The sequence below is a fragment of the Acinetobacter sp. TY1 genome, assembly GCF_048551395.1.
Taxonomy (GTDB): domain Bacteria; phylum Pseudomonadota; class Gammaproteobacteria; order Pseudomonadales; family Moraxellaceae; genus Acinetobacter.
Window position 1 is genome coordinate 57672 of record NZ_JBLYZK010000005.1, and the last position, 57671, is coordinate 115342.

The window sequence follows — 57671 nt, forward strand, 5'->3', positions numbered from 1 at the left end:
CGGAGAGTGATATTGAGCGAACAGAATATGGTAAACCGTTTCTGAGTAAACAATCTCATTTATTTTTTAATCACTCGCATAGCCAAAAACATTATGTCTTAGCGACAACTTGCAGCGCCCGTGATATTGGTGTGGATATTGAAGATCTAGACCGTAAAGTCCGCTTTGAGGCTTTGGCTAAACATGCTTTTCATCTTGAAGAATATCGAACATGGGAAATGACCGGTTTTGATCCATTGTATTGGTTTAAAGTTTGGACAAGCAAAGAGGCGGTCTTGAAGGCATCAGGGCTGGGGATTCGCCTAAGTTTGAATGAGTTGAATACGCATGCTCATCCCGTGAATGATGGTGGGCGTTGTGAACATCCTTTAATTGGTGTCTTTGCTTATCAAAATTTTAATCTTGGACAGGCAATACTCACTGTTGCTTGGCGCTCGGAAGATTCTTGTAAGGGGTTTGCATTCCCGATTATTCAGATCAATCGGTTGGACTAGTCAGAATTATTGAACGTAATAAAAAACCATCCGAAGATGGTTTTTTATTTAAATTCTATTTGAATGTTTTAGTGTGGAATATGCTCTTCTTCTTCAAATTCAGGTTTAACCTGAACAATGAAATCATTACGATTCAGACCACGCCATAAAGAGAAGGCTGTACCAATATAGATTGAAGAATATGTACCGACAAATACACCGACAAACATCGCAACAGAGAACCATTTTAGGCCATCACCACCCAAAATCATCATAGAAAGAACTACGAGTAATAGGGTCATAGAGGTGTGAATAGTACGTTTTAATGTTTCGGTTAAAGCAATATTGACGATCTCAAGTGGTTCTGCCCCACGAATTTTACGGAAGTTTTCACGGATACGATCTGATACAACAATGTTATCGTTGAGTGAGAAACCGATCAGTGCAAGTACTGCCGCAAGTACCGTTAAGTCAAATGGCCATTGCATTAAAGCGAAAATACCCAATGTTACGATAACATCATGGAGTAATGACAAAACTGCACCAACAGCGAGCTTAAACTCGAAGCGGATAGTCACATAAACAAGCATAAGTAACATTGCAAGGGCAACAGCACCTGCTGAGCGCAAATACAGCTCGTTACCGACCTGACCACCGACAACATCGACTTTATTTACTTCAACCGTATTTCCAGGTAACTGTACAGCTTTAGCAATGGTGTTACTTAAGTCATCTACTTTGACATCATCTTGTGCTGGCATACGCACAATGAGATCACGGTTTGTACCCAAAGTTTGAACCACAGGATCTTTAAAACCTGCGCTAGAAAGTGCTTTACTGACGCTTTCAGGTTTTACAGGCTCACTATAATTCAATTCGGCAGATACACCACCAGTAAAGTCTAAACCTAAATTGAGACCTTTAGTTACAATAAAGAAAATACTCGCGATGGTGAGGATGATCGAGAAAATTGCAGCAGGCTTTGCAATTTTCATGAAATTAATTACATGTTCATCATCTGGACGGCTGTATTGTTTTTGATTTTGTTGAGTCACTTCAGTCATGATTGATCTCCTTAAATGCTCAACTTTTTCAAGTCACGTTTTTTGCCGTAGATCAATTGGACGATTGCACGAGTTACAGTAATAGCTGTAAACATTGAGCAAACGATACCAATCATGAGTGTTACAGCAAAGCCTTTGATCGGGCCTGTACCAATTGCAAACAGAATAAACGCAACCAAGAATGTGGTTAAGTTTGAGTCGAAAATGGTGTTATATGCACGATCATAACCCGCAATAATGGCTTGTTTGGGCGATGCACCCCAACGCATTTCTTCTCGTATTCGCTCACAGATTAGTACGTTGGCATCGACTGCCATACCAATTGTAATGACGATCCCTGCAATCCCTGGTAGGGTGAGTGATGCACCAAGCCAAGACATAACAGTAAGCAGCATCGCAAGGTTAATGACCAATGCAATATCGGCAATAAGACCAAATAAACGGAAGAAAACAATCATCCAAATTGCAACAAGGATGAAACCTACTTGAGTTGAAAGTACACCTTTGTCGATGTTTTCTTGACCAAGACTAGGACCAACCACACGTTCTTCAACGAAGTACATTGGTGCAGCGAGAGCACCAGCACGAAGCATAAGTGCAAGTTCAGCTGCTTCTTGTGGAGAATCTAGACCTGTGATACGGAATTGGGCACCGAGAACGGCTTGAATCGTTGCGGCATTGATGACAACAGACTCTGAGTAGGGTGTACGCACTTGGGTTTGTACGCCAGTCACAGGGTCGGTTACGGTAGTAATTTTCTGTTTATTTTCAATAAACAGTACCGCCATACGTTTGCCCACAGCATTGCGTGTCGCATCTGCCATGAGTTTACCACCAGCATTGTCTAGCGTAATGTTAACTTCTGCACCGCCAGAATCTTGGCTAAAACCACTTGATGCATTTTGAACGCGTTCACCCGTCAAAATACGGTTACGGTTCAAGAGCAACTCACGACCACTATCCAAAGACTCATAAGCAAAAAGCTCAGTCCCAGGAGGCAAAGGCTGACCATTAGATTTACCTGTAGATCGGTCGATATATTGATCATTAAGATCAGAAACAAGACGGAACTCTAGATTCGCTGTACGACCCAAGACACGTTTTGCTTCCGCAGTATCTTGTACACCTGGTAATTCAACTACAATACGGTTGCTACCTTGGCTTTGAACCAATGCTTCAGCTACACCTAACTCATTAATACGGTTACGTAAAGTAGTTAAGTTTTGATCGAGCGCATAGGTTTGAATTTCTTGTTTTGCAGCAGCATTATACGTCAGTTTAAGTGTTGCACCTGATTCAGTTGCAAGTGCTTGCTGATCGTATTTATTTCCATTACGACGTAAGAAATCCATTGCAGCAGAACGATCATCGTTGTTTGCAAACTGGAGGGTAATAACATTATTGTTCAGTGACAGACTATTTAATTTAATTTTATTGTCACGGAAGTCACGACGTAAATCTGTTGCAGAAGTTTCCATGCGCTGTGAAATAGCTTTGTCCATATCTACTTCAAGTAGGAAGTGAACACCACCACGTAAGTCCAAACCAAGCTTCATTGGCTTAGCACCAATTTTTTGTAGCCATTCTGGAGTGGTTGGCGCAAGGTTTAATGCAACAGTATATTCATCGCCTAAACCTGTTGCCAATACAGACTTCGCTTTCAACTGAGCTTCAGATGAATCTAGACGCAATAGGGCAGCATTATTGGAAAAGGTATTGTCATGACTATTGATGCTTTCGCTTTTTAGTATTTGCTCTGCTTTTTGTATAATGGACTGATCAATGACGGTACCTGCCTTGGCACCAGAAATTTGAACAGCAGGTTCATCAGGATACAAACTTGGCAGTGCGTATAATGTACTGACCACTAAAACAATCAGGATCAGTATATATTTCCATGCAGGGTAACGCATTTGCTTTCTTCTTAAAATGAAAAAGTCGTGCTAGGGCACGACTGTTTTATGATTAAAGGTTATTTAAGGTGCCTTCAGGTAAAACTGAAATAACACTTGCACGTTGAATTTTTACTTCGTTGCCACGGTTTAGTTCAACCACTGCAAAATCACCTTCGATTTTAAGGACTTTACCCATTAAACCACCAGCGAAAACAACTTCACTACCTACACCTAAACTTTCAATTAGGGTGCGGTGTTCTTTCGCACGTTTAGCTTGTGGACGCCAAATAAGGAAATAGAAGATTGCAACGAAAACAGCAATCATCAATAAGTTAGCTGTTAAGCCAGGGCCTTGAGCCGCTTCAGCAGCGTGAGCAGTGGAAATAAATAAACTCATTTCAGTTTCCTAAAAGTAAAAAAATCTGTGTCATACAAGGGGATTTTTTCATATTTGATTTAAAAATATGCATTTTCCCCTTAATGATATAAATTGACTTGTTCTGCAATTTACCTTGTCTTTGGATTCAGCGCAAATATTGATAAACGAATATTTACGTTGAATTTATATTGGGGTATTAATCTTCAGGACAAGGGGGAACATCGAGTCCACGACGTTGATAGAAATCTTTGACGTACTCATCAAAAGTTTCATTGTCGAGTGCATCGCGAATGTCTTGGGTAAAACGTTGGTAATAACGTAAGTTGTGAATCGTACCGAGCATTGAAGCAAGCATTTCGCCACATTTTTCAAGATGGAATAAATATGCGCGCGTAAAGTTCGTACAGGTATAACAATCACAGTGTGGATCAAGCGGACGTTGATCATGACGATATTGACTGTTACGAATACGTACCAAACCATCGGTGACAAAATAGTGACCATTACGTGCATTACGTGTTGGCATGACGCAGTCAAACATATCAACGCCACGACGAATCGCTTCAACGATGTCTTCAGGTTTACCCACGCCCATTAAGTAACGTGGCTTATCAGCAGGCATTTTAACCGGTAGATAATCTAAAACCTTGATCATTTCTTCTTTCGGCTCACCGACAGAAAGACCACCAATCGCAAAACCATCAAAATCAATTTCTTTTAAGCCTGCAAGTGATTCTTCACGGAGGTCTTCATACATACCGCCTTGAATAATACCAAATAGGGCATTTCTATTTTTTAAGACATCATGGTGCTGTGTTTTACAGCGCTTTGCCCAACGCAGTGACAGTTGTAAAGATTTTTGAGCTTCTTCATGTGTCGCAGGATAGGGTGTACATTCATCAAAAATCATGACGATGTCAGAATTCAATGTATGTTGAATATCCATTGAAATTTCAGGTGATAAGAAAACTTTAGAACCATCAATAGGCGAGCGGAATGTGACACCTTCTTCTTTGATTTTACGCATTGCACCAAGACTAAAGACTTGGAAGCCGCCTGAATCGGTCAAAATTGGTTTATTCCATTTCATGAAACCATGTAAACCGCCGTGTTCACGGATCACATCTAAACCGGGACGTAGGTAAAGGTGAAATGTATTGCCCAAAATAATTTGTGCTTTGATCTCTTCAAGATCACGAGGTAGCATGCCTTTAACCGTGCCATATGTACCCACAGGCATAAATACAGGGGTTTCAATCACACCATGTTCAAGCGTGAGGCGACCACGACGGGCGCGCCCCGACTGACCTAATTTTTCAAACTTCATAAATAATCCGGATCTAGCGAAAAAACAGTTCGCTGATTAAGCATTGCAAAAAGGGGGCTATTTTCTCTGATTCTAGCGTGAAAAGCCACTATTGCATGTATTTTCATCATAAATGAATTATATGAATCTGACATGAAGGTTGCGTATAAACGCTGTAAAATATGCTTAAATGATGATCTGTATGTTTAAAGTCATTTTATAAAAAAGACAATGGATTGTTTAGTTGACTAAGTAGGTCATCTATAAAGCATATTTTGTTGCAAGTTGAGTTTTTCAATGGGGTGAAAAACTTAACTTGGGAATGCTTTTAGCTGGTGTGCTTTTTAAATATTATAGAACTGTTGGATACGCGCTTGAATATCCCATTTTTGTAGAACCAAATCTCCGCTATCCATAGCAGCAATATCATTGATTAAATGTTGAATATAGGGACTAATTTCAAGGAAATAAGGTTCAAGAGATAGCATATAGGCATGTTGCGCAATTTCCATATCATCATAAGGTTCAATTTCAAGGGCTTGTGCAAGATCAATGAGTAAGTCTTTTTCAATGGTTGTTAGCTTAAGTTTGGTTTTTGGTTTGACAATTTGCTGAGATTTGAGACTTGCAATGGCTTCGTATAATAGCGATGACGATGTATTTAATGCCTCAAGTGATTTAACTGAAAATTCTGGGCTCGTAGGTTTCCAAATAAAAAACAGTACTTGAGCAGATTGTTTTGGCGTGAGTTGAAATATTTCAGATCGTGCAGCACGCATCGCTTCCAAATAAAAAATCAACATATTTTCCTGATCACGCTCAACAGATGTTGTTTGGGTTAGACTTAAACGTGATTGTTGGAAAAAAGTCGCCATTTTATGGCTTAGATAATTGATTCCACCATCAATTTGATGACGATATTGCCATTTTTCTACTAACCATTTATCCCGCTCAGGTAAATATTGAAATTTATTTTCCTGTTCAGTTAGTAAACTTTTTTCAGTCGATACAGTTGTATATTGGGGGCTTAAAAACTCATCTAATACGAGGCTGAAAGCGTAGATATGATGTTCCCGATATTTTTTGTAAAAAGCATCATATTCAGCAATGAGTGCGGTTTTTAATTCGGATATATATTCAGTTTTGTTACTTTGTAAATCGAACATTTCAAATTTCTCAGCCTTATTTTTGTAATATTTAATTTTCGTTATGTATTTTGTGTTATTTGGCTGAGAATGTAAATTGATATACAAAAAATAGCTTAAAAGTTTGGGCGATAATCAAAGTTTTGCATAGCGACAGCATCTGAAAATGGACGGATTGGTTTTTTCGACAGCGTCAATGTATTCACCATATTATTTGGGAAAATTTCAATGGTGTTGTTAAATTCTTCTACATTGCGGTTAAAAATGGTAATTGCAGCACCAACATTTTCATTTTGTTCTTGAATGTCATCCATCATTTTTGCATACAGTGTGTCGGCTTTGAGTTCTGGATAGTTTTCAACGACAACATTTAAGCCTTTCATCATTTCTTGGCTAAGTTTTTCAATATGTTGCAATTGAGAAACATCAGTGTTGTTGATATTTAAATTCATGATCTGTCGACGTAATTCAGTTACTTTTTCTAAAGTCGATTTTTCAAATTGGGTATATTGCGATAAGGTTTGTTCGAGTGTTTCAAGCGTTTTTATTTTTTGGCGTTCAAAATTGGCAACCTCTGCCCAAGCACGTTTGGTTGCATTGAAATAACGTACAATATTATTGCGAATGGAAATGCCCCAAATCGCGAGAAGGACAAAAATACCAATAAAAACCAATAATCCCATTTTGTTATTCCTATAATGTTGTGGTAAATGTTGTTAGCTTTAGTGGAATAAAGCATTTATGAGATAAATTTTAGCATGCTCTGTTTAAATTTTTCATATTCAGGCATGGTTAAGGTGCGTAGATGCCCACGTAAAGTCGAAATATCACGAATTTCACGTTTTCGGTGTGAAACTCGAAGCAGATTTTGATCACCACAATAACAGAAAATATTTTCTTGAAAATGATAAATCAGATCACCGTTATAATCTTCAAAAAAATCACTCAGTTTTAAGGTCTGACTCGGGCTAATAGTTCGAGCGAGTTGATGCTGTTCATAACCGAAAATATTGATTTTTTGATTGACCAAAATATCGCTACTTTGCCATTTTTGATGGTATGGATAGACAAATTGATCGTGTTTATTACTTGCGGCAAAACCAAGTGGTGGCATTTGAAAAATAAACACGCCCCATTGATCCGTATGAATATCTTTGATTTTTTGTTTTTTTAAATCGACACCGTGAATGGAAAGTTCATCGACATAGTGATAGTGAAAGATTAAAACCTGATGTTCAGTACCATCATCATGCCAAGTCGTTGCTGCAAATTGTACTATTTCATTACTCGCATTGCCTTGCGAAAATAGTGGGAATGCTTGACGTAATTTACTCATCACCAAAATAGAATTGGATGTTGTCGTAATATGTCCTGGCATTTTGTTAAAATGTAAATCATAGCGTAACAACATGATGCGCTCTTCAAGAAAAGCAATCACTTCATTAATCGGTTCATCACTTTCATAAATAAGATAAGCCAAAAAACAACACAGTGCGCCTGTACTAAAACTTAAAATAAATGGAATATAGTGATGAATAACCCACCCGAATAAACAGGTCAAAACACCTGAAATAAACAGTAAGCGAGGTAGGTTATTATAAAAATACAGTTCTTTATTATCATTCCAAGGGTGTAAGGCATCTAAAATATCTTGATCTGATTTTGCTTGTTGCCCAATTGTCCAAAGTCGAGCGACATTGTGCATGACCTGTTTGTTTTTATGGGTGGTGACATGCATAAAATGTTGAACAGTATCGATGGGCATAAATTAAAATCGGCTAGAAAAGATCTGAAGTAAAATTGATTATGCGATAAAGCCGAAGAATAAAAAAGCGATTTTGATAGGGTGAGAATATAGGATCATTTTAACGGTAGAGTTGAAAATATAAATTTTTATGCCTCTTACTTAATTGTTCGATTGGTTGGTTTCAATGATAGGGAGTACTATATTTTAACTACGAGCTCAGCTCAGGAATCAACATCTGCATAATGTGTGTCATTTTTTCAAATTCAGTCATCTTTAACTGTAAAAGGCTTTCCGCAAGTTCATGTACGTTACGAATACTTAAATCTTCGGATGAATGTTGTAGAATATTTTTTTTAAATAGCCAACACAGCATGCTTGTTTGAGGATGAACATAAAAATCGCCATGAAAGGATTGCATTGCAGTTTCAAGCGATAAAATATTTTGTGGTGAAAAGAATTTCGCTAAATGCATCTCATCAATACCACTGAGTTGATAGGCTTGGTCAAACTTGATATCCCCCGAAGTCCATTTGACACCTAAACGAGATTGACGTTTTTGCTGACTCGAAATACTCGTACCACGCCCTGGGAATCCCTCAACCATTACACCGTATAAGTCATGATGATCATATGAAATGGTTTCTTTACCATCCTCGTCTTTGTCGACATTTTTATCGACATAATGATAGTTGAATAATATGAATGGATAATCTTTTCCTTGAATGTGCCACTCTCCGTAAATACAGTGTTGAATGTCGTTGGCATGATTACCTAATTGGAAATAGGGGAAACTAAATGGATGGTCAAATTGAGCCCATTTTTGCTGTCTATTTTCATGAGCATTATTTGAGTGATTATCACTAAAGTCATCTATTTCACTATATCTACTTTGCCTAAAATAGATCTGATACTTTCGCTCAAGCCAATAATTTTGCATATGCTTAATTAAATCATCGCGCGCAGAAGTTGAGGTTCGTTTAACAAAAGCATAAATGACCAATCCTATGGAGAGTAGGAGAAATCCATAATGCAAAATAAAAGTGAGAATCAGACAAACCACAGCCAAAGTGATCCATAACATAAAACTGTAATTATGGATTTCAAGATTATTATCACTTTCCCATTCATTAAGTAGGGTATATAAATGCTCAGATGGAGGGGGATTACGCATAATATCTTGCAAGCGTTGAATATTATGCAAGGCAATTTGGTTATTCTGATTTTGTCCTGAAAAGGCATTTTTAAATTGTGTGAAAAATGATGTCATTATTTTTTACTGTGTATTTATACGGAAAATTTGAGATTAAATTATCATGACAGAATAAATTTTACAGGCAAATATTTGTTGGCTTTTATATATTTTTTTAGATGTAAGTTAATAAGCGGATCGTGTGGAGATATTTAAGAATATAGAGTGAATTCTGAAAAGACCAAGCATTGTATTTTTAATGCGTGGCCTTTTTTAAATACAAATATTACGCTTAATTTGCCTGATCAATCAGCATTGCATCGCCATAACTAAAGAAACGATATTGACTGTCTACAGCATGTTTGTAGGCATTTAAAATATTGTCACGGTTAGATAGTGCAGAAACGAGCATGAGTAAAGTTGATTCAGGCAAATGGAAATTGGTAATTAAACGATCTACCACACAGAACTTATAACCTGGATAGATAAAGATTTGTGTATCACCTGTCCATGCGCCAATTTGACCGCCGCATGCCTGTGCGGCACTTTCTGTTGCACGAGTCGCAGTTGTTCCTACAGCAATGACTTTATTGCCACGTGCTTTAGTTTCTTGAATCATTTTTGCAGCATCTTCTGAAACTTCACACCATTCACTGTGCATGATGTGATTTTCAATATCGAGCGTACGTACAGGTAAGAATGTACCTGCACCAACATGTAAAGTGACAAATGTTTTTTGTATGCCCTTATCAGCAAGTTTTTGCAGTAGCTTATCATCAAAATGTAGGCTTGCTGTAGGTGCTGCGACACTTGCTAGTTTGGTCGGATCATTGAAAACGGTTTGATAGCGTTCAGTATCAATTGCTTCCGCATCACGGTTGAAATAGGGTGGAATGGGTAAAGCACCGTATAGATCTAAAACTTTTAAAATAGGCTGTGAAAATTCAACAATAAATAAATTTTCATGACGACCTGTCACCGTGGCTTTAACCGAATCAGGACCAATAAATAGCTCCACACCTGCTTTAGGTGCATTACTTGCTTTAATGTGGCAATGTGCAGTGGTCTGATCAAAAATACGTTCAACCAAAACTTCAACAGCACCGCCAGAAGCACGTTTACCTTTTAAGCGAGCTTTCATGACTTTGGTGTCATTGAGTACCAATAAATCACCTTCTTCAAATAAGTCTAAAATATCGGTGAAGTGGTGATCTTGATAACGACCATCTGCACTTAAGTGCAGAAGTCGAGAAGCACTACGTGTTTCAAGTGGGTAACGGGCAATCAATTCATCGGGAAGGTCAAAATTAAAATCGGACAGTTGCATAGGAGTGGCAGCAAAAACAATAAGAAATACTGCTTTTAGTATAGCGCTTTTTGAAATAAAACGCTGAATTTGGTGGTTTATAATTCAATCTAAAGTATTTTGCTTTAAAAATAAACAAACGTAATTTTAATACGTTGACATGCTTGAGAAAACCGCTATTATACCTCTCATCCCGAGGTGGTGAAATTGGTAGACGCGGTGGATTCAAAATCCACTATCAGAGATGATGTGTCGGTTCGAGTCCGACCCTCGGGACCAATTATTTAAAAAAGCCCTTAAGCATTATAAGACTTAAGGGCTTTTTTATTGCCTAAAAATAAAGATCAATTGATAATAGATAAAACACTTAAGACAATTAGAAATACACAATTTGCTAAACGAATGAATACTGAAGCCAGACTTTACATTCATTGGGGATTAAAATGAATAAGAAAATTATGGGTGTAATCATTGCACTTGTTGTTGTGATCGGTGGTTATTTCTATGCATCACCTTATCTTGTGTTGAATAATATCAAAAGTGCGGTCGAGGTCGGTGATAGCGAGAAGCTTTCGGCATATATTGACTATCCAAGCGTGCGTCAAGGTTTGAAAGATCAATTTAAAGCTAAAATACTGAATGATGTTGCAACAGATAAAACCAATGAATGGCAAGCGTTGGGCGCAAAGTTCGCAAGCACAATGATCGATAAAGTTGTAGATACCATGGTGACACCTAAAGGTGTGACACTACTGTTACAGGGGAAAATTTTTAAAGATGGCTTGATGAGTCCAATGAGTGGAGACAGTCAGTCAAGCGAAAGATTAGGCAAGTCAGACAAGATGGAAACAAGCTCTCGCTATCTTTCAATGAATGTTTTTGAAATATCTGTGAAGAAGCCTAATCAAGAGAAAATGCTTAAGGTGATCATGCATCGTGATGGTTTAAGTTGGAAAGTGAATAAATTGATTTTAGATTTACCTACAGAAAATTTAACACAAAAACAAAATTTTGCTGAGGCACAAAAGTCTGAATTATTACCAATCACTCAGACTTCTGTTGTTGGACAACAGCCTGCACCATCCCTACAAGTAGCATCAGTGTTCAATTTCTCAAAAGTACAACGAGAAAAAAATCATAGAATTTTGTTATGAAAATCCATGTTCAATTGCAAAAATTACGGAGTTTCAGGCACTCAATACAGTGGAAAATGATGTTGAAGTTGAATTATCATTCATCGGAGGTACTAAAGATCGAAATAGTTCGCAGATTAATTGGTCGACAAAATCTGGTAAATTTCAAGTGAGGTGTTCAATTCAACAGCCAGCAGTGCGGTATAGAGATCAGGTTACAATTCTTCCAATCAATAGTAATATCAATGTTATACCTATGAGTATTATGGCGGTTGCTGATCTTTATATGAAAACATGCCATGGCGACTTCAATGGAACTTTGAGAGAGGCTTCTAAGAAGTACGGCTATAATGTACCTGATGATGTTTATGGTCGTTCAGTGATCACAGTAGAAGTCATTGATGTAAAAATTAAAACGAGAAAAATAAGTAAAATAAATATATTTGAGTTTAAAAATAAGTCGTAAATCTCTATGGAACTTCATTTAATATGCTAATTTATAAGAAAATATAAGGAAAAATTATGCAAGTATTAGAAGAGATTTTTAAAAGTAAAAAGCCTGATCATACAGATCAATTTAATTTACGTATTCATCGCGGATTGAGTTGGTTAAAAAAAGCCACAGATCTTGATGATGATCTTGATTTGAAATTTATGAGTTTGTGGGTTGCATTTAATGCCATCTATGCACAAGATTCAGGCTTTATTCAAGATAAGCAAACCTTTCGAGATTTTATGCATAAAGTTTGTCAGGCAGATTTTGAGCATAAAATTTACAATATTCTTTGGGATAAATTTAGTCAATCTATTCGTTTGTTTCTTGAAAATCCTTATGTGTTTCAGCCATTTTGGGATTATCAGAACCAAAAAATTACGCAAACTGCTTGGAAAAAAGACTTTGAAATTGAGCGGGAAAGAGTAAATTTTGCATTACAAGAATACGATACGATTCAAATTTTAATCATTTTGTTTAATCGTCTTTATACATTACGTAACCAAATCATGAATGGCGGTGCAACCTATAACAGCTCGGTAAATCGTAAACAGTTGAAAGATGCGTGTATTATTCTAATTGCACTGATTCCTGCCTTTATTCATATTTTACTCGAAAATTCACAACGTCTAGATTTAGGGCAACCTTTTTATCCTGTTGTTCAGGTGAGTTAATTTTACTGATTTTATAATTTGAATAAAAAAAGCCCAAGAGGGGTGTCTAGGGCTTTTTTTATTGAGCTAAAATGGTCTATTTAGCTATTTTTATGCGTTTTAAATGCAAGGTATCTAATAGTGAGAAAAATGCAGCGGCAAAAACCAATCCGATGCCAGCAATACACGTCATCATCCATCCACCATGTTGCCATGCGTAAACGCCCACTGCGGAACCACATGCACCACCAATAAAATAAGTTGTCATATAAATTGAGTTAATACGTGATTTGGCATCGGGACGTAAACGGAAAATAATATTTTGATTGCTACTGTGAACGGTTGCTAAGCCAAAATTGATAATGCCATAACCTAAGATGTAGCTTATTAATGACTGTCCACCATAGTATAAAAAGACCCAGCTTATTGCGAGAACGGCAATGCCAATCCATGTCAGTGGTAAGGTATAGCCACGGTCTGCAATTCGCCCAATTTTAGTGGTCGATAGTGCACCGAAAACACCAATCAACGTTGCAACACCGACCATAACGTCAGGCAGTTTAAATGGCTCCGATGTGAGTAGTACTGCAATGGTTGAAAATAAAATACTCATCGCAGCAAAAGCACAACCGCCAATAAGCGCACGATACATTAATCTTGGTTCTGCTTTGATGAGTGAACCCATTGATTTAAAAATAGCAAAGTAGCTCATTTTCATCAGTGGAACTTGAGGGAGTCGTGACTTCAACATAAATGCCAAAATAAGCATCATCACGGCGCTGACTAAATAAATGACATTCCATTGGAATAAGTCAGACAATAACCCTGCAAGACTTGTGGAAAGAAGTAACCCAACCAATAAGCCGCTCATCAGGAAACCAACAATTTCACCTGTTTTTTCAGGCTTAACAGCCATTGTGGCGAGTGGGATTAGAACTTGTGCTGCAACTGAGAATAATCCTGTAATGATGGTACCAATCCAAAGCATGGGTAAGTTGACTGCAAATGCGCATAGTAATAATCCGCCCGCAGCACCGAGCATAAGTAAGGGGATAAAACGGGTTTTATTGACAATATCGCCGACAGGGACAATAAATAATAAACCGAGTGCATAGGATACTTGTGCAAATGTGACTGTGAGTGCAACTTGAGATTCGGGAACTTGGTAATACTGTTGAATCGAGTGAATGAGCGGCTGACAATAATAATTCGCTCCAGCACATAAACCACAGGCGATGGCCATGAGCCACAATAAAGACCGATCTTTACTGATATCGATAGAAGATTGCATAAAATTCCTTGCGCAATACGTTATATAGAATAAGCGGTAGCCTCAATTTCAATGAGCATACCTGGTATGGCAAGACACGGAACAGGAATGAGCGTGCAAGCAGGAAAGTCTAATTCTCCCCAATGCTTTTGCATTTCCTGTATTAAAAACTGATGTTTTTCTGGGGTGTGATTCACAACCAAAATTTTTAAAACGGCAATATCAGAAAACTGAGCCTGAACCTGCATAAGTGCGATTTTAATATTGCAAAATGCCTGTTGAGTCTGAGTGGTAAAATTTTCTGATAAAAGTCCTTGTTGGTTTTCACCACCTTGTCCTGAAATGTGAAGTATGCGTGAAAAATTACGTACTTCAGCAATATGACTATACGCAAAAGGTTTCGGATTATAAAGTTTATTTGGGTTAATAAAATTGAGAGCGGTATTATTTTCAGGTGTTGACCTTAAAGTATTCTTCATAACAATTTTTCATGTGGATAGCGTATTTCTGTTATTTTCAAAGCTCAAGTTAACTTGAGGTCAAGAGTTTTATGAGTCAAATAAGTCAGCATTGGATTGGTATTGGTGAATTGGCAGAACGTAGCGGGGTCACTGTGGCTACGTTACGTTTTTATGAAGAAAAAAAATTGATTTGGAGTGTGCGAACTCAAGGAAATCAGCGGCGCTATCAGAGAGCAATGTTAAGACGAGTAGCAATTATTAAAATTGCACAGCAAGTGGGTATTAGTCTGCAACAGGTCAAAGAAGCCTTTGTAGTCTTGCCGCGAAATAAAGCGGCCACTAAGGCAGACTGGCAAAACATGTCACAAAAGTGGCAAGCGCAATTAGATCAACACATTATGCAACTGTTGCAGTTACGGCAACAGTTGGATCAATGCATTGGTTGTGGCTGTTTGTCATTAACACAATGTCCATTGCGTAATCCAGATGATCAGTTTGCTCAAAAATCTTCAGGCGCACATTTTCAAAAGATGCTTTTACAACTTGATCGGATTATTTCAGATCAAGCTGTTGGTGAGTAGGTGAATCTGTGGGTGGTCAGCCTGCCAATTTATTTTTCGACAGTGTAATCATCATCACACCAATAATATTGAGTAGGCAACCAAACCATTGAATTATATTCATGTGTTCACCCAGTAAAGAAACCGCCAATATAATGGTGAGAATTGGTCCGATTGAACCAATCATCGCAGATTGTGCGGCGCCTAAACGAGATATGCTTTGTGCAATTAAAATGGTTGGTAATACTGTGACGAGTAAGCCAAGTGCAATGCCATACCAAATGACCGTTGTTGGAAGTTGAGATAACAGCCCTATGGGATTGGGTGTTGCAATTATAAAGTGTGTTAATGTCCCAATACAGGCAATGCTTAGTGCAAGACCAGTATAATTCCATGAACCAAATTTTTGAATGAGGCGTGGAGTTAACAGGAGGTAAGATGCAAAACACACTGCACTGGCAAAAACCAAACTGACACCGATCCAAAAATTACCTTCATGTGCCACAGTACTTTGCTCTTGTAGCATCACAATAACTGTACCGCCATAACTGAGCGCAATGGCAAAGATACTTTTGAGACGTAATTTTTGTTTATAAATAAAACTTGAGGCAATAACCGTTAATGTTGGATAAAGGAATAAAATAATCCGTTCTAAAGATGCGCTGATATACATCAGTCCTGCAAAATCGAGCCAACTTGAAAAGTAATAACCAATCAGTCCTGCAACCATCAAGAGAAACCAGTCTTTTGCTTTGATATCTTGATTGTGATGTCTATTGAGCCAACAAATGAGTAGGAAAAATGGCAAAGCACTTGCCATACGCAGTGCCATAAGCACTGTTCCATCGACTAAGGGTGACAGTGCGTACGCTTGCTTAATAAAGATCGCTTTGGTGCTAAACAAAAAGGCTGCGCCTAAAGCGAAGATAGAGCCGAGTTGTATACTCGAAAAAGGATGTTTCATAAGACTCACGATGCAAATGGCAATGGTCTAGATTTGAAGCTAAGTATAAAGGTTCGAATGATTGAGGGAAAATGCAAAAAAAGAATCAGTTTAATCAAAATATGGAATATAAAATTAAACTTAAGGTGGTTTTAATGCGCAATGGATGTAAAAAAGAACTTGCTGTAGAGATTTTTTTCTGCGGAGTGATTCAAAAATGATACTTTATTTGTGCAAAAGATTAAAATTTTCATGTTTAAACCTTATTTTTACCCAATAAACGTTACAAAATGATGCGATTCTTCTTGTGTTATAAATTGTGCAAAATATTGTATTGAAATTTTGCGCCATGTTGGTGCGTATATACACATTTGACGTCATTATTCAATTAACATCATCAATTGTCAAAATGGTCATTCAAAAAAATACAAAAATATTTTTTATTATTATTTCTTTGAATATGAGGAAAAACTATCTTGTGATATAAGTACTTTTTTTTATTAATGAAAATATTAAATGGAATAATATAGAGCCATCAATTTGTCTAAAGATACAACAATAAATTTAGTTTTTATGAGCCATTTTATTGATCTTCAAATGTCATTAATGCAAATAAAAGCTTTAGATTTACGATAAATTGACTGTTTTAATAGTAAATTTACTGATTATTTTTTGTCTTTAAAATGGTGTTTTTTTGGCATAAAAGTCAAAACTAATCATCCGATGGTGTCTTATTTTTATGCTATAGGTAGGTTTGAATGTGGGATATCACGGTAAATTTCCTGTAAAAAACATTCGAAATGAAGAGCTCGCTATTTTTCATCATTGCTAAAATGAATACTAGGTATGTCGTAAAATTATATTTGTGAATCATGAGTTCAAAACATAGGTATTTATAAAATAAATATTGGGTGGTAATTTAAAAAAGTTCAATTAGAATCCAAAAATTGAACAAAAAACATATCCTGAGGAAAGCATCGTTTATCGATGTTGACTTGAAGAAAAATTAGCTTGAGGAATGCTCATGCAGATCGGAATCCCAACGGAAACTGTTGTCGGTGAAAGTCGTGTCGCTGCTACACCTGAAACAGTAAAGAAGTTGATTGGCGCTGGCCATACTGTAGTCATTGAACGTGGAGCGGGTAAAAGAGCCGCTTACATTGACAGTGCTTATGAACAGGTCGGAGCAAAAATCACGGAAGATGCCTATACAGGCAGTCAAATTATTTTGAAAGTTCGTTCTCCTCAGGGTGAAGAAATTCAAAAACTTACGCCGAATACAACAGTTGTGGCGATGTTTGACCCGTACCGTAATACTGAACTTGATCAGTTTGCGGCACAACAAGTCAATGCATTTGCGCTTGAGTTGTTACCTCGTACTTTATCTCGTGCGCAGAATATGGACGTGTTGTCTTCTCAGGCAAACTTGTCAGGTTACAAATCAGTTCTTTTAGCTGCAGCAGAATATCAACGTATGTTTCCAATGCTTATGACTGCAGCAGGTACTGTAAAACCTGCTCGTGTGGTGATCATGGGTGTGGGTGTTGCGGGCTTACAGGCAATTGCAACGGCAAAACGTCTAGGCGCTGTTGTTGAAGCAACAGATTTACGTCCAACAGCACGTGATCAGGTGGAATCACTTGGTGGTAAGTGGTTAGACGTTCCAATGTCGGATGAAGAAAAGCAAAAAGCTGCCGATGCTGCGAAGAATGGTTATGGTTGGATGCCAGGTGAAGAATATATCCGTGATCAAGCGATCATTGTCGATAAAGCTGTATCAAATGCTGACATCGTGATTACAACAGCTTTATTGCCGGGTCGTGATGCACCGCGTTTAATTAAAGCTGAAACCGTTGCCAAAATGAAACCGGGTTCTGTCATTTTAGATATGGCTGTAGAAACGGGTGGCAACGTAGAAGGTTCTAAGAACGGTGAAAATGTTGTCACTGACAACGGTGTCACGATTCTTGGTATTCCAAATATCCCTGCGACAGTGTCGACTGAAGCATCTGCATTGTATGCACGTAACGTGTTTAATTTCGTTGAAACTTTGTTTGATGCAGAGAAAAACTTTGTGTTGAATCAAGAAGACGAAATTCAAAAAGCACTTCTAGTAACTCATGGCGGTCAAGTACTGCTAAAGCGTGGTTAAGGAGAGTCATCATGGTTGAAACTATTACTATTTTCGTCTTAGCCATCTTTGTTGGTTACTACGTGGTTTGGGGTGTAACACCTGCATTGCATACGCCATTAATGGCAGTGACCAATGCATTGTCATCGATTATTGTTGTTGGTGCGATGATTCAAACGGTTGGTATTCCGGGTATTGTTGATGCAAGTGTGCAATTTCAATCAATCAATGTTGTTAGTGTGCTTGGCGCAATTGCAGTGTTCTTGGCAAGTATTAATATTTTTGGTGGTTTCGCAGTGACTGCGCGCATGCTTGAAATGTTTAAGCCAAAACAAAAAAAGAAAGAGGGCTAATCCATGGAATTCATTAAAGAATATGCAGATTGGTTCTACCTTGTTGGTGCTGTACTTTTTATTTTAACCTTACGTGGTTTGTCGGGTCCTAAAACAGCAATTCAAGGTAACCGTTACGGTATGATCGCAATGGCGATCGCTGTAATCACCACTTTCTTTGTCGCTGACCATCCTGTTGTGTGGATGATTGGTGGTGCAATGGTACTTGGTGCAGTTGTAGGTATTGCTCGTGCACGTACAGTTCCAATGACACAAATGCCTGAAACTGTTGCTTTGATGCACTCTTTAGTTGGTTTGGCTGCGGTATTGATTGCGATTGCTGCAATTTTGCATAACAACCAATTAACAGCTTTATTTGCTCAAAATGAATCAGTATTGACAGCTGCGGGCGTGCAACATGCACATATGAGCAGTGTTCATTTATTTGAACTGTTCGTCGGTTGTTTCGTTGGTGCAATTACATTTACAGCATCTGTTTTTGCTTACGGTAAATTGGCTGCGAAAAAATGGGCAAAAACCATTTCAGGTGCATGGGTTAAACCTGTACAAGCAATCATTTTCCTTGCAATGTTGGCATGCGGTATCTTGTTCTTTACCACAGGTAATATGCAAGCATTCTGGGCAATGACAGCACTTGCACTTGTCTTTGGTTGGGTGTGGATTGCACCAGTCGGTGGTGGTGATATGCCAGTAGTTGTATCGCTTCTAAACTCATTCTCGGGTTGGGCTGCGGCAGGTATTGGTTTTACACTTGAAAACAACATGTTGATCGTTGCTGGTTCGCTTGTTGGTTCATCGGGTGCAATTCTGTCTTACATCATGTGTAAAGCAATGAACCGTTCAATCATCAACGTATTGTTTGGTGGAACGATGGGTGCAGCAGCACCAGTTGCGGAAGCAGGCGATAAAGTACAGCGTAATCATCGTTCAGGCTCTTCTGATGATGCAGGCTTCTTGATGTCAAATGCAGACAGTGTTGTGATTGTACCAGGTTATGGTATGGCGCAAGGTCGTGCACAAAATGCAGTAAAAGAACTTGCCAACACTTTAAAAGAACAAGGTGTAACGGTTCGCTTTGCGATTCACCCTGTAGCAGGTCGTATGCCAGGTCACATGAACGTACTTTTAGCTGAAGCTGATGTGCCTTATGAAGATATTTTGGAAATGGATGAAATCAACTCTGATTTCCCTGCAACCGATGTTGTACTTGTAATTGGTGCAAACGATGTTGTAAACCCAGCGGCGAAAGATGATCCAACATCTCCAATCTACGGCATGCCAATTCTTGAAGCGCATAAAGCACGTACAATCATGGTGATTAAGCGTTCTATGGCAACAGGTTATGCGGGGCTAGACAATGACTTGTTCTATAACGACAAGACAATGATGGTCTTTGGTGATGCGAAGAAAGTTGTTGAAGATATGACAAAAGCTATCAATGGTACGGGTCACTAATTCATTTAGGATTAAATCTACCTAAAACCTCCTTTAAAAAAAGGAAATTAATGAACCACCTTCGGGTGGTTTTTTGTGTTCTAATTTTGCAGAAGTCTGTTATAAAATATTGAATCGACTGAATCTAAACCATGACTTAATCAGCATAAAAAAAGCGACCGAATGTGGTCGCTTTTGTTTGGATACTCAGCCGTGGTTTAGATCACGTACTAATTATGCCATAGGCTTATGCAACAGATTCTGGAGTTGCGCGCCAAAGGCTTTCCAAGTCATAGAATCTACGTGCTGTTGGCAACATAACATGCACAACAATTAAACCTAAGTCCACGAGGATCCATTCAGCATCACGTTCACCTTCAACACCAATCGGGCGGAAGCCAGCTTTACGAGCTTCTTCAGCGACATTGTCTGCAAGGGCTTTAATGTGACGAGTTGATGTACCACTTGCAATTACGATTGCATCAGATACATTGCTGACTGAACTCACATCCATAGCAAGGATATCTTTGGCTTTTACATCCAGCAGCGCTTCACGTACGACATTAAGACATGTCAATACATCTGGATTTTGAAAATTCATAGGGAGCTCTTTAGAATTAGAAGCGCTGGGCGATGGTTCAGAATTCATGTTAAGTCTATTTTCCTGACAATTACTCACTGTCTAATATACCCACTTTAATGAAAAATTTCAAATCAAGTATGTGAGTAAAAATTACTCTTAGGTAGATTGATGATTCGGGAAATATTTTTCTTTCCAAGCAAAGGACTGATTTGAATGTGATTGTGGCTTATATTCTGCTGCAATATAACCGCTATAGTGACTTTGACTGAGCCATTTAAAAATATTAGGAAAATCAATTTGTGCGGTGTCAGGCTCATGTCGTCCTGGACAGTCAGCAAATTGAATATGTCCAATCACATCAATATTTTCTTGTAGTGCTGTTAGGACATCTTCACCCATCATTGCCATGTGGTAACAGTCATATTGCATTTTAAGCATAGGGTGTTGTACGACTTCAAGTATTTCTTGTGCTTGGGCAATATTTTGAATGAGGAAGCGAGGCATATCTGTGCCATTAATCATTTCAAAAACAGGCTGAATCAACTGCTCTGTCAGCATACGACATGCCATTTTTAGATTGATTGCTAGGGTGTTTAAGCAAGGTAATAAGTCGGCATCATGCGGTTGTTTTCCTGCCAAAATATTGACGCGTGGAATATTTAGTGCAGATGCATATTCTATGGCTTTTTCAACAGCTTGATGAAACTCAATTTCACGTCCAGGGATACCTGCTAAGCCATCACCACCTTGCATTAGATCGCCTGCAGGAACATTGATCAGGCAAATGTGAAGATCGTATATTTCCATCTGCATGCGAATTTCATCAATCGAAAGTTCATAAGGAAACTGAATTTCAATCGTGTGAAATCCATGTGCATGAGCCAATGCAAAGCGTTCAATCAATGGGACTTCGGTGAAAATCATCGATAAATTTACAGCCAATTGCGTTGTCATACGTGTGCTCCATGCAGATGAAAATAAATTTAACGTTTAGACTCAACCTGATAAATCACCGTTGCAAGATCAGCTTCAGCATAACCTTGTTGCTGATGACTTTTTAATTGTGATAATGCTTGTCGTGCAACAGGAATATCTAAATTAAATTTTTCAGCAAGTGTTAAAGCATTGTTGAGATCTTTGGAAAGCGTTTGAACTTTCCATTGTATAGGTTCAAAAGTATGCGTTGCCATGCGCGGTGTCAAGATCTGAAAAGGCTTAGAGTCTGCAAAACCACCTGCAAGTGCAGGGGCGAGAAGAGTAGTGTCTACGCCTGCTTGTGCTGCCAGCGCAACAGCCTCTGCAATGAGTGTACTATTTGCAGCGACAATCAGTTGATTGCAGATTTTAGTGGCTTGTCCTGTACCTGTTCCACCCATACGTGTCACACGCTGCGAAAGTACATTATAAATTAGGCTTAAATCTTGGATGATATTCTCTTGTCCACCTGCAAAAATTACCAATGTGCCATTTTCAGCGCCTGCCGTTCCACCTGAAACAGGGGAGTCAATCCAATGACAGCGTTTGCTCTGTGCTTGATCTGCAAGTTGTGTAGTTTGATCAACAGATAGGCTTGAGAAGTCAACAATTACTTGATCGGTTTTTAAAAAAGGCTCGATTTGTGCATAAACAAATTTTACTGCTGAATCATCGGCTAAACAGGTCAAAATCACAGGATAGTCGGCAATATCGCTGAGTTCTAAAGGATATCCACCAATGTCAATAATCTGCTCACAAGCAGAAGGCGTACGGTTCCAGACTGCAACATGAAAACCCGCTTGAATTAGACGGGTTGCCATGCGACTCCCCATTAAACCCATGCCTAGAAATGCAATTTTTGTTTGAATATCAAAGTGCATAACTTTTCCTAAATATTAAATTATGATTCCAATTTAAATTAGCTAAATTAAAGTTTACTTATATTGACGTGGTAAAAACTGAACTTCGGGATTCTTATCTTTTTTACGTGCAATTTGGCTATTTTTGCCAAGTAGTAATTTTAATTGCCAAATTTTTTCTAAACGTAAAGATTTGGTTGGTGCATGTTCCATGGCATCTAAAACACGTTTTGCTGCGGTTAAGGCATCAGGTGAGCGTTGTAACATTTCAGCCGCAATTTTTTGTGCTTGTTCGAGAGGCGATCTACTGAGATGTGTCACCAAGCCAATGTCTTTGGCATATTGACCATCAAAAATACGGGCAGTCAGTGTAAGTTCTTTCGCTAGATCTAAACCAATCACGCCTTTGAGTGAGCGTGTTAGACCCATGTCGGGAACTAAACCCCAGCGGCTTTCCATAATCGACATTTGTGTTTCAGGATGTGCAATACGAATGTCCGCAGCTAAAGCGAGTTGCATACCTGCACCAAAACAAAAACCTTCAAGTGCTGCAATTACAGGTACAGGGAGTTCTTGCCAAATTAAAAATGCTTTTTGGAACAGACTTTGACCTGGTTTAATCAATTCCCAAGCGGCAAATGCAGTATTTTTAGGGCTATTTAAATCTGCAAGGTCAATGCCTGCGCTAAATACATTGGCTTCACCAGTTAAAATGACGCAGCGAATAGAGCGATCTTTTTTAATTTTTTGTGCCGTAGAAACAAGTTCTTTGAGCAGTGCAAAGCTCATAGCATTGCGTTTTTCAGGACGGTTTAAATAGACAGTTGCAATACCATCTTTTTTTTCAATACGTAATAAAGCCATGCATTTTCACTCTTGTTTGTTTTTGCTGAATCAGAATTTTATGACTTGAGCATAGCATGCTGTTTCTGATGTTACATGACAGTACAGTCACGGAAATATGTAAGCAACACGATTCTTATTGAGCACTCAACTTTAAGCAGGCTATTTGAGTACAATGCCATATTTCCTTGCATTAAATTGCATGAAAGGAGTCGTGAGCGAGAATGCTTCTTTTTATACAAGATGTTAAAAATTCAAAACTTGTTTTGCTGCACTTTCAACTTCATGAATGACAAGTTGTAGTTCATCGAAGCATTGTTGGGTGTGATGAATGAATGCATCATCGGCTTTTTTACGTTCTTTACGTAAGGTCGACACAAACTGTTCAAATTCACCTGTGGTTTTTTGCAGTTTTGGTACCCCGACATAGCGTGTTGCTCCATAAAGGCGATGTAGCACATGCTCAAGTTGAGGGAAATCTTCAAGTTCAATGAGTTGTTCAATTTCAGTGAGTTCAGTTGGGAAGCTATCTACTAACATTTTGAGTAAATCTTGTGCTAAATCTTCTTTGTTCGCTGCCAACTGTAGGCTTTGTTTCCAATCTAAAATATTGTGATCTAATGCTTCAACGATAACGGTATTTTCTGTTACTTGAAGCGGTTTAATAAACTTATCTGCTGTCCAATGGGTCAAAATTTGAATAATTTGATCAATTTGAATCGGTTTAGTGACATAATCATCCATACCCACTTTGAGAAGTTTTTGTTTTTCATCAGAAAGGGCATGCGCTGTGAGAGCAATAATTGGCATGCGCATCCCATCAAGGGTGGATTCAAGCGAGCGAATGGCACGTGTGGTATCAATACCAGACATGACAGGCATTTGAATGTCCATAAAGACCAAGTCAAAAGGCTTTAAGCCTTGATCAATATTGAGTTGTAAGATATTTAAAGCTTCCTGACCACTTTGTGCTTTGGTGGTTTTGACATTCAATTCACCAAGCAATGCCTCAAGTACAATTAAGTTGGGTAAATGGTCATCTACTGCCAAAATGTGTAAATCTCGTCCTTTAAAATCTTTATGTTGTTCAGGCTCAAAAATAGGTTTGTTTTTCAGTAGTTGAATCAGTGCAGTACGACTGAGAGGTTGATACAGTGGTCGTGCATTAAATTTGGCAATCATGCTTGGGTCAAGCATCATTTGATAACCGTAGACTGCAATATGCCCTTGATAACGTCCACGAATTTCACGCAATAAGGCTTCAGTATCGCCACTATGGTCGACAATCAGCCATGTATCATCTGATTCTTTAGGTAAGTTATTTAAGCGACTGAATAAATCTAAAATAGACTGAGTTTCGGTATGTTGAACATCATAATTTTCAAGATAATGACGTAAAACATTCGCTGTTGCAGGATGAGCTAAATAGGACACCACTTGCATGTCTGTAAATTTTGGATGCTCAAAGATCGAATCTTCATCCGTTTTCAGTACGGCTGTAAACCAAAAAGTTGAACCTTTCTCAGTCGGTGCACGTTCTTGGTTATCTTCGAAACCAATTTGTCCTTGCATGAGATGTACAAGTTGTTTGGAAATTGCGAGTCCAAGTCCTGTACCGCCAAACTGACGAGTCACAGAAGCATCACCTTGAGAGAATGACTCAAATAGACGTTTACGGTCTGTACCGCTTAAACCAATACCACTGTCTTGAACACTGAAATGCAATAAACATTGTCCAATGTCATCATCTTCTATACGTACCCGAACAATGATTTCACCATCAGGAGTAAATTTAATGGCATTGGAAATGAGATTGGTTAATATTTGTTTGACGCGTAAAACATCGCCAATCACATGCTTAGGCACGTTGTCAGCATAGTAAAATGCCATATCAATGTGTTTTTGCGCTGCGAGTGGTGAAAGCATGTCCATCACATCAAACACTGCTTCTTCTAAGTCAAAAGGTGCAGTTTCAAGTTCGAGTTTACCTGCATCAATTTTAGAAAAATCAAGGACATCATTGATTAGTGCGAGTAAGTGTGCCGATGATTTACGAATAGTTTGCAAGTATAAACTTTGATCGTTACTCAGGTTATCTTGACGCAATAATAAATGGATAAATCCATCAATACTGTTCAGTGGTGTACGTAATTCATGGCTGATATTGGCTAAAAAAACTGATTTAGCTTGATTCGATGAAATTGCCTGATCACGCGCTTGTTTGTAGGTAATATTCTGTACTTCGAGCGTATCTAGTGTTCTTCGTAAGTCATCTTCAGTTTGTTCTGTGTGTTCTTTGAGTTCTAAGAAACTGAAATGTAGGCGTTTGACCACATTGGCAATGTCTCGTTGTAATAGACGCAGTTCACCTGTACTGTTAATCACCATGTGCTGATCAAGCGTGTCAGCATTTAGGCGTTGTAATTGCATGCGAATTTCGTACATCGGGGCAATCCAACGCCGTGAATAAAAATTCAAACACAATAGTAATAAAAGAAGTGTCAATAAGCCTGTGGTAATTACCGCAATCAGTACGCGATAGCGTGAAATTTCTAAAGGTTGATTGTCGAGTTCAACCATCAACCATAATTTAGGTTGATCAGCTTTAGTCGGAAGAAGTGCACCATAAACATGATTGTTTTTATAAGTGATGGGGCCAAAAAAAGTATTTTGTTTGCTTGGGATAACCCAATCGCGTTGACCTTGAAAGCCAATATTTAAAATTTGTTGATTTTTTTGATTGATAATACTTGCACCACGAACATACTGTTCATGAAATAAACTTTGTAAAATATGCTCGGCTTCATCTTTTTTTTGTGGATTTTTCGCCACCATATCAGCCAACTGCACAGCCGTATATTGATAGCGACTTAAAATTGCAATTGCACTTGAGCGTTGTTGGTTTTTCGCAGAATTTGATGTTTCCGATAAAACTAAAGCTGCACCAACACACGAAATGATCATGATGGGAACGAAAATGAGCGCAATCAGTTGACCGTAAGCATGATTGAGTTTTAAGCGTTTAAAGAGTTTCTTATTGAAATTCGACATCCATTGAACCACACGTTCCCCATGTCAGGCATATTAGCATGCTTTATAAAAAATGCTGATGCTTTAATCAGTCTGAATAAATTGCGCCAAAAAGTGTGCAGGCAGAAGTATTTTTTCATACAATAGGCGCACCTCGATATAGGTACACCTAATGACTGATACACAACCTAATTTTTTAGCGGATGAATTTTTACTTGACCATTATGTAGGGAAAACCCCTCTAGTCCGCTTGCAACGCTTGCCAAGTCATACGCAGGCAACAGTATTGGCAAAGCTAGAAGGCAATAATCCAGCAGGCTCGGTGAAAGACCGTCCAGCATATAACATGATTATGAAAGCTGAACAGCGTGGTCAAATAAAACCAGGTGATACTTTAATTGAGGCAACGAGTGGTAATACAGGCATTGCACTTGCAATGGTTGCAGCCATGCGTGGCTACAAAATGAAACTCATTATGCCCGCAGGTTCAAGCCAAGAACGTAAAGATGCCATGCGTGCATATGGCGCTGAATTGATTGAATCTGAAAATATGGAACAAGCACGAGACATGGCTTTGAAAATGCAAAGCGAAGGTCAAGGCTTGGTTCTCAATCAATTTGGTAATCCTGATAATGTTGAAGCACATTACTTGACGACAGGGCCTGAAATTTGGCAACAAACAGAAGGTAAAATTACTCATTTCGTCAGTTCTATGGGAACAACAGGGACGATTATGGGGATTTCTAAATATTTAAAAGAACAAAATCCTGAGATTCAAATTGTCGGTTTACAACCTTCAGAAGGTTCAAATATTGCAGGTATTCGCCGTTGGCCACAAGAATATTTGCCGACGATTTTTGAACCAAAACGTGTAGATCGGATTATGGATATTCCGCAAATTGAAGCGGAAAAAACAGCACGTCGCTTGGCACGAGAAGAAGGGATTAGTGCGGGTGTTTCATCGGGCGGTGCTGTTTGGGCATCGGTGAAAATCGCAGAAGAAAATCCTGATGCAGTCATCGTGTGTATTGTTTGTGATCGTGGAGATCGTTATTTATCTACAGGTTTATTTTCAGTTCAAGACTAATGGTTTTTAGTTCAGGACTGATTCATTTTAATTTTGAAAGTTGAGCAATCATCATGCGCCTACCTGTTTTAGTATTTGATATTGAAACGTTAACTGATTTGAAATCGGGGGCGCATTTGTATGGCTTAGATTTGCCTGAGCAAGATTTAGAAAGTGCATTGACGAAACTGCGTCGTCAAGAATCAGGCAGTGAGTTTCAACGTCTGCCTTTACATGAAATTGTGTGTATTTCTGGTTTATGGATTGATGAAAAAGGCACAATGAAATTGTTTTCGTTTAGTCGAGAACAGTGGTCTGAAGCAGAAATTTTAACAAAATTTTTATCAATTTTTGATAAACGTCATCCGACTTTGGTCAGTTGGAACGGTTCACAGTTTGATTTACCGGTGATTTTATTCCGTGCGATGTATCATGGTTTATCAGCAGCGGCCTTGTTCGATCAGGGTGAGATTGATACGCAAAAGCGCTATAATAACTATCAAAATCGCTATCATCATCGTCATGTAGACTTGATGGACGTGATGGCAATGTTCAATGGTCGTAACTTTCAAAAGCTCGATGATATTGCGCATTTGTTCGGTTATCCGGGCAAGCGTGGCATTGTGGGTTATCACATTCCAACCTATGTTAAAAATGAGCAATGGCTTGATTTAACAAGTTATTGTGAAGGTGACGTACTCAATACATGGTTGATTTTCTTACGTTGGGCATTACTGAAAGGTCAATTGTCACAGCATGATCATCAATTGTGGATTCAAGCCACGATTCATTATTTACAGGGTCTGCCTCAGCAGGCTGAATTTTTACAGGTATGGCGTGAAACTTCACAACACTGTGAGTTTACCGCACAAGATTTTAAATCTGTCATTCCTCCATTAGATTAGGTATTTCTTTGAAACACAACGCTCGAACTCGTCCTGCTCAACTTCCACAATATACGTTTAAAGTTGAGAAACTTTCACATGAAGGTCGAGGAATAGCGCATTACTGTGCGGAGCAAGACCATCCAAAAGAAAAACAAGGTAAAAAAGTCTTTATTCGTTATGCCTTACCAGGTGAAACGGTCAAAGTACAAATTACACGCCAAGTTTCTAAGCTTGAAGAAGCCGATAAAATCAAGCTCATTAGTGAGCCATCTCAAGATCGTATTGAGCCGATTTGCCCACACTTTACTCAGTGTGGTGGTTGTAATATGCAACATATTCATGAGGATATGCAGATCCGTTTAAAACAGGATGTGCTCAAATCACATTTCAGTCATTTTGCGGGTTTAGAGCCTCAAGAATGGTTAGCACCAATTCGTTCAATGCGTACAGATTACCGCCATAAAGCTCGTATAGGCGTGCGTTATTTACCAAAAAATAATAAGTTATTGATGGGATTTCGTGCAGCCAATAGTAATCAGTTGATTGATATTAATACCTGTAAAATTTTAGATCAGCAGTTAGATGAGGCATTACCCGAAATTCGGGTATTACTCGAAAGTCTAACAGGCAAAGCGACAATAGGTCATATAGAATTGGCAAAAGGCGATGATGAAATTTCCTTATTGATTCGTCATACTGAAAAATTAAAAGAGCATGATGTCAACCTATTGCGACAATATGCGTTACAGAAGAAGTGGCAGTTATATTTGCAACCAGCAGGTGTTGATAGTGTTCATCGTATTGATGATGCAGAAGCTCCAAAGCAACTACATTATAAACTGAATGAATTTGATATTGAGTTTGCCTTTCATCCGACAGATTTTACGCAAGTTAATCCAACGGTCAATGTGCAAATGATGAAAATGGCATGTGAATTGCTTGATTTAAAACAAGGTGAAAGTGTTCTTGATTTGTTTTGCGGATTAGGAAATTTTTCGTTACCACTTGCTCGTACCGTTGGTGTACAAGGTCAGGTTGTTGCTGTAGAAGGCAGTACTGAGATGGTTAAACGGGGTACAGAAAATGCACTGAAAAATGGGATTGCCAATGTTAAATTCTATTCACAAGATTTAACGCAGGATTTTTCACAACATTCTTGGGCAAAGCAGGGTTTTGATGCATTATTGATTGATCCACCACGTTCAGGTGCAGAAGAAGTCATGCAATATATTCCTAAATTTGGTGCAAAAAGAATCGTTTATGTGTCATGTAATCCAGCTACTTTAGCTCGGGATGCGGGAATTTTGACCCAATACGGTTATCAGTTAAAAAAAGCAGGTGTGATGGATATGTTTACCCACACAGGGCATGTCGAATCCATTGCTTTATTTGAAAAGAAACAAGAGATAAACGATTAAAAATGAGTAGTACAGTCAGAGGAGAGTGGTATGGTCACAGTGCGTGAACAGTTACCTGGAAGACTCACCGAGTTATCTGAGGAAACGACTGTAGAACATGCCGAGGAAGCGCAACAAGGGTTAAATGCTTGGTTAGCGCGGGTGAGCGGTATACTTGATGGTGCCAAGCTTAATCAACTGTCAGAAGTTGCAACGCTGGTTTTACAACGTGAGCTTAATATTGCATCGGGGCATAAAAGTAATTCTTTTTCGACAGGCTTGGGAATGGCAGATATTCTTGCGCATTTGCATGTCGATGAAGATACTTTATCCGCAGCGTTGCTTTATCGTAGTGTTCGTGAAGACATTATTACACTCGATGAGATTCGTCAAAAATTTGGTGAGAGCGTTTATAGCCTCGTCAAAGGTACTTTGGCGATGGGTAAACTGTCTGAACTAATTGAGAAAAATAAGCGCCTCGAAGATCATTTTAATAACAATCAACGAGAGCATTTGTCTGGCATTTATAAAATGCTGATTTCGGTGACGGAAGATGTCCGCGTTGTTCTCATTAAGTTGGCAGAACGAACATTTGCACTGCGTGAATTGACGACATCAACTAAAGAACGTCAAGAACGTGTTGCACGAGAAATTCTCACGATTTATTCGCCATTGGCACATCGTTTAGGCATTGCACAGTTAAAATGGGAGCTCGAAGATTTAGCTTTCCGTTATTTGGCACCTGAGCGTTATAAAGAGATTGCATCTCTACTTAATGAAAAGCGTTTAGAGCGTGAGCAATATATTCAGTTTGTCGTTGAAAAACTTAGAAATGAACTTGCAGAACATGATATTCATGCTGAAATTTCAGGTCGGGTAAAACATATTTACTCAATTTATCGAAAGATGAAGAGTAAAAATCTGAGTTTTGATCAGTTATATGATATTCGTGCAGTACGTGTATTGGTTAATGATGTTTCTGAGTGTTATCACGCTTTAGGTCTTGTTCATCAAATTTGGCGACACATTCCACATCAGTTTGATGATTACATTACCAATCCGAAAGCTAACGGTTATCGCTCACTGCATACAGCGGTGATTGCTGAAAACAAATCGCTTGAAATTCAGATTCGTACTGTAGAAATGCATGAAGAAGCGGAGTTGGGTGTGTGTTCACACTTTAACTATAAAGAAGGGTCTAAAAATACCGATTATTCATTTAACCATCGTTTGCATTCTTTGCGTGCGGTGCTTGAGCATTATCAAGAGCGCACTGAAACGAGTGCACATCCGAATGAAGATGAAACTGAAGATTTTGAACAAATTCAAGATTTTGAAGGTTTTGAAAAAATCTATGTGTTCAGTCGTGATGGTGATATTCGAGAGCTACCACGAGGTTCAACGGTACTTGATTTTGCTTATCATGTGCATACTGAAGTCGGTAATAAATGCTACGCGGCACGTGTCAATCAGCGTTATGTGCCATTAACCTACACCTTAAAAACAGGTGAACAGGTTGAAATTTTAACTAAAAAAGATCGCGAACCAAATCGTGATTGGTTGGTAAATTCGCTCGGTTATATTAAGACTTCACGTGCACGAGATAAGTTACGTCATTGGTTTAGGCAGCAGGATCGTAGTAAAAATCTTGAGGTTGGGCGTGAAATTCTGAATAAAGAATTATCTCGTTTAGCGATTCACCCGAAAAGTATTGATTTAAGTGATTATACCAATTATTTCAATGTGAAATCGGGTGAGGATATTTTGGTTGCTTTGGTTAATGGAGATATCGGTCTTCATTCATTGATCAATCAAGTCAATCGACATATGCACCTCGATCAGGATGAACCTGAACTTGTATTGAAGCCAACATTAAATCCACGTGCAAGCCATACATTGTCTGCGCATGGCATTCTTATTGATGGTCTTGATAATGTGGAATTACATGTTGCACAGTGTTGTCAGCCTGTACATGGTGAATCGATTGCAGGATATATCACACTCAATCGTGGTGTGAGTATTCATAAAGTCGAATGTTCTGATTATTTGCGTATGATCAAGAATGAACCTGAGCGTGCTGTAGAAGCTGATTGGGAAATGCAACCGACACGAGGTCAAAGTGTACAAATTGTGGTGGATGCATATGATCGCCGTGGTTTGCTTAAAGATTTGACTCAGGTGATTTTCTCCGACCAAATCAATATTCGTCAAGTTAATACTATTTCAGAATCGGATGGTATTGCCAATATGAAACTCTTGATTGAAGTCAAAGGTTTAGCACAACTTTCCCGTTTACTTGCTCGACTTGAGCAACAACCAGGAATTATTAGTGCAAGACGTTTGGTACAAGGAAACTAAAGCATTTTCATTCGATAGTGATAAAAAAACCTGCTTTATGCAGGTTTTTTTAGGAAAAATTAAAATTTGAACTGCTTATAGTGTTGGTAAATACCGCTGTTTTCGATAATTGATGTGTATAAGTGGTTTGAAAATATTTATGATTTACGACTAATAAAAATGTTACTCAGTCGGTTGATAAATTGGGGGCTTTTATTTGAAAGTTGATACATAATTTTAGTTTTTAAGCCAATAGGGGTATGTGTTGGGGTGAAAATGGAATCTTTAGTTTTAACTAAAGTAAGGATTTCATCGGCAACATTTTGAGGTGTTAAGCTTACGCCAATATTTTGAATACTTGCAGCATCCATATCTTTGATCATTGCAGTTTGGACAAACAATGGCATCACATCAAGCACACGAATACCATATTGCTCCCATTCAACATCTAAACCTTCGGTAATGCCTCGTACGGCAAATTTGCTTGCAGAATAAGATACTAAGTCAGCTTGCCCATAAATTGCAGACGCAGAGGAAAGGTTAATTACACGTGCAAACCGTGCTTTACGAAGGAGTGGTAGGGCTGCGTGACAACCATTCAAAACACCTTTCACATTAATATCAATGGTGCGGTGGTGTGCTGAAATGTCGGTTTTTACGAAATCACCTGAATATAAAACTCCGGCATTATTGACTAAAATATTGAGCTCACCAGCCCATTCACTGAACTCTTGTAGTGCAGTTTGCCATTGATCATATTGGCAGACATCGAGCTTTCCTGCCTTGGCATTAATTCCTAACTGTGTTGCAAGTTCTTGTGCTAAAGCTTCATTTAGATCATAAATTCCGACTTTATAGCCTTGTTGATAAAACAAGCGTGCGATGGCTGCACCAATGCCTTGAGCAGCACCACTAATAAAAATACTTTGATGCATTGAAATTCCTTTTAGTTTTGTAAAATGAGAAGATTTTATTTTCTTTAGTTGTACATAAAATGCCTGTTGATAACAAGGATCTTCAGTCACTCTTATGATCTGCTATGCTGACGAGCAAACTTTGGTTGTGGGAGAATGATGTGGAACAGTTACTAGCGATTATGGAAAAACTACGTGCAGAATGCCCTTGGGATCGAGAACAAACGCCAGAGTCATTAACTCAATATGCCATTGAAGAAGCCTATGAGGTTGAAGAGGCGGTGCGTTCAGGTCATACAGATGATGTGCGTGATGAGCTTGGTGATTTACTTTTACAAGTGGTTTTTCAATCGCAAATGTATAATGAGCAAGGTGCTTTTGATTTTAATGATGTTGTGAATGCTGTTTGTCAGAAACTCATTCGTAGACATCCACATGTATTTCAAAAAGAAAAATTTGAAAATTTAGATGTAGATCAAGTGTCTGTATTGTGGAAAGAAATCAAACAACAAGAAAAACAAGGTAAAGTGCAGAGTCGTTTGGATCAAGTCAAACATGGTTCAGCCATCATACAAGCGGAGAGTATTCAGAAAAATGTGGCTGAAATTGGATTTGATTTTGCAACAGTTCAAGATGCCTTTGACAAAGTTGAAGAAGAAATTGCAGAATTTAAAGAAGCTATGAGCGATCAAAATTCCGATGAAATGCTAGCAGAATTTGGTGATTGTTTATTTTCATTTATTAATGTTGGTCGTAAACTTGGGCTATCGAGCGAGATGGCATTATTAAGCACCAATTATAAATTTAAAACACGTTTTGCTTATATTGAGCAACAAGTGAAAAAACAGCAGAGAACATTGACTGAGCTAAATCTTCAGGAAATGGATGCGCTGTGGGATGAAGCAAAACAACATTTACAAAACAATCAAAATAATATTGAGGCAGGTGTAAAACCTGCAATTTAGCAGGAAAATCGGTATGAAATTAGACTTTTTTATTCGTTCTTTTGGTTGGCTTATGTTGTGTATGATTAGTTTTACCCATGCACAACAATATGATCATAACTATTTGAAATGGAAAGAAACTCAACAAGCACAAGATGAAAAACTAAAACTACAAGGAAAAGTACCTACCTCACCGAATCACTATTTATCACGTCCTATTGTTCAGCCTGTAGCGGTGGTAAAACAGGGTGCAACGATCAGTCAGGGAAAAATTAATTTAAATACTGCAACGGTAGATGAATTGCAGCAGTTAAATGGTATTGGTTTAAAAAAAGCACAAGCCATTATTGATTATCGAGTAAAACAAGGAAAGTTTAAAAATATTGAGGAGTTGAATAATGTGAAAGGTATTGGCCCTAAATTATTTGAAAAAAATAAGAATCTCATTCGAGTTTAGAAATAAATCGTTTATTTACCTTTTATCTTGATGTGAAATAATCATCAACTTAACGCATCGAATGGGGGATAATAAATTGCCCTTTGGTTGTGTAAGCGATATGATTGGCATAATGATTATATTTACGTCCTGACCTGGGAGACAGCGTCTTTTGCAAACTTTGCATGCGTCCAAGTGTGGATTATCCACCGCTCAATTACCTTCTTCAATTTTAGATGTTATTGACTCCTTAACCAAAGCCGGCTATGAAGCATATATTGTCGGCGGTGGTGTGCGTGACTTAATGCTCGGTTTAAATCCTAAGGATTTCGATGCCGTTACCAATGCAACGCCGAATCAGGTCAAAGAAGTATTTGGTCGCCGTTGTCGAATTATCGGTCGTCGTTTTGAATTGGCTCATGTATATTCGGGTCGAGAACTGATTGAAGTTGCAACCTTCCGAGCACCACCGAAAAAAGCGGTGACCTCTGCTGCGGGTATGATTTTACGCGATAATAATTGGGGTACAATTGAAGAGGATTTCGTACGCCGAGATTTTTCAATCAATGCGATGTACTACCAACCACGTAAAGGTGAAGTGCTAGATTTTTGTAACGCGATTACAGATATAAAAGAAAAAACTTTACGCCTTCTTGGTGATCCTGCTCTGCGTTTTGAAGAAGATCCAGTTCGTATGCTACGAACTTTGCGTTTTTCAGCTAAGCTCAATTTCAGTATTGATCCTGCCATTCTTAAAGTGTTTACTCCACAAATGACGGAACTACTGCGTGATGTATCACCGCACCGTTTATATGATGAGTCACAAAAATTATTCACCATGGGACATTTACATCGTGTGATGCCTATGTTGATTGAATTTGGCATTTGGCAACAATTGTTTGCTGAATTTCCACCTGTCATTACCACATTTATGGAACGCGCGGCTAAAAATACAGATCAACGTATTCAGATGGGTAAAACCATCAACCCAGCATTTTTCTATGCGGTGTTGTTGTGGAAACCATTTTTAGAGCGTTGTGAAGCACATCTTGCTAAAGGTATGGTTCCTGCTGAAGCGCGTGCGCAAGCTGGCTTAGATGTTCTTAAACGTCAAGCAACACGTACGATTATTCCACGGTTTGCTGAAACGTTTATTCGTGAAGTTTGGGAAATGCAAACACGTTTGTTGAATCCTAAACCACAGCAAATTGCGGCATTATCGAATCATGCACGTTTCCGTGCAGGTTTTGACTTCCTATTGTTGCGTGAAAAGTCAGGCGATGAAACAGCTCAAGGTATGGGTACTTGGTGGGATGCTTACCAAAATATGTCTGCCGATGAAAAAGAACGTGCGATTAGTCAATACAATCGTCAACGTGCTAAGAGTCGTCGTAAAGCAACAACAGAAGCTGTGGTTGAAGAACCAAAGCAAGTGTCTGCTGAAATTGAACCCTTAGTAAAAGAAAGCGAAGCTCGTACTCGTCGCTCACGTAAAACCTCTTCAGAGCGTGATGGTCGAGATCAGCGTGGTACATATGATTCACGTAGCCGTAATGATGCGCGTGGTGGCAGTAATGCACGTGTCCAAAGTAATCCGAATGAAATCAATGCAGATCATCCGATTATGAAACGTAGACGGGTACAGCGTGATTTAACACAGGTGGTCTTTGGACCGACTCAATGAGCATCGTCACTTATATTGGTATGGGTAGTAATCTTGGTGATTCTGCTCAAATTCTCAAAGAGGCTGTTGCGCAGTTAGCGACGCTCGGTACAGTTAGTGTCTCAAGGTTATATCAAAGTCCCCCAATGGGACCACAAGATCAACCGAATTATCATAATGCAGTTGCTCGTTTAGTGACTGATCTTGAGCCATTGTTATTACTTGATGAATTACAACGATTTGAACTTGAATCTGGGCGTGTACGTTTACGTCATTGGGGAGAGCGTACACTCGATTTAGATATTTTGCTTTATGGCGAAAAAAATATTATAAATGATCGGCTCACGGTACCGCATGTTGGTATTCTTGAGCGTGATTTTGTGGTGATTCCTTTATTGGATTTAGATGCCGAACTTCAAATAAATGGTATCGCACTGCATAGTCTAGATCTAGTACAGCAGTCAACCCTGACTGTACTCGAAGGTTCGTCTTGGGCACAACATTAATCAAATGTTGTATAACCGAGCAGCACGCATTGATAGAGGATGATTGTCATGATTAGTCTAAGTGATTTAAGACAATTTAAGCAGCAAGGGCGTAAGTTTTCATGTCTGACTTGTTATGATGCAAGTATGGCAAAAGCAATGGAACTTGCTGAAATTGACAGTATTTTAATTGGTGACTCGTTGGGTATGGTCGTGCAAGGGCATGATTCAACCTTACCTGTCACTGTAGCCGATATGGCATATCACACTGCGGCTGTACGTCGTGGCAATCAACATTCATTTATTATGTGTGATTTGCCTTTTATGAGCTATGCGACTCTGAATGATGCATTAGTGAACTCTCGTACTGTTATGCAGGCGGGTGCACAAATGATTAAAATTGAGGGTGGTGCATGGCTGTCTGAAACAGTACAAGTTTTGACCCGTAATGGTGTGCCAGTTTGTGTACATTTAGGCTTAACACCGCAGTCTGTACATGTATTTGGTGGTTATAAGTTACAAGCAAAAACACGTGAAGCGGCTGATCAATTAATTGCAGATTGTAAAGCTGTGGTAGATGCAGGCGCAGCAATTTTATTACTTGAATGTGTGCCTTCACAACTTGGTTCAGAAATTGCTGCGTTATTTCCAAATGTTCCTGTGATTGGTATTGGTGCAGGCGTTGAAACAGACGGTCAGGTGCTTGTCGTTCAAGATATGCTTGGATTAACCTTTGGTCGTGTGGCACGTTTTGTGCGTAATTTTATGAAAGAGCAGTCTGGTGAAATGGCAATTATGGATGCATTTAAGGCATACCACGTTGCAGTACAAGAGAAAACATTCCCTGCAAAAGAACATATATTTCAGGTTGAGCTGTAAACATGAAAACTGAAACAACAATTCAAGGTTTATCTGCATCATTAAATCCTGCACGTTCAGCACGAAAAACGATTGGTTTTGTGCCAACAATGGGGAATTTACATCAAGGTCATTTAAATCTTGTACGTGAAGCACGCAAGCTGTGTGATGTGGTTGTCGTCAGTATTTTTGTCAATCCAATCCAGTTTGGGCCAAATGAAGATTTTGATAACTATCCACGTACTTTAGAACATGACAGTCATCTACTTGCAGAAGTGGGTTGTGATATTGTTTTTGCACCAACAGTTGAGCAAATGTACGGTAAACAGCCTCGTTTGACCAATATTAGCGTGGGCGAAATCACCAATGATTTGTGTGGTTTGCAACGCCCAGGTCATTTTGATGGCGTGGCTGTGGTGGTGACTAAGTTATTCAATATTGTGCAACCTAACTTTGCATTTTTTGGGCAAAAAGATTTTCAACAATTGGCTGTGATTAAACAGTTGGTTCGTGATTTGAATATGCCGTTAGAAGTCATTGGTGTGCCGATTGCACGTGCAGAAGATGGTTTAGCTTTAAGTTCTCGTAACGGTTATTTAACCGAACAAGAACGTCAAACTGCACCTGTGATTCATCAATCATTAAAAGTGGCTGAAAAAGCATTACAGGGTGGAACAGCACTTGATCTAAGCCTTGAGCAAATTCGTGCGGCATTGACTCAAGCAGGTCTTGTTGTCGACTACATTGAAGCACGTACGCCTATGTTACAAAAGGTGGCTCAGTTTGATCAGGATGTTATCTTGTTTGTCGCTGCAAAATTAGGTAAAACACGTTTAATTGATAATCTACAGGTTAAACACTCTGTAGGATAATAAATGCAGTTAATTTAACTGTTAAATCACTATTTTAGGATCGCTATGCCATGAAGCGTATACTTATCGTGACAGGACAATCAGGTTCAGGGAAATCATCTGCATTGCAGGTGTTAGAAGATCTTGGTTATTACTGTATTGATAATTTACCTTTGGCATTGCTACCTGAAATTGTGGAAAAACTCGATAAAGAAAATAATCTTGAGCAACTCGCACTTGGTGTAGATGTGCGCAGTACACGAGCAGATTTACAAGAATTTGACCATGTATTCCAAGTATTACAAAGACATGGCTCAGTCGATGTCATTTATTTGACCACACGAGATCAAGAGCTGATTGCACGATTTAGTGCATCTAGACGACCACATCCATTGTCTGTACGTTATCAAAGCTTAAACGAATGTATTCAAGAAGAAAAAACTTTACTCTTGCCTATTCAACTTCGAGCAACGGTACATATTGATACTACCGACAAAAGTGTACATGATTTAAAAGATACGCTGTTGTCGAAACTCGGACAGTCCGATAAACTGATCTTAATTCTGCAATCATTTGGTTATAAACACGGCATTCCATTAGATGCTGATTTTGTCTTTGATGTTCGACATTTACCTAATCCACATTGGGATTTGGAGTTGCGAAAATTTTCGGGTTTAGATGAGCCAATTCAAAATTTTTTACAATCGAGTGATCAAGCCAATGAGATGTATCAGGATATTTACTCTTTTTTAAATAAGTGGTTGCCTGCATTTGCAGAAGGGCATCGTCATTATATAACGGTGTCCATTGGATGTACGGGTGGACAGCATCGTTCTGTTTATATTGTCGATAGATTACAGAAGGCTTTACAAGCTGAATGGTCTGTTCAGGTCTTACACAGGGAAATGAAGCACTGGTCATGATTGATACAACAGTTGACGTAATTAATAAATTAGGGTTACATGCGCGTGCATCAGGAAAGCTGATTGAAGTCACGACCCAATTTCGTTCATCGATTCAAATTGGGAAGGATGATAAATTGGTCGATGCCAAGAATATTCTTTCTTTACTCATGCTTGGAGCAGGTAAGGGAACCACTTTGCGTTTAGTGATTGAAGGTCCAGATGAGGAAAAAGCACTCTCTGAAGTTCAGGCACTTTTCGCTGCAAAATTTTATGAGGCAGATTAATCGTGGCACGTCGTACGCAACGTTTTACTGAAGATGACTTTGAATCTTTAGAAGGGCGTGCAAGTAAAACTGAACAAAAGAAAGCTGTGCAACGCATGGCTGCTTTAGGTGAACAACTTGCAGAGCTATCTAAAAAACAAATTTTAGCCTTACCGGTTGAAGAACGTTTGATTGAAGCTTTGCTTGATGTTCAATTGATTAGCTCACATGAAGCACGTCGTCGCCAATTTTTACGTATTGGTAAATTATTACGTAATGAAAATGAGACGGTAATTTTATCTTATTTGACACCAAAACAGGGTGCAAAGAAGACGGCACAATTATTACGTTGGGTTGATCGTATTGTGGCTCAGGGTGATCCTGCAATTAAAGAGTTTATTAAGACTTATAATGCTGCAGAGCATCATGCGATTCGTCAGCATAGCTTGCGTATTATTCGTGATATTAAGCAAGAAAAATCTGCTGAAGTGATCGCTGAGTCAAAGTTGAATTTATTTAACTATGCGCAGCAAGTGGCTTTGATCTCTGAAAATAGTAAATAAATTTGATGTATTTAATTAAGCGACTTCGGTCGCTTTTTTAATGTCTGCTATTTCATCGGTCTGAGCATTAAATAGATTGCTATAATTAAAATATGTGACTAAAATCACATTATTATTTATAAATGAATAATTTTTCACACATAATAATTTAGAGTAATTAGAAATGATAAAATTTATATTGCCTGTTTTAATAGGGGGAAGTGTTGGGTTGGTTGGATGTTCATCTACAAATTCAGTTTCAAAAGTTACTGTACCTGTAGTTGCAGACCAAAGTCAGCTTTTGGTGAATGAGCTTAAAAAAGGCTTATCTTTATATTTTGGAAATAATTCAGCAACAGTTGAAGATAAGTATGATATTTACCTTGCAGCAGCCTCTCAATTTTTGAAAAAAGATATGGGGTATGTTTTAGTTTTACAAGGGTTTACGGATAGCAGTGGTGGAAGTGCAACGAATAAACGTATCTCCTTGGAGAGAGCAAATGCGGTACGTAATCAAATGATTCGAGAGTATGGAGCTAATCCATCACAGATTATTGCAAGTGGTTTAGGTTCTGCACAACCGATTGCGAGCAATGCAACATCTGAAGGTCGTGCTAAAAATAGACGTGTAACAGCAACATTGAGACTACGGTAAAGATTTATTTTTCAGCAGACTTTTAGTGTATGTAACGTCATTCAGACTCCAGACTGACTGGCGTTATTTTTTAGTAAATAAGTTATGAAATTTGAACTTTAGATTAGATTTATAAGTGATTAAGACTAGAAGCGATAAAAATTTTATCGCAAAGTACTTCAATTTTTTTATATTTAGATCGAATATAATACTGATAACTTCATTAAAATAGTATGTTGACCTGAATTATGGATATTCCAAAACAGTTGCAAGATTTACCTGCCAATGGTGGACTTTATGCGATTTGGATGTTGTTTCAACATTATGAGGTTGATCTTGAAATAACAGATCTTGTTCAGCTGTGTCGCCATACTGAGGATGAGGGAACTTCAACCATTAGTCTTGCTGTTGCATTAAAACAACTTGGTCTACATGTTTCCTTTTATACAGATCCTGATTCTGATTTACAGCCGACGGAACAATGGTTTTATCAAAAAGCTGCAGAGATGAGTATTCCTGTTCAAGCTGCAATTGAATATGCTCAAATCTTACAAGCAATTGAGCAAGGTAAATTTGTGATTGTGTATTACGATACTTTAGATGGTGTTGGCAATCATTCTCTTATTTATTCAGCTGACTCAGAAGAAGTCTGTTTCTTTGATAGTTTTGATGCGATGCCGATAGCAGTTTTTGAGCAACAACGCCAAGCTGAGGGTATTTGTCGTCAAGTGATTATTATTGGTGAATAAAAACTATTGCTAAATAAAAAATTAGTCCATCTCGAATTGACATCAAGATGGACTTGCTGAGGTTAGGTTTTAAAATTGAATTTTAAACTGAAGTACTTAACCTTTAATACAAAGAACTTGTTTTAAGGTATGTACAACTTCAATTAAATCACTTTGATTTGCCATAACTTGATGAATGTCCTTGTAAGCACTTGGAATTTCATCAACAACACCTTTGTCTTTGCGACATTCAATACCTTCGGTTTGAGCAATTAAATCTTGTTGATTAAACAGATTTTTTGCCTTAGTTCGACTCATTTTTCGTCCTGCACCATGAGAGCATGAGCAAAATGAATCAGGATTTCCTTTACCTTTGACAATAAAGGATTGAGCACCCATTGAACCAGGAATAATGCCGTATTCATCGAGTCCTGCACGAATTGCACCTTTACGGGTAACAAAAACCTCTTCACCGAAATGAAGTTCTTTTTGCACATAATTATGGTGGCAATTTATCGCTTCCTTGGTCATTTGAAAACTTGGTAATAATGGACGAATGGCTTCTAAAATCAAACGCATCATTTCACGACGATTTTCATAAGCATATTCTTGTGCCCATTCGACAGCTTCAAAATAATCATCAAAACTAATGGAACCTTCGGCAAAATAGCTTAAGTCTTTATCAGGAGCATGCCCAAAACGACTTTGTGCTTCTTTCTTAGCACGTTCAATAAAATAAGTACCAATCACATTGCCAAGCCCTCTACTGCCTGAATGTAACATGACCCAAACATCGTTCTGTTCATCTAAGCAAAGTTCAATAAAGTGATTACCACCGCCTAAAGTACCAAGTTGTTTTTGCCATGTAGAATCAAAATTTCGCAACATGCGCTTTAAAGCAGGGTGCTTATCTGTAATCAATTTCAGTTTTTTATCGAGTGGTGAAAGTGTTGATGCTTTGGCTTTCACTTGTTTATGAAGTTCAAAACCGACGGGCACTTTACGCTCAATCGCATTACGCAATGTGCTTAAATTATCAGGCAGTTGCGATGCTTTTAGGCTCAAGCGTAGAGCATTCATACCACAACCAATATCGACACCAACTGCAGCAGGAATAATCGCATTTTTAGTAGGAATAACACTTCCTACTGTTGCACCTTTACCGACATGAACATCGGGCATGACCGCAATGTGTGAGTGAATAAACTGTAATTGCGACATTTTACCTAACTGGGTCAGGCTTTCTGCATCGACATCCTGAGTGAAAATTTTTACTGGAACGCCATATTCAGCTTTGGCGTTTAAAATCATTTGTATAGCCATGATGTGCTCATATCTTTTATTGTATTTTTTGTCCGAATTTAGGTGAATTGCTCAAGTCTATATTTGATGAGGCGTAAAAAAACCTAGCGAATGCTAGGTTTAAATTCTTTGCATTCGGACACTGTTGTTTAGTACAAGCAGTTGTCCGTGAGTTGACATCTGCCTGATTACGTTGTGATTTCCAATTTTGGCATGATGTACTCCTTCTAAAAGATTAACGATGACTGAGCTATTTTAGTCAGTGTTGCGTATTTTATGCGGAAATTTTAAACAGTCAAGTAGTCAGGTTAAAATAAATGGATAATTTTTAATGATGAAATTGATGACTTATAATTCAATTTTGATGTAAATCATTATTTAAAAAGTAATAATATAAAAATAGGTAGCTGATGAGCTACCTATTTAGAAATATATTTGAAGAGAAAAATTATTCTTTTTCTACTTCCATCGGTTGTACATCCATTTTTTCATAAGGAATCAGCTTAGTTTTATGTTTCCATTTATAACCGAGCCAAATCGCAAGGAATAACGGCAAGCTAATATAGGTTGAAATTACGGCCATCCAATCACCCGCAAGTACCGCTTGATAGTTCTGCCCCAAGACCACAATGGCGCACAGAATAAATGCAAACCAAGGTGCAAATGGGAAGAATTTGGCAGTATAAGCAAGATCTTCAAGTTTGTTGCCTTGAGCTAAGTAGCCTTTGCGGAAACGGTAGTGCGAAATTGCAATGCCTAACCAAACAATAAAACCACACATTCCCGACATGTTAAGCAACCATGTGAAAACTTGTTGCTCACCAATAAATGTCGTTAAGAAACATAGTGCTGCAATTGCTGTTGTCGCATACAAAGCATTCATTGGAACGCCACGTACATCAAGTTTTGCAAAAGTTTTAGGCGCACTACCGTTTTTCGCCATATTCCACAACATACGTGTAGATGAGTACATGCCAGAGTTACCTGCAGATAAAATAGCAGTTAAAATCACGGCATTCATTAGACCAGCTGCGAATGCAAGACCCGCTTTTTCATACAACAATGTAAATGGTGAGAGGGTGATGTTGCCATCGCCTTCAGCCGCCAATGCAAGGTTTGGATCAGTATAAGCGACCAGTGTGCCAATAATGAAAATACATAGAATATAGAATAAAAGGATTCGCCAAAAAATTTGCTTAATCGCAATAGGAATGGTTTTCTTCGGATCTTTAGATTCACCCGCAGCAACCCCAACCATTTCTGTGCCTTGGAAAGAGAATCCGGCAATCATGGCAACACCAATGAGCGCATTGAAACCACCAACAAATGGCGCTTCAGCAATCGTCCAGTTTTTAGTGATAGATTGCATTGGATCAAGCATGATTTTACCAATCGTGTATAAGCCAATAATAATAAAGAAAATAATGGCAACAACTTTAACCAAAGAGAATAAAAATTCACTTTCACCAAAGCCTTTTACAGTGAGTGCATTAATAAAGAAAATAACTGCAAGGAACAGTGCACTCCACCAAAAACCAGGAACATCTGGAAACCAAAACTTCATGATGAACTGCACTGCAACTAATTCAAAAGCGACCGTAATTGCCCAGTTATACCAATAGTTCCAACCAAGGGCAAAACCAAAGCCACCTTCGACATATTTTGTACCGTAGGTAAAAAATGCACCTGAAGTAGGGTTGTGCGTTGCCAGTTCACCAAGGCTCGTCATGAGGAAATAAATCATGATACCAATAAGTGCATAAGCAAGTAATGCACCGCCAGGTCCTGCAGTGGCAATGGTTTGACCTGATGCTAAAAATAATCCAGTGCCAATGGAACCGCCAATGGCGATCATGTTGAGATGTCTAGCGCCAAGCTTACGCTTAAGCTGTTGATGATCTGTTTCGCTCATCTTCATTCCTTAATATTTTTTTGAGTGTTGGCGAACAGCACTTTAAAGCCTTGTTGATCTGCTTTGGTCGTACAATGTTTAAAACTTTGCTCGATCAGTAATGGGTAATTCAGGAAGCGGTTTGCCACAATCCAAAGTTCTCCTCCTGATTTTAAATGGCGTCGTGATGTTTTACATAAATTTTCACTGGCATTGTAATCAGTTTGAATTCCTTGGTGGAATGGAGGGTTACTGACGATCGCATGCAAAAACAATGGCGCATCTTCAATCCCTGTAACGGCTTTAACTTCGAGTTGTTCTAATGGTAAATTATTTTTTTCAAACGTCATTTGAGTTGATGCTAAAGCAAAAGCATCAACATCTAAAGCAAAAATACGATTCTTTGGATTTAATTTACTTAAATAAGCACTGATCACGCCTGCTCCACAACCGAAATCAGCAATTTTACCCGCAGTTACTTGCGATAAATAAGGTAAAAGTACCGCAGTGCCAATATCTAAGCGATTTTGGCTAAAAACACCAGGCAAAGAACAAATTGTCAAATCACCATTTGGTGTAGCTACCGTATATTGCTGTGCCCAATCTGCAAGTGGTTTGGCTTTCACTGTAGTTTCGAGGCTGACTTGCCACATTTGACAGTGACGTGCGCTATCCAATTTTACTGCTTGACCATACGGTTGCAGTTGTTTAGCAGCACGTTCAACGCCAGCTTTCTTTTCTCCAACAAGGAAAATAGATGCACCTTGTACTAAGCGGCTTGCGACATTATGTAAAATATAATTGAGCAATTCTTTTGATTTTGGAACAAAAATGACAGCCTGATCAAAATCTTGTTCAGGCAGCAGGGTGCCAAAATGGACAGTTGCTGAGCGTTGTTGGAAATACTGAAGATCGTTGTAATTCCACGTCCATACAGCAGGTTCGATGTCCTGTGCTAAGTTGCTCAGTAAATCATCTGTTGGTGCATTAATGAATAATACACGCCCGGAAAGATAGTCATGCTGACGAATGACGACTTCACTTTTTGGCTCCATATTTGGCATCCATGAGTAAAATTTAGGACAATAATGCCCAGACTAAGCTGGGCATTATAAAGAAAACTTGACTTATTTTTTAGTCGCAGGCAATACGATGTTGAGAATCAATGCAGTTAATCCACCTGTTGCAACACCTGAGCTGAAAATATTACGTGCAAGCTCTGGTAAGTGCTCCAAAATTTGAGGAACTTGTGCAACACCTAAGCCTAATGCCAATGAAATTGCAATGATCAATAGAGCGCGGCGATCTAATTGAACACCCGATAAAATATTGATTCCTGATGCAGCAACCGCACCAAACATCACCATGACAGCACCACCAAGGACGGCTTGAGGCACAGCTTGAATTACACCTGATACAGCAGGAAATAGTCCTAGAACCACCAACATGATGGCAATCCAAATACCCACATAACGGCTTGCAACACCTGTCAATTGAATTACACCATTATTTTGTGCAAATACTGAGCTTGGGAAAGTGTTGAAAATACCTGCGAGGAATGAGTTCGCACCATTCACCAACACACCACCTTTAATACGCTCCATCCAAACAGGACCATCTACAGGTTGATTGGAAATTTTAGAGGTTGCAGTGACATCACCAATCGCTTCCAAAGAAGTCACAAGGTAAATAAATGCCATTGGAATAAACAAACTCCAAGAGAAGCTAATACCAAAATGCATTGGAGTTGGAATTTGGATAAAAGGCGCATCTTTTAAACCTGAAAAGTTTAAATAGCCCATATAGCCTGCCAATGCATAGCCAATGATTAATGCGATTAAGATTGCAGAACTTTTTACCCAAACAATTTTGACACGGTTGAGTAAAATAATAATGCCAAGTACAGTACATGACATGATTAGATTATCGGCACTTGCAAAAGTTTTATCTCCCATTGCCTGATAACCACCACCCATACTGATCAAACCTTCTTTAATCAGGGTCAAACCAATCAATAGTACAACAATACCTGTAACCAAAGGCGTAATGAGCTTTTTAACCCAAGGCAAAATGCGCGAAACGCCCATTTCAATAAATGAACCCGCAATGACTACACCAAAAATGGCAGACATCACCGCTTCTACAGGAGTGCCAGCGGCAACCATTGCAGAGCCAATTCCAATAATAGGACCAATAAAGTTGAAACTTGTGCCTTGGACAATGAGTAAGCCTGCGCCAAAAGGACCGACTTTTTTACATTGTAAATAGGTTGCGATACCTGAAATCACCAATGACATTGATAAAATCATGTTGGTATCTTGTGCTGAAACACCGAGTGCCAAACAAATTAAAAGTCCTGGTGTAACAATTGGGACAATAATTGCAAGCAAATGTTGCAGTGCTGCAAAAAAAGCAATGATTGGTTTTGGACGATCATTTAGAGCATAAACAAGATCAATAGACGCTTGTTCTTGCTCCGGAGAGTGGTTTAAATCAGACATGAGATAGGAAAGAATGCGGCAAGGTGGTGTCATTCTAATCTCTTTACACTCCTTTACAAAAGAAAAAGCGAACTGTTGGAGAAAAAACTTGTAACTGTCAATAAACTGTCACTACTAAAATCTATATTTTTTCTGTATAATTTGCCCTCAAACTTTAGGCGTATCGAATTTACATGTCAGATATTAAAACACTCCGTAACATTGCCATCATTGCGCACGTCGATCATGGTAAAACGACTCTTGTCGACAAACTTTTACAACAATCAGGTGCATTAGGTGATCGCGCGGGTGAAATCGAACGTGTGATGGATTCTGGTGCAATTGAAAGTGAACGTGGTATTACCATTCTTGCAAAAAACACTGCAATTAAATGGACTGATGCACGTACAAATACAGAATACCGCATTAACATCGTGGATACCCCAGGACATGCTGACTTCGGTGGTGAAGTTGAACGCGTAATGTCTATGGTTGACTGCGTACTTCTTCTTGTCGATTCTCAAGAAGGTCCAATGCCACAAACTCGTTTCGTAACGCAAAAAGCGTTCGCACGTGGTTTGAAACCAATCGTAATTATTAACAAAGTAGACAAGCCAAGCGCGCGTCCAGATTGGGTAATTGACCAAGTATTCGATTTGTTCGATAACTTAGGCGGTTCTGACGAACAGTTAGACTTCCCAGTTGTTTATGCTTCAGGTCTTCGTGGTGTTGCTGGTCCTTCTCCAGAAGAACTTGCGGAAGATATGACACCATTGTTCCAAACAATTGTAGATATCGTTGAACCACCAGCAGTTGATGTTGATGGTCCATTCCAAATGCAAATTTCTTCACTTGATTACAACAGCTTTGTTGGTGTAATTGGTGTTGGTCGTATTCAACGCGGTTCAGTGAAATTAAACACACCTGTAACTGTAATTGATAAAGAAGGTAAGACGCGTAACGGTCGTATCTTAAAAATCATGGGTTACCATGGTTTAGAACGTATTGATGTTGAATCTGCTCAAGCAGGTGATATCGTATGCATCACAGGTATTGATGAGCTTCATATTTCTGACACTATTTGTGATCCGAAAAATGTTGAAGCTTTGCCACCATTGTCTGTAGATGAACCTACAGTAACCATGACTTTCCAAGTAAACAACTCACCGTTTGCTGGTAAAGAAGGTAAATTCGTTACTTCACGTAACATCCGTGAGCGTCTAGATCGTGAATTGATTCACAACGTAGCATTACGTGTTGAAGATACTGACAGTCCTGACCGTTTTAAAGTATCGGGTCGTGGTGAACTTCACCTTTCAGTTCTTATTGAAAACATGCGTCGTGAAGGCTTCGAAATGGGCGTATCACGTCCACAAGTAATCTTGAAAGAAGTTGACGGCGAAAAGCAAGAACCATACGAAAACGTAACATTTGACGTTGAAGAACAGCACCAAGGTGCTGTAATGGAACAAATGGGTCATCGTAAAGGCGAAATGACCAATATGGAAGTTGACGGTAAAGGTCGTATCCGTATTGAAGCAACTGTTCCTTCACGTGGCTTAATCGGTTTCCGTTCTGAATTCTTGACCATGACTTCTGGTACAGGGATCATGACATCAAGCTTCTCGCATTACGGTCCAATGAAACAAGGTACTGTTGCGAAACGTCAAAACGGTGTGTTGATTTCTATGGTTCAAGGCGTGTGCTTGGGCTATGCATTGTTCACATTGCAAGACCGTGGTCGTCTATTCGCTAAACCTCAGTTAGAAGTTTACGAAGGTATGATCATTGGTATTAACTCTCGTTCAGACGACATGACAGTTAACCCAACTAAAGCGAAACAGTTAACAAACGTACGTGCATCTGGTACAGATGAAGCGTTAACGTTGACTCCAGCTGTTGAATACACACTTGAACAAGCACTTGAATTCATTGAAGATGACGAGTTAGTTGAAGTAACACCTAAGTCAATCCGTATTCGTAAACGTCATTTGACTGAAAACGAACGTAAACGTAACCGTTCAGGTAAATAATCTGAATTGTGAGTTGAAAAACCGCAATCCTGTTTAGGATTGCGGTTTTTTTATGTCTGCCAGTGAGATTGTTTGAATTTAATTTTATTGATGTATGTAAACTAAGCGATTTTTTTTGTAATATTTAAGAAAATAATCTTGGAAAATGAAAAAAACAAAGTAAATTAGACGGAATTGAATAAAAGTATTCTGTATACTTCATCACATAAAAAATTACGCAATAAAACAAGCGTGGAGCAAAATATGAGTATTATTTCGGAATTCAAAGAATTTGCTATAAAAGGCAATATGATGGACTTAGCAATAGGTGTCATCATTGGTGGGGCTTTCAACAAAATTATCGATTCATTGGTTAAAGACATTATCATGCCTTTAATTTCAGTGCTTACTGGTGGTGGTGTTGATTTTACACAAAAATTTGTTGTACTCGGCAATAATCCAGACAACCTAACTTCTTTAGATGCATTAACAAAAGCTGGTGTAAACGTTTTAACATACGGTAATTTTATTACGATTGTATTGAATTTCCTCATTTTAATGTGGGTCGTATTTATTCTTGTGAAAGTGATTAATCGTATCCGTAAACCAGAAGAAGCGGTAGATACAACGCCACCAGATATTGAATTGTTACGTGAAATTCGTGATGAGTTGAAAAATCGCCCACAATAATTTCTTGTAAGATTGATGTGAAATTGAAAACGCTACTATCAGGTAGCGTTTTTTATGTGTAGGATAAAAAAACGATTTATTGGTCGGAAAGATTTCAATTATGGTGAAGCATTTTTTGATTATCACGTGCATGAGTTTACTCTTAGGTTGTACAGAATCAGGACAAAATACGCCTAAACCTGATGTTCAAGAAGAAAAAATAACGCCTATCTCTGCAAGTCAGCCATTAAGTTTTGCCGATATTCCAAATAAAGATACAATATATGAAACGATTGAAACCAATAGTATTGAAGAAAATGAGGCATTAATGGCTCATTTACAAACTGAATTGTTGAAAAATCAGTTTGATTTATTTGAAAAAGACAGCGGTACAAGTTGGTCTGAAAATGATTGTGATCAAAATAAAGTGATAAAAGTCAAAGGTGAGGGTATTCGTTCTTATCGTGGGGTGAGTCAGATCAAAGTCGGGGATGATAAAAAAACTCGACCTGACTTTACACTTTTGGTATTTAGCTTTGATACTGTAGAACTTGCACAGCAAAGTTTTGAAATACTTGATTCAGCAGTGGGATCAGGTCATGGTCTATGTAATGGCAAGACACCTGAACAATTGGTCTTAAATGGGCGAGAAATTTATTATTTTACGACTCGTGCAGAAATGTTTAGAGATTATATCAATAAGTATGCAGAGATCGTAAAAACGTATAGATAGAAAACATTGTATGAAAAATAAAATATTAAAAATTCAAAAGTGTTGTGCGATTTTATTATTGCCGATGTTGTTTAGTGCTTGCCATGCAAAAGTAGAAGTTGATGAACAGTTTGTAAATGAATTCAGCACAGAGATGCAACCTAAAATTAAGTCGATGTGTGAGCTGTTCGTTCAGAAAGCACAAGAAAATGGTTTGTATTTTACTCAAACAATGTTTGGTCAATTTAAATTTGTTGGTTTAAAAGATAAAAAATATCAAATATTAAAGTTTGAAAAACAAAGCTATGAGCCATTAAAACCTGCAAATGTAATTTTAGATATTTCAGGAGATTATATAAAAAATGAAGATGTAATACATCTAGAAAAATCTAAACAAGATAATGAATTTATTGCACAAGATTTAGTTTTAGTGCAAAAGCAGGCAGATCAGTACTTAGTGAATGACTTTGAAAGCGTGGCTCGACAAATCTCATGGAATAATCAATTTGGAAGTGAAGATGGTTTCTTAAAAAGAATAGATTGTACTGAGCAAAGTTATAAAGGATATAGTGGTGAAGAAGAGCAAGCACCATCTTTTCAAGACTTACCAAAACAGTTGAAAACTGTGGTATTAAATGTGCCTTTACATGCTCAGATACATGATGCACAAGATATAACACAAGACTTATTGGACAGTGATGACCCTGAAACACCGATTGAGCAAAGAATAGAAATCAACACATCTGATGCTCGTAAATTATTTAAGCATCAGCAAATTTGCATTATTCAAGGTCATGGAAAACTATGGTCTGGGATGATTGAAGAGCCTAGGCAACCGTTAAGTTCTGCAATTATTTTTGTGTATACTTCTGATCCAAGCGAAAAATTAGGTCCAGTTCGGAAAGGTGATATTATTTCAACCTCTGAAAAAGAATGCCAACAACAAAATTAAAAATCCATACGGAATTTAATTTCCAGTAAATGCCAACCAAATTGACTTTTGATTGGGCCATGTAGTTCGCGTTCAGCAAGGCTAAATACGGCTTTATCAATAGGTGTAACTAATTGTCCTTTTTTCACTTCACCAAGTTCGCCACCTTTTTTGGCAGAAGGACAGGTTGAATGTTGTTTGGCAATTTTAGTGAAATCAGCACCATCGAGAATTTTTTTCTTCAATTGAGATGCAAGTTCTTTATCTTTGACCAAAATATGGCGAACGATTGCGGTTTTCATTGGGCTTTACCTGATAGTTGTTGAGTTTTAGCCACAGTTTTTGGCTTCTTTAACGGTTGGCACGTAGGACAGAAGACGCTTGCACGCTGTCCAAGCTTAAGGTTTTCGAGCGTGGTTTCGCAGTTCACGCACATTTCCCCATTACGACCATAAGCAAGCAAGGTTTGTTGAAAATAGCCATTTTCTCCCATCGCATTGCTGTAGTCACGTAAGGTTGAACCACCCAAATCAATGGCTTGCTTCAAAATTCGTTTAATCTCAATAACAAGTTTTTCAATTTGAATTTTGCTTAAATCTTTCGCAGGTTGGGCAGGGTGAATGCCTAAATTAAATAAACTTTCAGTTGCGTAAATATTTCCGACACCAACCACTACATGATTGTCCATAATGGCAACTTTAATTGCAGTATTTTTAGTTTTTAACTTTGTCGCCAAATAATCTGCATCGAAGGTATCACTTAACGGTTCAGGACCGAGTGTATCGATGAGTTTGGTTTGAGAGTCATCATTAAGCCACAAGATGCAACCAAAACGACGTGGGTCGTGGTAACGTAATTCGATATCTTCAAACTGAATAATAAGATGATCATGTTTACGTCGTTCATCACTTGGTTGACAGAGGCGAAAACTGCCTGACATGCCCAAATGCCACAGCATGGTATCTTGTTCAAACTGTGCAAAAATATATTTTGAACGACGAGATAGACCAATGAGTTTTTGACCCTTAAGTTTGCTAATGTCGTTTGGAATAGCCCAACGCAGTCGAGCATTATGAACCTGTACATTCAGTACTTTTTGATCAAGTAGAGGTTCTAGGCTAACTTTAGTGGTTTCGACTTCGGGTAATTCGGGCATAGTGAACTCAGTATTTAGCACTGCAAAATCATGGATGTATCTATTGTATGCGTTCAATCAATTTCAATAAAGTATCTGTATGGTTGTATTGATAGATAACAGTGCGTGTTTGATGGTGTAAATTTTATGTGAATAATCAATATTTTTATGATAAATATTATCCGAAAAATATAGTGATTAATAAAATACTTTAGGTTATCAATGACTAAGTTGTTGCATAAATAAAAGTTGAATGACTAATAAAAATAAGCAGATAGTGAAAATTTATAAATCGTGTAATTTTCTGATCAATATCATGTATAGCCATGGCAAATTGCCTCGCCCATACCACACTTAGATTCTTGAATTTCGACGTATTTATATTGATTAAGGTATGGAATTGCTTGTATCCAATCTACAAAACGTCATTTATCTTCTTTCGAGTTTTATAATGAATAAATTTATACTTTCTTTATTGGCTATATCGACAACAATGTTGATGACCTCATCTTATGCTGAACAAGCATTTGACCCCAATGCTACAACCATGACAGGGGATTGGAATGGTACACGCACAGAATTAGCGGACAAAGGCATTAAATTTGACGGGGCGATTGCTGTTGATGGTTCGTACTTGGCAGATGGTGGTTTCGATGCTCATCAATCACCGACGTTTGGTACGCAGTTTGGGGTGGGTACAACATTGGATATGAATAAACTTGCGGGTTGGAATGGTGTGACTGTTCGAGCATTAGTAACTGCAAGGCAAGGGCAAAGTACGAGTATTGAAGGTATTCAAGATCCGAATGCACCACAATGGGCAAATTCACAAGCCAATTGGGGACGTGGTAACTCAGGCAGCCGTTTAAGTGAATTATATATTGATAAAAAATTTGATTCAGGTTGGGACGTACGTTTAGGTCGTATGGGCTTAGGAACTGAATTTAATACGATGGCATGTGATTTTCAGGGTAATGCATTTTGTGCTGCACAAATGGGGAAATGGCAAGGCAAGCTTTGGTATAACACACCTGTTTCACAATGGGGTGGACGTGTTAAATATAATTTAACGCCTGAACTGTTCGCTCAAGTTGGTGTATTTGAATATAACCCTGAAAATGCTTTAGAGCGACATGGTTGGAACTTGGACACTGAAAATGCAGATGGTGTAAATGTTCTCAGTGAAGTCGTGTGGTCACCGAAAAAGGGCTTAAGCAATCTACCAGGTAGTTATCGTTTGGGAACTTTGTACAATACGGCTGATGATGCAAAAAATCAGTATAATGTGGCTTATTTAGCAAAATCGGTTGGTGAAGATCGTAGCTATGGCGGTTGGATCGCTTTTGAACAGCAATTGACTTCTACAGGTTCAGGACGTCAAGGTTTACATAGTTTTGGTAATTTTACTTTCCATGACCGTACTACGACTGCGGTATCAGACTCGCAACAATTGGGTCTAAAATATTATGGATTATTTGAAAGTCATCCAAATGATATTTTAGGTTTTGCGATCAATCGTGTGCATATTAATGATCGTTATCGTGACTATACTAATGTCAAGCATCAGCAAAACAATACAACATTACTGAATAAAGATGCGGAGTATAATCTTGAATTAAATTATTCATATTACCCTGCCAAATGGTTAATGTTGCGTCCTTTACTACAGTATGTGGTTTATCCAGGAGCAACTAATCAAGTGGATAATGCACTTGTGATTGGTTTGGGGAGTAAATTTATTTTTTAATTATATTTAAAAATAAGGCCTTGGGGGCAACAGGTATGCAGAGTATTTCGAATGTTCATTTTTTTAAACCCTCAGTACTCTGCATAGCGATTTTGCTTTGCCAACAAGGGTATGCACAAACAGAAGGGAGTGTATCTGTAACAGAGGTAGATCATTCGATTGAAAATAATAAAAATACGGAAAAGTTTGAAAAGTTACCGAACATAACCATTCAAGCTATTCGTTCAGATACTGCTTGGTTAGATACACCTGCTTCGGTATATCGAATAGAACAAAAGGATCATCAAAATAATTTAGGTGTGAATTTAACAGAAACACTGAGTGGTGTACCGGGTTTACAGTTAAATAACCGTGAAAATTATGCGCAAGATTTACAACTTTCTATGCGTGGTTTTGGCGCACGTTCAACGTTTGGTGTCCGTGGTGTCCGTTTATATGTCGATGGTATTCCTGCAACTATGCCTGATGGTCAGGGGCAAACATCCAATATTGATTTAGTAAGTTTAGATCATATTGAAGTTTTGGGTGGCCCATTTTCAGCGTTATATGGGAATTCTTCGGGGGGGACGATCTTAACGACAACCAAAGAAGGACAAGGTAAAGATTCTGTTGAAGTCGGCTATGCCGGGGGTAGTCATAATAAAGGCCGTGCAGATATTATTTTGCAGGGCGGTGCAGATCATGCCAATGAGCCAAGCTATGTTGTTAGTTCATCATACTTTGATACCGATGGCTATCGTGATCATAGTGCAGCAAAAAAAGTATTAAGTAATGCCAAGTTGACTTGGAGTTTGGATGACGGTTCAAAAATCAATTGGTTATTGAATCATGTTGATATTAATGCCGATGATCCACAAGGTTTAAGCCGAGCACAGTGGAAAGCCGATCCTAAGCAAGTTAATGATGCTAAAAATCAATATGATGTACGCAAAGAGATTAATCAGACGCAAACTGGTTTAAATTGGCTTAAACCTTTGAACGATCGTCATGAAATTTATAGCATGATTTATGCAGGTCATCGTGAGGTTACGCAGTATCAATCCATTCCAAAAGCAGCGCAGAATAATGCCCGTCATGCAGGTGGTGTTATTGATTTTGAGCGTGATTTTTATGGTGTAGATTTGCGTTGGACTGGTAAAGATTTATTGCCGAATACTCGAGTGAGTGCAGGTCTTGCCTATGATGCGATGAATGAAGATCGTCAAGGCTATGAAAATTTCGATGCCAATAATAACTTTGGTGTAAAAGGAAATTTACGCCGTGATGAAAAAAATACATTGTGGAATTTAGATCCATATTTACAAGCATCTTGGAGTTTTTTACCAACATGGCGTATAGACACAGGCTTACGCTATAGCAATGTGCATTATGAGTCTGAAGATCATTACATTACGACAGGAAATGATAATGATAGTGGTAAAACAGACTATAACAAGGTATTGCCTTCGGCTGCTTTGACTTGGGAAATGACACCGCAAGTGAGTAGCTATATCAGTTATTCCAAAGGGTTTGAAACACCAACATTCACTGAAATGGCATATCCAACTGTAGGAACATCGGGCATAAATTTTGCACTCAAACCATCAAGCAGTGATAACTATGAACTCGGCGTGAAATCACAAAATCGTTTAGGTAACTTTACAGCGGCGATTTTCCAAAGCAACACAAATGATGACATTGTTTCGGCGGGTTCTGTTGATGGTCGAGCAACTTTCCAAAATGCAGATAAAACTTTACGTCAAGGCGTTGAGTTGTCATGGAATAAAAAACTTTGGCGTGAGCTAAGTACACAAGCAAGTTATAGTTATTTAGACGCAACTTTTGATGCTGATATTACAAATACAGATCCTGCAAAAATTGTACAACGTGGTAATGCAATTCCGGGTGTTGCGAAGAATCAAGCCTATCTGTCTTTAGGATGGCAACCAGAAACAGGTTTCAATGCAGGTGTTGATGTACGCTATATGGATAAAATCTATGTCGATGATTTAAATACGGATACTGCACCAAGTTATACGGTGACCAGTGCAAATATTGGATATATTTGGAAAAATAACGATTGGAAAATTCGTAGTTATGCCCGTGTCGATAATCTATTTGATGAAGACTACATTGGCTCAGTCATTGTAAATGATGGTAATGGACGCTTCTTTGAACCAGCGGATGGCATCAATTGGAGTGCAGGTTTGAGCATTACCAAGCAATTTTAAGACATACTTTAAAAATCAGGGCAGATCGTGAATGGTTAAACTCTTTGAGCCGATTAAATTTGGCACTTTGCAATTAGTTAATAAAATTGTGATTGCACCGATGTGTCAATACTCTGCGACAAATCAGGGTGAAATTACGTATTGGCACGAACAACAATGGGCAAATTATGCTTTGTCAGGCGCAGGCTTGTGCATTGTTGAAGCAACGGCAGTTCAGCCTGAGGGACGTATTAGTTTTGCTGATGTAGGTCTGTGGAATGATGCACAACGCGATCAGATGCAAGCTGTATTGCAAAAAGTAAAATCAATTTCACCTATGCCTTTTGCTGTACAACTTGCGCATGCAGGGCGAAAAGCATCTACAGATAAACCATGGTTGGGTCGGGGACAACTTCCGCCTGATCACGAGCATGGTTGGCAAACGGTTTCTGCAAGTAACATTGCATTTCAACCAAGTGATATTACGCCACATACTTTAAGTATTGCCGAGATTCAAACAGTGATTGCAGATTTTGCCAAAGCGGCAGTACGTGCAGTTGATGCAGGATTTGATCTAATTGAAATACATGCTGCACATGGGTATTTATTGCATCAGTTTATGTCACCTTTGTCTAATCTGCGTAACGATCAATATGGCGGTAGTCTTGAAAACAGAATGCGTTTAACACTCGAAGTTTTACAGGCAATTCATCAAGCTGTTCCTCAAGGTTATCCTGTTGGAGTTCGTATTTCAGCTACCGATTGGATGGATGCTGAAAGCGTAGGATCTGACAGTTGGGATCTTGTATCGAGCATTGAATTATCAAAATGTTTAGAACAAGGTGGGGCTGTGTATGTACATGTTTCCTCAGGTGGTTTGCATGTTAACCAACACATTCAAGTGGGAAAAAATTACCAAGTACCTTTTGCACATGCCATTAAACAACAGGTGAATATTCCTGTAATTGCGGTAGGAATGATTACAGAACCAGAGCAGGCTGAAGAGGTTTTGCAACAGGATAAAGCCGATGCGATTGGCTTGGCACGCGCGATGCTATACGACCCACGTTGGCCTTGGCATGCAGCAGCAACTTTAGGTGCAGAAATAGCAATTGCACCACAGTATTTACGTTGTCAACCTCATGGAGTAAAACAGTTATTCAATGCATTTTAAATGTGTAATTTTACTTTATTGTGAGATTTTTTAACCAAATCATTCTAGAATGACAGCTTATTTCATAATTTAAATTCAGGATGTAAGAAAGATGATTTTTGCTGTGGTGATTCCTATATTTTTACTGCTCTTTTTAGGTTATCTCACTGTAAAAATAAATCTACTGAATAAAGTACAAATAGATTCAGTGGGTGCATTTGTCATTAAAGTCGCATTACCTGCATTATTGTTACATGCTTTAGCTTCAAAAGATTTAAAAGAGATTTGGTTACCTTCGTACTTTCTCGTGTATG

At 38.4% G+C, this 57671-nt stretch carries 55 protein-coding genes and 1 tRNA gene (2 of these 56 cut by a window edge); 32 read left to right on the forward strand and 24 right to left on the reverse strand.

Translation table 11 applies throughout. The annotated features are described in order from the left end of the window. Positions 1–494, forward strand: the 3' portion of a protein-coding gene (locus tag ACK2M2_RS04815) for a 4'-phosphopantetheinyl transferase family protein (RefSeq protein ID WP_409510812.1). 163 nt of this gene lie to the left of the window's left edge; the window shows 494 of its 657 coding nt (coding positions 164–657); its start codon lies beyond the left edge, outside the window; it ends in the stop codon at positions 492–494. A gap of 68 nt (positions 495–562) precedes the next feature. Here ACK2M2_RS04815 and secF read toward each other — a convergent pair whose 3' ends face one another. The 9 genes from secF to queA form a co-directional block, all read right to left on the reverse strand. After that, positions 563–1540, reverse strand: coding sequence for a protein translocase subunit SecF (gene secF / locus ACK2M2_RS04820; RefSeq protein WP_409510928.1), 978 nt, complete (start codon positions 1538–1540; stop codon positions 563–565). Between the two features lie 8 nt (positions 1541–1548). Further along, positions 1549–3450: a protein translocase subunit SecD gene (secD, locus tag ACK2M2_RS04825; RefSeq protein WP_419346343.1), complete on the reverse strand. Its 1902-nt coding sequence runs from the start codon at positions 3448–3450 to the stop codon at positions 1549–1551. Positions 3451–3502: 52 nt separating this feature from the next. Then, positions 3503–3829, reverse strand: coding sequence for a preprotein translocase subunit YajC (gene yajC, locus ACK2M2_RS04830; protein WP_409510814.1), 327 nt, complete (start codon positions 3827–3829; stop codon positions 3503–3505). A gap of 178 nt (positions 3830–4007) precedes the next feature. Continuing rightward, entirely contained in the window at positions 4008–5138 is a 1131-nt protein-coding gene (gene tgt / locus ACK2M2_RS04835) for a tRNA guanosine(34) transglycosylase Tgt (RefSeq protein ID WP_419346345.1), read from the reverse strand. A gap of 323 nt (positions 5139–5461) precedes the next feature. Beyond that, the gene (locus tag ACK2M2_RS04840) at positions 5462–6283 is read right to left on the reverse strand and encodes a DUF4303 domain-containing protein (protein ID WP_419346347.1); all 822 of its coding nucleotides are present in this window, start codon (positions 6281–6283) and stop codon (positions 5462–5464) included. Positions 6284–6378: 95 nt separating this feature from the next. After that, complete coding sequence (locus ACK2M2_RS04845; protein ID WP_419346349.1) at positions 6379–6945, reverse strand: LemA family protein; 567 nt, start codon at positions 6943–6945, stop codon at positions 6379–6381. A 56-nt stretch (positions 6946–7001) separates the two neighbouring features. Beyond that, positions 7002–8027, reverse strand: coding sequence for a hypothetical protein (locus tag ACK2M2_RS04850; protein WP_409510818.1), 1026 nt, complete (start codon positions 8025–8027; stop codon positions 7002–7004). 190 nt (positions 8028–8217) lie between these two features. Beyond that, positions 8218–9276: a hypothetical protein gene (locus ACK2M2_RS04855; RefSeq protein ID WP_419346350.1), complete on the reverse strand. Its 1059-nt coding sequence runs from the start codon at positions 9274–9276 to the stop codon at positions 8218–8220. A 214-nt stretch (positions 9277–9490) separates the two neighbouring features. Beyond that, on the reverse strand, positions 9491–10525 hold the full coding sequence (gene queA, locus ACK2M2_RS04860) for a tRNA preQ1(34) S-adenosylmethionine ribosyltransferase-isomerase QueA (RefSeq protein ID WP_419346352.1): 1035 nt from the start codon (positions 10523–10525) through the stop codon (positions 9491–9493). A 171-nt stretch (positions 10526–10696) separates the two neighbouring features. Between queA and ACK2M2_RS04865 the strand changes: the two genes are divergently transcribed. From ACK2M2_RS04865 to ACK2M2_RS04880, 4 genes are all read left to right on the forward strand, one after another. Continuing rightward, positions 10697–10783 (forward strand) — tRNA-Leu (locus ACK2M2_RS04865). Between the two features lie 164 nt (positions 10784–10947). Then, positions 10948–11658 carry a DUF2939 domain-containing protein gene (locus ACK2M2_RS04870; RefSeq protein ID WP_419346354.1) on the forward strand — a complete coding sequence of 237 codons (711 nt, stop codon included), beginning with the start codon at positions 10948–10950 and terminating at the stop codon, positions 11656–11658. A 49-nt stretch (positions 11659–11707) separates the two neighbouring features. Further along, positions 11708–12103, forward strand: a complete 396-nt coding sequence (locus ACK2M2_RS04875) for a hypothetical protein (protein WP_419346356.1) — start codon at positions 11708–11710, stop codon at positions 12101–12103. Positions 12104–12159: 56 nt separating this feature from the next. Continuing rightward, on the forward strand, positions 12160–12804 hold the full coding sequence (locus ACK2M2_RS04880; protein WP_409510823.1) for a hypothetical protein: 645 nt from the start codon (positions 12160–12162) through the stop codon (positions 12802–12804). Between the two features lie 76 nt (positions 12805–12880). Here the strand turns inward: ACK2M2_RS04880 and ACK2M2_RS04885 are convergent, their stop codons facing one another. Beyond that, complete coding sequence (locus tag ACK2M2_RS04885; protein ID WP_409510824.1) at positions 12881–14074, reverse strand: MFS transporter; 1194 nt, start codon at positions 14072–14074, stop codon at positions 12881–12883. 20 nt (positions 14075–14094) lie between these two features. Then, the gene (locus ACK2M2_RS04890) at positions 14095–14532 is read right to left on the reverse strand and encodes a RidA family protein (RefSeq protein ID WP_419346358.1); all 438 of its coding nucleotides are present in this window, start codon (positions 14530–14532) and stop codon (positions 14095–14097) included. 71 nt (positions 14533–14603) lie between these two features. Here ACK2M2_RS04890 and soxR point away from each other — a divergent pair, with 71 nt between their 5' ends. Then, positions 14604–15095, forward strand: coding sequence for a redox-sensitive transcriptional activator SoxR (gene soxR / locus ACK2M2_RS04895; protein ID WP_419346360.1), 492 nt, complete (start codon positions 14604–14606; stop codon positions 15093–15095). 16 nt (positions 15096–15111) lie between these two features. On the opposite strand, the gene ACK2M2_RS04900 is transcribed toward soxR, so the two are convergent. After that, entirely contained in the window at positions 15112–16038 is a 927-nt protein-coding gene (locus ACK2M2_RS04900) for a DMT family transporter (RefSeq protein ID WP_409510827.1), read from the reverse strand. Between the two features lie 1003 nt (positions 16039–17041). Here ACK2M2_RS04900 and ACK2M2_RS04905 point away from each other — a divergent pair. Genes ACK2M2_RS04905 through ACK2M2_RS04915 form a run of 3 tightly spaced genes read left to right on the forward strand, consistent with a single transcriptional unit; the run spans position 17042 to position 19956 of the window. Beyond that, positions 17042–18169 (forward strand): Re/Si-specific NAD(P)(+) transhydrogenase subunit alpha, encoded by a 1128-nt coding sequence (locus tag ACK2M2_RS04905; RefSeq protein ID WP_409510828.1) that lies wholly within the window; start codon positions 17042–17044, stop codon positions 18167–18169. Between the two features lie 11 nt (positions 18170–18180). Continuing rightward, on the forward strand, positions 18181–18501 hold the full coding sequence (locus ACK2M2_RS04910; protein WP_409510829.1) for a proton-translocating transhydrogenase family protein: 321 nt from the start codon (positions 18181–18183) through the stop codon (positions 18499–18501). Between the two features lie 3 nt (positions 18502–18504). After that, entirely contained in the window at positions 18505–19956 is a 1452-nt protein-coding gene (locus tag ACK2M2_RS04915; RefSeq protein WP_409510830.1) for an NAD(P)(+) transhydrogenase (Re/Si-specific) subunit beta, read from the forward strand. 226 nt (positions 19957–20182) lie between these two features. On the opposite strand, the gene rsfS is transcribed toward ACK2M2_RS04915, so the two are convergent. From rsfS to ACK2M2_RS04940, 5 genes are all read right to left on the reverse strand, one after another. Further along, complete coding sequence (gene rsfS / locus ACK2M2_RS04920) at positions 20183–20584, reverse strand: ribosome silencing factor (RefSeq protein WP_409510831.1); 402 nt, start codon at positions 20582–20584, stop codon at positions 20183–20185. A 90-nt stretch (positions 20585–20674) separates the two neighbouring features. Further along, positions 20675–21472 (reverse strand): hydroxypyruvate isomerase family protein, encoded by a 798-nt coding sequence (locus tag ACK2M2_RS04925; protein WP_409510832.1) that lies wholly within the window; start codon positions 21470–21472, stop codon positions 20675–20677. 29 nt (positions 21473–21501) lie between these two features. Then, positions 21502–22374: an NAD(P)-dependent oxidoreductase gene (locus tag ACK2M2_RS04930; protein ID WP_419346363.1), complete on the reverse strand. Its 873-nt coding sequence runs from the start codon at positions 22372–22374 to the stop codon at positions 21502–21504. A 54-nt stretch (positions 22375–22428) separates the two neighbouring features. Beyond that, positions 22429–23217 (reverse strand): crotonase/enoyl-CoA hydratase family protein, encoded by a 789-nt coding sequence (locus ACK2M2_RS04935; RefSeq protein WP_409510834.1) that lies wholly within the window; start codon positions 23215–23217, stop codon positions 22429–22431. 225 nt (positions 23218–23442) lie between these two features. Then, positions 23443–26247, reverse strand: a complete 2805-nt coding sequence (locus ACK2M2_RS04940) for an ATP-binding protein (RefSeq protein WP_419346364.1) — start codon at positions 26245–26247, stop codon at positions 23443–23445. A gap of 151 nt (positions 26248–26398) precedes the next feature. On the opposite strand from ACK2M2_RS04940, the gene cysM reads away from it, so the two are divergent. The 4 genes from cysM to ACK2M2_RS04960 are packed head-to-tail and all read left to right on the forward strand — an operon-like array spanning position 26399 to position 31934. Next, positions 26399–27313 carry a cysteine synthase CysM gene (gene cysM / locus ACK2M2_RS04945; protein WP_409510836.1) on the forward strand — a complete coding sequence of 305 codons (915 nt, stop codon included), beginning with the start codon at positions 26399–26401 and terminating at the stop codon, positions 27311–27313. Positions 27314–27366: 53 nt separating this feature from the next. Further along, positions 27367–28197, forward strand: a complete 831-nt coding sequence (locus ACK2M2_RS04950) for a 3'-5' exonuclease (protein ID WP_419346366.1) — start codon at positions 27367–27369, stop codon at positions 28195–28197. A gap of 8 nt (positions 28198–28205) precedes the next feature. Beyond that, positions 28206–29597, forward strand: a complete 1392-nt coding sequence (gene rlmD, locus ACK2M2_RS04955) for a 23S rRNA (uracil(1939)-C(5))-methyltransferase RlmD (RefSeq protein WP_419346368.1) — start codon at positions 28206–28208, stop codon at positions 29595–29597. A gap of 30 nt (positions 29598–29627) precedes the next feature. Next, positions 29628–31934 carry a RelA/SpoT family protein gene (locus ACK2M2_RS04960; protein WP_409510839.1) on the forward strand — a complete coding sequence of 769 codons (2307 nt, stop codon included), beginning with the start codon at positions 29628–29630 and terminating at the stop codon, positions 31932–31934. A gap of 137 nt (positions 31935–32071) precedes the next feature. Here the strand turns inward: ACK2M2_RS04960 and ACK2M2_RS04965 are convergent, their stop codons facing one another. Then, complete coding sequence (locus ACK2M2_RS04965) at positions 32072–32848, reverse strand: SDR family oxidoreductase (RefSeq protein WP_419346370.1); 777 nt, start codon at positions 32846–32848, stop codon at positions 32072–32074. Positions 32849–32988: 140 nt separating this feature from the next. Between ACK2M2_RS04965 and mazG the strand changes: the two genes are divergently transcribed. The 11 genes from mazG (at position 32989) to ACK2M2_RS05020 (ending at position 41157) form a co-directional block, all read left to right on the forward strand. Then, complete coding sequence (mazG, locus tag ACK2M2_RS04970) at positions 32989–33792, forward strand: nucleoside triphosphate pyrophosphohydrolase (RefSeq protein WP_419346372.1); 804 nt, start codon at positions 32989–32991, stop codon at positions 33790–33792. A gap of 13 nt (positions 33793–33805) precedes the next feature. Continuing rightward, positions 33806–34228, forward strand: a complete 423-nt coding sequence (locus ACK2M2_RS04975) for a ComEA family DNA-binding protein (protein WP_409510842.1) — start codon at positions 33806–33808, stop codon at positions 34226–34228. 151 nt (positions 34229–34379) lie between these two features. Then, positions 34380–35891 carry a polynucleotide adenylyltransferase PcnB gene (pcnB, locus tag ACK2M2_RS04980; protein WP_419346374.1) on the forward strand — a complete coding sequence of 504 codons (1512 nt, stop codon included), beginning with the start codon at positions 34380–34382 and terminating at the stop codon, positions 35889–35891. Further along, positions 35888–36376 (forward strand): 2-amino-4-hydroxy-6-hydroxymethyldihydropteridine diphosphokinase, encoded by a 489-nt coding sequence (gene folK, locus ACK2M2_RS04985; RefSeq protein WP_409510844.1) that lies wholly within the window; start codon positions 35888–35890, stop codon positions 36374–36376. The genes pcnB and folK overlap by 4 nt, the downstream gene beginning before the upstream one ends. A gap of 48 nt (positions 36377–36424) precedes the next feature. Then, entirely contained in the window at positions 36425–37234 is an 810-nt protein-coding gene (panB, locus tag ACK2M2_RS04990) for a 3-methyl-2-oxobutanoate hydroxymethyltransferase (RefSeq protein WP_419346375.1), read from the forward strand. Positions 37235–37236: 2 nt separating this feature from the next. Then, positions 37237–38085 carry a pantoate--beta-alanine ligase gene (gene panC / locus ACK2M2_RS04995; protein ID WP_409510846.1) on the forward strand — a complete coding sequence of 283 codons (849 nt, stop codon included), beginning with the start codon at positions 37237–37239 and terminating at the stop codon, positions 38083–38085. 50 nt (positions 38086–38135) lie between these two features. Beyond that, positions 38136–38987, forward strand: a complete 852-nt coding sequence (rapZ, locus tag ACK2M2_RS05000; RefSeq protein ID WP_419346377.1) for an RNase adapter RapZ — start codon at positions 38136–38138, stop codon at positions 38985–38987. Then, positions 38984–39253, forward strand: a complete 270-nt coding sequence (locus ACK2M2_RS05005) for an HPr family phosphocarrier protein (RefSeq protein WP_409510848.1) — start codon at positions 38984–38986, stop codon at positions 39251–39253. The genes rapZ and ACK2M2_RS05005 overlap by 4 nt, the downstream gene beginning before the upstream one ends. 2 nt (positions 39254–39255) lie before the next feature. Further along, positions 39256–39795 carry a ribosome biogenesis factor YjgA gene (yjgA, locus tag ACK2M2_RS05010; RefSeq protein WP_409510849.1) on the forward strand — a complete coding sequence of 180 codons (540 nt, stop codon included), beginning with the start codon at positions 39256–39258 and terminating at the stop codon, positions 39793–39795. Positions 39796–39958: 163 nt separating this feature from the next. Continuing rightward, positions 39959–40429: an OmpA family protein gene (locus ACK2M2_RS05015; RefSeq protein WP_419346379.1), complete on the forward strand. Its 471-nt coding sequence runs from the start codon at positions 39959–39961 to the stop codon at positions 40427–40429. Positions 40430–40656: 227 nt separating this feature from the next. Continuing rightward, entirely contained in the window at positions 40657–41157 is a 501-nt protein-coding gene (locus ACK2M2_RS05020) for a cysteine peptidase family C39 domain-containing protein (protein WP_419346380.1), read from the forward strand. Positions 41158–41253: 96 nt separating this feature from the next. On the opposite strand, the gene ACK2M2_RS05025 is transcribed toward ACK2M2_RS05020, so the two are convergent. The 4 genes from ACK2M2_RS05025 to ACK2M2_RS05040 all read right to left on the reverse strand — a co-directional run bounded on the left by ACK2M2_RS05025 (position 41254) and on the right by ACK2M2_RS05040 (position 46830). Next, positions 41254–42459, reverse strand: coding sequence for an RtcB family protein (locus ACK2M2_RS05025; RefSeq protein ID WP_409510852.1), 1206 nt, complete (start codon positions 42457–42459; stop codon positions 41254–41256). A gap of 427 nt (positions 42460–42886) precedes the next feature. Further along, entirely contained in the window at positions 42887–44350 is a 1464-nt protein-coding gene (locus ACK2M2_RS05030; protein ID WP_419346382.1) for an amino acid permease, read from the reverse strand. A 2-nt stretch (positions 44351–44352) separates the two neighbouring features. Then, positions 44353–45384 carry a methyltransferase gene (locus tag ACK2M2_RS05035; protein WP_409510854.1) on the reverse strand — a complete coding sequence of 344 codons (1032 nt, stop codon included), beginning with the start codon at positions 45382–45384 and terminating at the stop codon, positions 44353–44355. Positions 45385–45456: 72 nt separating this feature from the next. Next, complete coding sequence (locus tag ACK2M2_RS05040; RefSeq protein WP_409510929.1) at positions 45457–46830, reverse strand: uracil-xanthine permease family protein; 1374 nt, start codon at positions 46828–46830, stop codon at positions 45457–45459. A gap of 173 nt (positions 46831–47003) precedes the next feature. Between ACK2M2_RS05040 and typA the strand changes: the two genes are divergently transcribed. From typA to ACK2M2_RS05060, 4 genes are all read left to right on the forward strand, one after another. Then, positions 47004–48842: a translational GTPase TypA gene (gene typA, locus ACK2M2_RS05045; protein ID WP_409510855.1), complete on the forward strand. Its 1839-nt coding sequence runs from the start codon at positions 47004–47006 to the stop codon at positions 48840–48842. 243 nt (positions 48843–49085) lie between these two features. Next, positions 49086–49511: a large conductance mechanosensitive channel protein MscL gene (gene mscL / locus ACK2M2_RS05050; RefSeq protein WP_409510856.1), complete on the forward strand. Its 426-nt coding sequence runs from the start codon at positions 49086–49088 to the stop codon at positions 49509–49511. A gap of 130 nt (positions 49512–49641) precedes the next feature. After that, positions 49642–50223 carry a hypothetical protein gene (locus ACK2M2_RS05055; protein ID WP_409510857.1) on the forward strand — a complete coding sequence of 194 codons (582 nt, stop codon included), beginning with the start codon at positions 49642–49644 and terminating at the stop codon, positions 50221–50223. Positions 50224–50233: 10 nt separating this feature from the next. Next, entirely contained in the window at positions 50234–51154 is a 921-nt protein-coding gene (locus ACK2M2_RS05060; RefSeq protein ID WP_409510858.1) for a hypothetical protein, read from the forward strand. On the opposite strand, the gene ACK2M2_RS05065 is transcribed toward ACK2M2_RS05060, so the two are convergent. Next, positions 51151–51435: a peptidylprolyl isomerase gene (locus ACK2M2_RS05065; RefSeq protein ID WP_409510859.1), complete on the reverse strand. Its 285-nt coding sequence runs from the start codon at positions 51433–51435 to the stop codon at positions 51151–51153. The genes ACK2M2_RS05060 and ACK2M2_RS05065 overlap by 4 nt on opposite strands. After that, positions 51432–52289, reverse strand: a complete 858-nt coding sequence (mutM, locus tag ACK2M2_RS05070; protein ID WP_409510860.1) for a bifunctional DNA-formamidopyrimidine glycosylase/DNA-(apurinic or apyrimidinic site) lyase — start codon at positions 52287–52289, stop codon at positions 51432–51434. Before mutM ends, ACK2M2_RS05065 begins: the two co-directional genes overlap by 4 nt. A gap of 430 nt (positions 52290–52719) precedes the next feature. Here mutM and ACK2M2_RS05075 point away from each other — a divergent pair, with 430 nt between their 5' ends. From ACK2M2_RS05075 to ACK2M2_RS05090, 4 genes are all read left to right on the forward strand, one after another. Further along, positions 52720–54015: a carbohydrate porin gene (locus tag ACK2M2_RS05075; RefSeq protein ID WP_419346385.1), complete on the forward strand. Its 1296-nt coding sequence runs from the start codon at positions 52720–52722 to the stop codon at positions 54013–54015. Between the two features lie 35 nt (positions 54016–54050). Further along, positions 54051–56225 (forward strand): TonB-dependent receptor domain-containing protein, encoded by a 2175-nt coding sequence (locus ACK2M2_RS05080; protein WP_419346387.1) that lies wholly within the window; start codon positions 54051–54053, stop codon positions 56223–56225. A gap of 31 nt (positions 56226–56256) precedes the next feature. Further along, positions 56257–57378, forward strand: coding sequence for an NADH:flavin oxidoreductase/NADH oxidase (locus ACK2M2_RS05085; protein ID WP_419346389.1), 1122 nt, complete (start codon positions 56257–56259; stop codon positions 57376–57378). A gap of 91 nt (positions 57379–57469) precedes the next feature. Then, a protein-coding gene (locus ACK2M2_RS05090; RefSeq protein WP_419346390.1) for an AEC family transporter crosses the window boundary here: on the forward strand, positions 57470–57671 show its start. Its footprint extends 722 nt past the window's final position; only the first 202 of its 924 coding nucleotides appear in the window; its start codon is at positions 57470–57472; its stop codon lies beyond the right edge, outside the window.

What these genes read in the sequence shown, in the direction of transcription:
- secD (WP_419346343.1), bottom strand. Translation starts at nt 3,450, where the DNA reads ATGCGTTACCCTGCATGGAAATATATACTGATCCTGATTGTTTTAGTG.
- yajC (WP_409510814.1), bottom strand. Translation starts at nt 3,829, where the DNA reads ATGAGTTTATTTATTTCCACTGCTCACGCTGCTGAAGCGGCTCAAGGC.
- tgt (WP_419346345.1), bottom strand. Translation starts at nt 5,138, where the DNA reads ATGAAGTTTGAAAAATTAGGTCAGTCGGGGCGCGCCCGTCGTGGTCGC.
- ACK2M2_RS04840 (WP_419346347.1), bottom strand. Translation starts at nt 6,283, where the DNA reads ATGTTCGATTTACAAAGTAACAAAACTGAATATATATCCGAATTAAAA.
- ACK2M2_RS04845 (WP_419346349.1), bottom strand. Translation starts at nt 6,945, where the DNA reads ATGGGATTATTGGTTTTTATTGGTATTTTTGTCCTTCTCGCGATTTGG.
- ACK2M2_RS04850 (WP_409510818.1), bottom strand. Translation starts at nt 8,027, where the DNA reads ATGCCCATCGATACTGTTCAACATTTTATGCATGTCACCACCCATAAA.
- ACK2M2_RS04855 (WP_419346350.1), bottom strand. Translation starts at nt 9,276, where the DNA reads ATGACATCATTTTTCACACAATTTAAAAATGCCTTTTCAGGACAAAAT.
- queA (WP_419346352.1), bottom strand. Translation starts at nt 10,525, where the DNA reads ATGCAACTGTCCGATTTTAATTTTGACCTTCCCGATGAATTGATTGCC.
- ACK2M2_RS04870 (WP_419346354.1), top strand. Translation starts at nt 10,948, where the DNA reads ATGAATAAGAAAATTATGGGTGTAATCATTGCACTTGTTGTTGTGATC.
- ACK2M2_RS04880 (WP_409510823.1), top strand. Translation starts at nt 12,160, where the DNA reads ATGCAAGTATTAGAAGAGATTTTTAAAAGTAAAAAGCCTGATCATACA.
- ACK2M2_RS04885 (WP_409510824.1), bottom strand. Translation starts at nt 14,074, where the DNA reads ATGCAATCTTCTATCGATATCAGTAAAGATCGGTCTTTATTGTGGCTC.
- ACK2M2_RS04890 (WP_419346358.1), bottom strand. Translation starts at nt 14,532, where the DNA reads ATGAAGAATACTTTAAGGTCAACACCTGAAAATAATACCGCTCTCAAT.
- soxR (WP_419346360.1), top strand. Translation starts at nt 14,604, where the DNA reads ATGAGTCAAATAAGTCAGCATTGGATTGGTATTGGTGAATTGGCAGAA.
- ACK2M2_RS04900 (WP_409510827.1), bottom strand. Translation starts at nt 16,038, where the DNA reads ATGAAACATCCTTTTTCGAGTATACAACTCGGCTCTATCTTCGCTTTA.
- ACK2M2_RS04905 (WP_409510828.1), top strand. Translation starts at nt 17,042, where the DNA reads ATGCAGATCGGAATCCCAACGGAAACTGTTGTCGGTGAAAGTCGTGTC.
- ACK2M2_RS04910 (WP_409510829.1), top strand. Translation starts at nt 18,181, where the DNA reads ATGGTTGAAACTATTACTATTTTCGTCTTAGCCATCTTTGTTGGTTAC.
- ACK2M2_RS04915 (WP_409510830.1), top strand. Translation starts at nt 18,505, where the DNA reads ATGGAATTCATTAAAGAATATGCAGATTGGTTCTACCTTGTTGGTGCT.
- rsfS (WP_409510831.1), bottom strand. Translation starts at nt 20,584, where the DNA reads ATGAATTCTGAACCATCGCCCAGCGCTTCTAATTCTAAAGAGCTCCCT.
- ACK2M2_RS04925 (WP_409510832.1), bottom strand. Translation starts at nt 21,472, where the DNA reads ATGACAACGCAATTGGCTGTAAATTTATCGATGATTTTCACCGAAGTC.
- ACK2M2_RS04930 (WP_419346363.1), bottom strand. Translation starts at nt 22,374, where the DNA reads ATGCACTTTGATATTCAAACAAAAATTGCATTTCTAGGCATGGGTTTA.
- ACK2M2_RS04935 (WP_409510834.1), bottom strand. Translation starts at nt 23,217, where the DNA reads ATGGCTTTATTACGTATTGAAAAAAAAGATGGTATTGCAACTGTCTAT.
- ACK2M2_RS04940 (WP_419346364.1), bottom strand. Translation starts at nt 26,247, where the DNA reads ATGTCGAATTTCAATAAGAAACTCTTTAAACGCTTAAAACTCAATCAT.
- cysM (WP_409510836.1), top strand. Translation starts at nt 26,399, where the DNA reads ATGACTGATACACAACCTAATTTTTTAGCGGATGAATTTTTACTTGAC.
- ACK2M2_RS04950 (WP_419346366.1), top strand. Translation starts at nt 27,367, where the DNA reads ATGCGCCTACCTGTTTTAGTATTTGATATTGAAACGTTAACTGATTTG.
- ACK2M2_RS04960 (WP_409510839.1), top strand. Translation starts at nt 29,628, where the DNA reads ATGGTCACAGTGCGTGAACAGTTACCTGGAAGACTCACCGAGTTATCT.
- ACK2M2_RS04965 (WP_419346370.1), bottom strand. Translation starts at nt 32,848, where the DNA reads ATGCATCAAAGTATTTTTATTAGTGGTGCTGCTCAAGGCATTGGTGCA.
- ACK2M2_RS04975 (WP_409510842.1), top strand. Translation starts at nt 33,806, where the DNA reads ATGAAATTAGACTTTTTTATTCGTTCTTTTGGTTGGCTTATGTTGTGT.
- folK (WP_409510844.1), top strand. Translation starts at nt 35,888, where the DNA reads ATGAGCATCGTCACTTATATTGGTATGGGTAGTAATCTTGGTGATTCT.
- panB (WP_419346375.1), top strand. Translation starts at nt 36,425, where the DNA reads ATGATTAGTCTAAGTGATTTAAGACAATTTAAGCAGCAAGGGCGTAAG.
- panC (WP_409510846.1), top strand. Translation starts at nt 37,237, where the DNA reads ATGAAAACTGAAACAACAATTCAAGGTTTATCTGCATCATTAAATCCT.
- rapZ (WP_419346377.1), top strand. Translation starts at nt 38,136, where the DNA reads ATGAAGCGTATACTTATCGTGACAGGACAATCAGGTTCAGGGAAATCA.
- ACK2M2_RS05005 (WP_409510848.1), top strand. Translation starts at nt 38,984, where the DNA reads ATGATTGATACAACAGTTGACGTAATTAATAAATTAGGGTTACATGCG.
- ACK2M2_RS05015 (WP_419346379.1), top strand. Translation starts at nt 39,959, where the DNA reads ATGATAAAATTTATATTGCCTGTTTTAATAGGGGGAAGTGTTGGGTTG.
- ACK2M2_RS05020 (WP_419346380.1), top strand. Translation starts at nt 40,657, where the DNA reads ATGGATATTCCAAAACAGTTGCAAGATTTACCTGCCAATGGTGGACTT.
- ACK2M2_RS05025 (WP_409510852.1), bottom strand. Translation starts at nt 42,459, where the DNA reads ATGGCTATACAAATGATTTTAAACGCCAAAGCTGAATATGGCGTTCCA.
- ACK2M2_RS05030 (WP_419346382.1), bottom strand. Translation starts at nt 44,350, where the DNA reads ATGAGCGAAACAGATCATCAACAGCTTAAGCGTAAGCTTGGCGCTAGA.
- ACK2M2_RS05035 (WP_409510854.1), bottom strand. Translation starts at nt 45,384, where the DNA reads ATGGAGCCAAAAAGTGAAGTCGTCATTCGTCAGCATGACTATCTTTCC.
- ACK2M2_RS05040 (WP_409510929.1), bottom strand. Translation starts at nt 46,830, where the DNA reads ATGTCTGATTTAAACCACTCTCCGGAGCAAGAACAAGCGTCTATTGAT.
- typA (WP_409510855.1), top strand. Translation starts at nt 47,004, where the DNA reads ATGTCAGATATTAAAACACTCCGTAACATTGCCATCATTGCGCACGTC.
- mscL (WP_409510856.1), top strand. Translation starts at nt 49,086, where the DNA reads ATGAGTATTATTTCGGAATTCAAAGAATTTGCTATAAAAGGCAATATG.
- ACK2M2_RS05055 (WP_409510857.1), top strand. Translation starts at nt 49,642, where the DNA reads ATGAGTTTACTCTTAGGTTGTACAGAATCAGGACAAAATACGCCTAAA.
- ACK2M2_RS05060 (WP_409510858.1), top strand. Translation starts at nt 50,234, where the DNA reads ATGAAAAATAAAATATTAAAAATTCAAAAGTGTTGTGCGATTTTATTA.
- ACK2M2_RS05065 (WP_409510859.1), bottom strand. Translation starts at nt 51,435, where the DNA reads ATGAAAACCGCAATCGTTCGCCATATTTTGGTCAAAGATAAAGAACTT.
- mutM (WP_409510860.1), bottom strand. Translation starts at nt 52,289, where the DNA reads ATGCCCGAATTACCCGAAGTCGAAACCACTAAAGTTAGCCTAGAACCT.
- ACK2M2_RS05075 (WP_419346385.1), top strand. Translation starts at nt 52,720, where the DNA reads ATGAATAAATTTATACTTTCTTTATTGGCTATATCGACAACAATGTTG.
- ACK2M2_RS05080 (WP_419346387.1), top strand. Translation starts at nt 54,051, where the DNA reads ATGCAGAGTATTTCGAATGTTCATTTTTTTAAACCCTCAGTACTCTGC.
- ACK2M2_RS05085 (WP_419346389.1), top strand. Translation starts at nt 56,257, where the DNA reads ATGGTTAAACTCTTTGAGCCGATTAAATTTGGCACTTTGCAATTAGTT.